The organism is Enterococcus sp. AZ191, from assembly GCF_051713845.1.
Taxonomy (GTDB): domain Bacteria; phylum Bacillota; class Bacilli; order Lactobacillales; family Enterococcaceae; genus Enterococcus_B; species Enterococcus_B durans.
Map to the genome: position 1 here is coordinate 2516271 of NZ_JBIOQS010000001.1, position 57671 is coordinate 2573941.

At 37.3% G+C, this 57671-nt stretch carries 49 protein-coding genes, 5 pseudogenes and 1 other annotated feature (1 of these 55 only partly in view); of the genes and pseudogenes, 10 read left to right on the plus strand and 44 right to left on the minus strand.

The annotated features are described in order from the left end of the window. From IGI47_RS12180 to IGI47_RS12225, 10 genes and pseudogenes are all read right to left on the minus strand, one after another. A protein-coding gene (locus tag IGI47_RS12180) for an aminoglycoside N-acetyltransferase AAC(6')-Iih (protein WP_005880220.1) crosses the window boundary here: on the minus strand, positions 1–463 show its 5' portion. The gene continues 89 nt to the left of window position 1, outside the view; only the first 463 of its 552 coding nucleotides appear in the window; it begins with the start codon at positions 461–463; the stop codon falls past the left edge of the window. Between the two features lie 437 nt (positions 464–900). After that, entirely contained in the window at positions 901–1974 is a 1074-nt protein-coding gene (gene rlmN, locus IGI47_RS12185; RefSeq protein WP_081134119.1) for a 23S rRNA (adenine(2503)-C(2))-methyltransferase RlmN, read from the minus strand. A gap of 171 nt (positions 1975–2145) precedes the next feature. Beyond that, positions 2146–3168: pseudogene (locus tag IGI47_RS12190) on the minus strand (LLM class flavin-dependent oxidoreductase). Between the two features lie 401 nt (positions 3169–3569). Beyond that, positions 3570–5084 (minus strand): annotated as a pseudogene (locus IGI47_RS12195) (DNA translocase FtsK); the annotation flags it as partial. A 197-nt stretch (positions 5085–5281) separates the two neighbouring features. Then, positions 5282–6008: pseudogene (locus IGI47_RS12200) on the minus strand (cell division protein FtsK); the annotation flags it as partial. Between the two features lie 170 nt (positions 6009–6178). Continuing rightward, positions 6179–7615, minus strand: coding sequence for a glycoside hydrolase family 1 protein (locus IGI47_RS12205; protein ID WP_081134116.1), 1437 nt, complete (start codon positions 7613–7615; stop codon positions 6179–6181). 267 nt (positions 7616–7882) lie between these two features. Continuing rightward, positions 7883–8743: a choloylglycine hydrolase family protein gene (locus IGI47_RS12210; protein WP_438784335.1), complete on the minus strand. Its 861-nt coding sequence runs from the start codon at positions 8741–8743 to the stop codon at positions 7883–7885. A 171-nt stretch (positions 8744–8914) separates the two neighbouring features. After that, positions 8915–9733 carry an amino acid ABC transporter substrate-binding protein gene (locus IGI47_RS12215; RefSeq protein ID WP_311930771.1) on the minus strand — a complete coding sequence of 273 codons (819 nt, stop codon included), beginning with the start codon at positions 9731–9733 and terminating at the stop codon, positions 8915–8917. A 17-nt stretch (positions 9734–9750) separates the two neighbouring features. Beyond that, the gene (locus tag IGI47_RS12220; protein WP_438784336.1) at positions 9751–10386 is read right to left on the minus strand and encodes an amino acid ABC transporter ATP-binding protein; all 636 of its coding nucleotides are present in this window, start codon (positions 10384–10386) and stop codon (positions 9751–9753) included. 11 nt (positions 10387–10397) lie between these two features. Beyond that, positions 10398–11039 (minus strand): amino acid ABC transporter permease, encoded by a 642-nt coding sequence (locus IGI47_RS12225; RefSeq protein ID WP_005880203.1) that lies wholly within the window; start codon positions 11037–11039, stop codon positions 10398–10400. 199 nt (positions 11040–11238) lie between these two features. Next, positions 11239–11469: a binding site (T-box leader), on the minus strand. 89 nt (positions 11470–11558) lie between these two features. Here IGI47_RS12225 and IGI47_RS12230 point away from each other — a divergent pair. Then, positions 11559–12044 (plus strand): prolyl-tRNA synthetase associated domain-containing protein, encoded by a 486-nt coding sequence (locus IGI47_RS12230; RefSeq protein WP_311930773.1) that lies wholly within the window; start codon positions 11559–11561, stop codon positions 12042–12044. 240 nt (positions 12045–12284) lie between these two features. Here the strand turns inward: IGI47_RS12230 and IGI47_RS12235 are convergent, their stop codons facing one another. From IGI47_RS12235 to IGI47_RS12245, 3 genes are all read right to left on the minus strand, one after another. Beyond that, the gene (locus IGI47_RS12235) at positions 12285–14357 is read right to left on the minus strand and encodes a DNA topoisomerase III (protein ID WP_438784337.1); all 2073 of its coding nucleotides are present in this window, start codon (positions 14355–14357) and stop codon (positions 12285–12287) included. After that, positions 14290–14667, minus strand: a complete 378-nt coding sequence (locus tag IGI47_RS12240) for a DUF1033 family protein (protein ID WP_311930774.1) — start codon at positions 14665–14667, stop codon at positions 14290–14292. The genes IGI47_RS12235 and IGI47_RS12240 overlap by 68 nt, the downstream gene beginning before the upstream one ends. Before the next feature lie 124 nt (positions 14668–14791). Beyond that, on the minus strand, positions 14792–15358 hold the full coding sequence (locus IGI47_RS12245; protein WP_438784338.1) for a TetR/AcrR family transcriptional regulator: 567 nt from the start codon (positions 15356–15358) through the stop codon (positions 14792–14794). A gap of 149 nt (positions 15359–15507) precedes the next feature. On the opposite strand from IGI47_RS12245, the gene IGI47_RS12250 reads away from it, so the two are divergent. Next, a complete protein-coding gene (locus IGI47_RS12250) occupies positions 15508–16791 on the plus strand; it encodes a multidrug efflux MFS transporter (RefSeq protein WP_311930776.1) in 1284 nt (427 codons plus the stop codon). A 453-nt stretch (positions 16792–17244) separates the two neighbouring features. Here IGI47_RS12250 and IGI47_RS12255 read toward each other — a convergent pair whose 3' ends face one another. From IGI47_RS12255 to IGI47_RS12290, 8 genes are all read right to left on the minus strand, one after another. Next, on the minus strand, positions 17245–18567 hold the full coding sequence (locus IGI47_RS12255; protein WP_438784339.1) for an MFS transporter: 1323 nt from the start codon (positions 18565–18567) through the stop codon (positions 17245–17247). Next, positions 18567–18698: a flavodoxin gene (locus IGI47_RS12260; protein ID WP_334203874.1), complete on the minus strand. Its 132-nt coding sequence runs from the start codon at positions 18696–18698 to the stop codon at positions 18567–18569. The genes IGI47_RS12255 and IGI47_RS12260 overlap by 1 nt, the downstream gene beginning before the upstream one ends. Positions 18699–18924: 226 nt before the next feature. After that, positions 18925–19548 (minus strand): NAD(P)H-binding protein, encoded by a 624-nt coding sequence (locus tag IGI47_RS12265; RefSeq protein WP_438784340.1) that lies wholly within the window; start codon positions 19546–19548, stop codon positions 18925–18927. Next, complete coding sequence (locus tag IGI47_RS12270; protein WP_438784341.1) at positions 19545–20411, minus strand: aldo/keto reductase; 867 nt, start codon at positions 20409–20411, stop codon at positions 19545–19547. Before IGI47_RS12270 ends, IGI47_RS12265 begins: the two co-directional genes overlap by 4 nt. Positions 20412–20487: 76 nt before the next feature. Further along, positions 20488–20907: a MerR family transcriptional regulator gene (locus tag IGI47_RS12275; RefSeq protein ID WP_438784342.1), complete on the minus strand. Its 420-nt coding sequence runs from the start codon at positions 20905–20907 to the stop codon at positions 20488–20490. Positions 20908–21406: 499 nt separating this feature from the next. After that, complete coding sequence (gene mnmA, locus IGI47_RS12280; protein WP_438784343.1) at positions 21407–22528, minus strand: tRNA 2-thiouridine(34) synthase MnmA; 1122 nt, start codon at positions 22526–22528, stop codon at positions 21407–21409. A 519-nt stretch (positions 22529–23047) separates the two neighbouring features. Next, entirely contained in the window at positions 23048–23290 is a 243-nt protein-coding gene (locus tag IGI47_RS12285; RefSeq protein ID WP_438784344.1) for a hypothetical protein, read from the minus strand. A 362-nt stretch (positions 23291–23652) separates the two neighbouring features. Beyond that, positions 23653–24105: a hypothetical protein gene (locus IGI47_RS12290; RefSeq protein ID WP_438784345.1), complete on the minus strand. Its 453-nt coding sequence runs from the start codon at positions 24103–24105 to the stop codon at positions 23653–23655. Positions 24106–25342: 1237 nt separating this feature from the next. On the opposite strand from IGI47_RS12290, the gene tnpA reads away from it, so the two are divergent. The 3 genes and pseudogenes from tnpA to IGI47_RS12305 all read left to right on the plus strand — a co-directional run bounded on the left by tnpA (position 25343) and on the right by IGI47_RS12305 (position 27773). After that, positions 25343–25744, plus strand: coding sequence for an IS200/IS605 family transposase (gene tnpA, locus IGI47_RS12295; RefSeq protein WP_005880176.1), 402 nt, complete (start codon positions 25343–25345; stop codon positions 25742–25744). Positions 25745–25767: 23 nt separating this feature from the next. After that, positions 25768–26886: pseudogene (locus IGI47_RS12300) on the plus strand (RNA-guided endonuclease TnpB family protein). Positions 26887–26969: 83 nt separating this feature from the next. Next, the gene (locus tag IGI47_RS12305; RefSeq protein ID WP_438784346.1) at positions 26970–27773 is read left to right on the plus strand and encodes a hypothetical protein; all 804 of its coding nucleotides are present in this window, start codon (positions 26970–26972) and stop codon (positions 27771–27773) included. A 115-nt stretch (positions 27774–27888) separates the two neighbouring features. On the opposite strand, the gene IGI47_RS12310 is transcribed toward IGI47_RS12305, so the two are convergent. After that, complete coding sequence (locus tag IGI47_RS12310; RefSeq protein WP_438784347.1) at positions 27889–28494, minus strand: metallophosphatase; 606 nt, start codon at positions 28492–28494, stop codon at positions 27889–27891. A 317-nt stretch (positions 28495–28811) separates the two neighbouring features. Here IGI47_RS12310 and IGI47_RS12315 point away from each other — a divergent pair, with 317 nt between their 5' ends. Continuing rightward, on the plus strand, positions 28812–29591 hold the full coding sequence (locus tag IGI47_RS12315; RefSeq protein ID WP_438784348.1) for a hypothetical protein: 780 nt from the start codon (positions 28812–28814) through the stop codon (positions 29589–29591). A gap of 98 nt (positions 29592–29689) precedes the next feature. Here IGI47_RS12315 and IGI47_RS12320 read toward each other — a convergent pair whose 3' ends face one another. The 9 genes from IGI47_RS12320 to IGI47_RS12360 form a co-directional block, all read right to left on the minus strand. Beyond that, on the minus strand, positions 29690–30031 hold the full coding sequence (locus IGI47_RS12320; protein ID WP_005880167.1) for a DUF1831 domain-containing protein: 342 nt from the start codon (positions 30029–30031) through the stop codon (positions 29690–29692). 146 nt (positions 30032–30177) lie between these two features. After that, positions 30178–31404, minus strand: a complete 1227-nt coding sequence (locus tag IGI47_RS12325; protein ID WP_438784349.1) for a chloride channel protein — start codon at positions 31402–31404, stop codon at positions 30178–30180. A 57-nt stretch (positions 31405–31461) separates the two neighbouring features. After that, positions 31462–31623, minus strand: coding sequence for a hypothetical protein (locus IGI47_RS12330; protein ID WP_438784350.1), 162 nt, complete (start codon positions 31621–31623; stop codon positions 31462–31464). After that, the gene (locus IGI47_RS12335) at positions 31602–32162 is read right to left on the minus strand and encodes a GTP pyrophosphokinase (RefSeq protein WP_438784351.1); all 561 of its coding nucleotides are present in this window, start codon (positions 32160–32162) and stop codon (positions 31602–31604) included. Before IGI47_RS12335 ends, IGI47_RS12330 begins: the two co-directional genes overlap by 22 nt. 463 nt (positions 32163–32625) lie before the next feature. Continuing rightward, positions 32626–33060 (minus strand): hypothetical protein, encoded by a 435-nt coding sequence (locus tag IGI47_RS12340; RefSeq protein WP_311930785.1) that lies wholly within the window; start codon positions 33058–33060, stop codon positions 32626–32628. 111 nt (positions 33061–33171) lie between these two features. After that, positions 33172–35040, minus strand: a complete 1869-nt coding sequence (locus tag IGI47_RS12345; protein WP_438784352.1) for an LTA synthase family protein — start codon at positions 35038–35040, stop codon at positions 33172–33174. A gap of 301 nt (positions 35041–35341) precedes the next feature. After that, complete coding sequence (gene nadE, locus IGI47_RS12350; RefSeq protein ID WP_438784353.1) at positions 35342–36169, minus strand: ammonia-dependent NAD(+) synthetase; 828 nt, start codon at positions 36167–36169, stop codon at positions 35342–35344. Positions 36170–36181: 12 nt separating this feature from the next. Then, positions 36182–37654, minus strand: coding sequence for a nicotinate phosphoribosyltransferase (locus tag IGI47_RS12355; RefSeq protein WP_311930788.1), 1473 nt, complete (start codon positions 37652–37654; stop codon positions 36182–36184). Between the two features lie 148 nt (positions 37655–37802). After that, positions 37803–38165 carry a DUF1827 family protein gene (locus IGI47_RS12360; RefSeq protein ID WP_081134097.1) on the minus strand — a complete coding sequence of 121 codons (363 nt, stop codon included), beginning with the start codon at positions 38163–38165 and terminating at the stop codon, positions 37803–37805. A gap of 193 nt (positions 38166–38358) precedes the next feature. On the opposite strand from IGI47_RS12360, the gene IGI47_RS12365 reads away from it, so the two are divergent. Then, positions 38359–39114, plus strand: coding sequence for a MerR family transcriptional regulator (locus tag IGI47_RS12365; RefSeq protein WP_438784354.1), 756 nt, complete (start codon positions 38359–38361; stop codon positions 39112–39114). Between the two features lie 488 nt (positions 39115–39602). Here IGI47_RS12365 and IGI47_RS12370 read toward each other — a convergent pair whose 3' ends face one another. From IGI47_RS12370 to IGI47_RS12380, 3 genes are all read right to left on the minus strand, one after another. Further along, on the minus strand, positions 39603–40526 hold the full coding sequence (locus IGI47_RS12370; protein WP_438784355.1) for a LacI family DNA-binding transcriptional regulator: 924 nt from the start codon (positions 40524–40526) through the stop codon (positions 39603–39605). A gap of 16 nt (positions 40527–40542) precedes the next feature. Then, positions 40543–40815 carry a hypothetical protein gene (locus IGI47_RS12375; protein WP_104662154.1) on the minus strand — a complete coding sequence of 91 codons (273 nt, stop codon included), beginning with the start codon at positions 40813–40815 and terminating at the stop codon, positions 40543–40545. Between the two features lie 71 nt (positions 40816–40886). Beyond that, entirely contained in the window at positions 40887–42287 is a 1401-nt protein-coding gene (locus tag IGI47_RS12380; protein ID WP_438784356.1) for a PTS sugar transporter subunit IIC, read from the minus strand. A 409-nt stretch (positions 42288–42696) separates the two neighbouring features. Between IGI47_RS12380 and IGI47_RS12385 the strand changes: the two genes are divergently transcribed. Both IGI47_RS12385 and IGI47_RS12390 read left to right on the plus strand, forming a co-directional pair. Next, on the plus strand, positions 42697–43011 hold the full coding sequence (locus tag IGI47_RS12385; protein WP_438784357.1) for a hypothetical protein: 315 nt from the start codon (positions 42697–42699) through the stop codon (positions 43009–43011). Between the two features lie 424 nt (positions 43012–43435). Continuing rightward, positions 43436–46185: pseudogene (locus IGI47_RS12390) on the plus strand (cation-translocating P-type ATPase). Positions 46186–46448: 263 nt separating this feature from the next. Here the strand turns inward: IGI47_RS12390 and groL are convergent. Both groL and groES read right to left on the minus strand, forming a co-directional pair. Further along, a complete protein-coding gene (gene groL, locus IGI47_RS12395; protein ID WP_005880136.1) occupies positions 46449–48074 on the minus strand; it encodes a chaperonin GroEL in 1626 nt (541 codons plus the stop codon). A gap of 52 nt (positions 48075–48126) precedes the next feature. Further along, positions 48127–48411: a co-chaperone GroES gene (gene groES, locus IGI47_RS12400; RefSeq protein WP_005880134.1), complete on the minus strand. Its 285-nt coding sequence runs from the start codon at positions 48409–48411 to the stop codon at positions 48127–48129. Positions 48412–48801: 390 nt separating this feature from the next. Between groES and IGI47_RS12405 the strand changes: the two genes are divergently transcribed. Continuing rightward, entirely contained in the window at positions 48802–49470 is a 669-nt protein-coding gene (locus IGI47_RS12405; RefSeq protein ID WP_311930791.1) for a CPBP family intramembrane glutamic endopeptidase, read from the plus strand. A gap of 473 nt (positions 49471–49943) precedes the next feature. Here the strand turns inward: IGI47_RS12405 and IGI47_RS12410 are convergent, their stop codons facing one another. The 8 genes from IGI47_RS12410 to IGI47_RS12445 form a co-directional block, all read right to left on the minus strand. Further along, positions 49944–50261 carry a hypothetical protein gene (locus IGI47_RS12410; RefSeq protein WP_438784358.1) on the minus strand — a complete coding sequence of 106 codons (318 nt, stop codon included), beginning with the start codon at positions 50259–50261 and terminating at the stop codon, positions 49944–49946. Between the two features lie 178 nt (positions 50262–50439). Then, positions 50440–50685, minus strand: coding sequence for a hypothetical protein (locus tag IGI47_RS12415; RefSeq protein ID WP_438784359.1), 246 nt, complete (start codon positions 50683–50685; stop codon positions 50440–50442). Between the two features lie 153 nt (positions 50686–50838). Next, positions 50839–51648 carry an MBL fold metallo-hydrolase gene (locus IGI47_RS12420; protein ID WP_311930793.1) on the minus strand — a complete coding sequence of 270 codons (810 nt, stop codon included), beginning with the start codon at positions 51646–51648 and terminating at the stop codon, positions 50839–50841. A 51-nt stretch (positions 51649–51699) separates the two neighbouring features. Beyond that, positions 51700–52572 carry a two-component system regulatory protein YycI gene (locus IGI47_RS12425; protein ID WP_311930794.1) on the minus strand — a complete coding sequence of 291 codons (873 nt, stop codon included), beginning with the start codon at positions 52570–52572 and terminating at the stop codon, positions 51700–51702. Next, a complete protein-coding gene (locus IGI47_RS12430; protein ID WP_438784360.1) occupies positions 52573–53883 on the minus strand; it encodes a YycH family regulatory protein in 1311 nt (436 codons plus the stop codon). Continuing rightward, positions 53880–55715 (minus strand): cell wall metabolism sensor histidine kinase WalK, encoded by a 1836-nt coding sequence (gene walK / locus IGI47_RS12435; protein ID WP_005878932.1) that lies wholly within the window; start codon positions 55713–55715, stop codon positions 53880–53882. Before walK ends, IGI47_RS12430 begins: the two co-directional genes overlap by 4 nt. 3 nt (positions 55716–55718) lie before the next feature. Next, a complete protein-coding gene (gene yycF / locus IGI47_RS12440) occupies positions 55719–56423 on the minus strand; it encodes a response regulator YycF (protein ID WP_005878934.1) in 705 nt (234 codons plus the stop codon). Between the two features lie 341 nt (positions 56424–56764). After that, a complete protein-coding gene (locus IGI47_RS12445; RefSeq protein WP_311930796.1) occupies positions 56765–57448 on the minus strand; it encodes an MIP/aquaporin family protein in 684 nt (227 codons plus the stop codon). Positions 57449–57671 lie beyond the last annotated feature (223 nt).

The following is a 57671-nucleotide window of genomic DNA, read 5'->3' on the forward strand; positions in this document are numbered from 1 at the left end:
TCTGATAGCCAAGTTTCTCATAGAATTCATAAGGATGATCTTTCCTGTTTTGAATCGTTTCAAGCTTGTCAAAGGTATCTTCAAATAAGTCTTCTTCAATCGCCAAGCTTGTTTGCCCCTCCACATCATCAGTTCCTAAATAGACAACGATTCCTCCTTGTGAGGCAATCTCTTTTTCTAGATAACTCACTAGGCGTGTACCAACTTGTTGTTTACGGTACATACTTTCGACGACTAAGGGATGCAGTTCCCAACCAGTTTGACCATATTGTGGAATCGCACCGACAAAACCAATCAGCTCATCTCCTTCGATTGCAGAGACGGCGATCCTTTCATCTTCTAGCAGTCGCTCTACTTCTTTCATCGGCTGTTCACCGTATTCATCTGGCCAAGTCAATCTCAAAAGATCGGCTAATTGGTCACGTAAAACCAAATTATCACGATCAAACTCACTGATAATCATACCCATCCCCCCATTTCTGCCTATTTTAGCAGTAGATGGAAGAAAAATGAACAATTTTATACCAAAGGTTGTGAAAAGAGCGATTTGACCTGAACAATAAGGAGAAAAATCTCGAAATAGCTTTCCATATTTTGAGATTTTTTGACTTATTGTTGAAGGTCAGCTCTTTGAACACCGCGGATAATGGTTGTGAAAAGACCGTTCAGCTCTTTGAACACTGTAGATGTAGATAAGGTTGTGAAAGAAGCGATTTAGCCTGATCACTAGCGCAGAAAAAGAGTGTGAAACAAAGGTATTTCTTTTGCCTCACACTCTAGATACGAATAAATGGTGGGAGCAGAAACAGCTCCTTCGAAAATGGACTGGAATACACAAAAATTTGAAAGAAAATTTCATGAATCCCTTTTCGTTTCGCAGAGTCAAACTCTTCTGATGCCTTATTTGCTCGTTGCTTTTTCTTTTTTCATTTGCTTACTGCGTAATTGGCCACAGGCTGCATCAATATCCGTTCCATGTTCTTTACGGATGACACAGTTTACGCCATTTTTCTTCAGTACATCATAAAACTTCAATACATCAGCTTTAGGACTTCGTGAATATTGATCATGCTCACTGACAGGATTATAAGGAATCAAATTCACATAGACTAGTTTCTTTTTATCTTTCAATAAATCAGCCAATTGCTGTGCATGTTCAGGCCGATCGTTCACTTGGTTCAGCATGATATATTCGAATGTGATCCGTCGATTTGTTTTTTCCAAATATTCATCTACAGCTTCCATCAGTTTTTCGATTGGGAAGCTACGGTTGATTCGCATGATCGATGTGCGTACTTCGTTGTTTGGCGCGTGCAATGAGATAGCTAGGTTTACTTGTAAACCATTGTTTGCAAATTCTTTGATCTTGTTCGCTAAGCCACTAGTTGACACAGTGATGTGACGTGCACCAATAGCCAAACCTTTCGCATCATTGATAATATATAGAAAGTTCATGACATTGTCGTAGTTATCAAATGGTTCCCCAATCCCCATGACTACCACATGAGATACTCGCTCGCCTTCTTGTCGTTCATCAAAATAATGTTGCACCATCATGATTTGTGCAACGATTTCTCCTGCTGTTAGATCACGATTTTTTTTCAACAAACCACTTGCACAAAATGTGCAACCGATATTGCAGCCGACCTGTGTCGTTACACAGACAGACAAACCATATTCTTGTCGCATCAACACTGTTTCGATCATGTTTTTATCAGGCAATTCAAACAAGTATTTGACTGTGCCATCTGACGCCTCTTGTACGACCATCTGTTTTAATGGATTGATAATAAACTGGTCACTCAACTTAGCAATCAGGCCTTTTGAAAGATTCGTCATTTCAGAAAAATCTCTTACACGCTTTTGATATAACCATTCCCATACTTGTGCAGCTCGAAATTTTTTCTCGCCATTTTCTAAAAACCATGCGGTCAATTCTTCAATTGTTAAACCATAAATGGATTGTTTTTCCAAGATTATTTCCCTCTTTTTTTCAAAGTATCGCTACATACTATAACTGATTCTCCAAACTAATGCAACTCTTCACAAAATAAACACTATGAAATAGATGATATGCGTCTTTTTATTAAATAAAAAACACTCCAAAGATCTCCTTTACTAAGATTTTTGGAGTGTTCCTATTTTTTAACGCCAGCCCAAATCAGGCGCTACGTCTTTTACGATAGATTCTAGTAGATGCAGATTGTATTCGACACCTAGTGTATTTGGAATCGTGACTAGTACAGTATCCGCTTCTTTGATTGCTTCATCTTCTGCCAACAGTTTAACGATTTTATCTGGTTCACCGGCAAAAGTTTTGCCGAAAATCGTTGGGTTGCGATGATAAGCTAAAAATCCTACTTGATCTGCTGCCTCATCACCTAATTCACCGAATAACTGACGATCTAAATCTGTTGTGATCGGTTGGATAGACCGAGTCACCAAAGTCCTTGGTTCAAAATCATGTCCTGCTTCTTTCCAAGCTTCCTTAAATGCACGCAATTGTTTGGCTTGCTAGATATGAAATGGTTCTTTGCTTTCAAAATTGACGAGTGTAGAGGATTGTAAGTTCATTCCTTGTTTGGCTGCCCAAACTGCTGTCTCAGTGGAACCAGACCCCCACCAGATCCGTTCTCTTAATCCATCCGAGTAAGGTTCAATACGTAATTTCCCTGGACCTTGAGGAAACATCGGCATCGGATTTGGTTCGGCGAAAGGCTTGCCCTCTAATAATTTTAAAAATTCCAATGTCCGCTGACGAGTGATTTCCTTAATTTCTTCTTCACTGTAATCATAGCCAAAATATTTCCAACCATCTAAAACTTGTTCTGGTGAACCACGGCCCACACCCAATTGCACTCTGCTTTGGGTGATAATATCCGTCAAACCAGCATTTTCCGCCATCATATACGGATTTTCATAACGCATGTCGATCAAACCAGTACCCACTTCGATGTTGCTAGTTTTAGCACCGATAGCAGCCATCAGTGGAAATGGTGATCCAATCTGATCGGCAAAATGATGTACACGAAACCAAGCCCCATCGATACCAATTTTTTCTGCTTCAACCGCCAATTCGATTGATTGCAGATATGCATCACTCGCCGTCTTGACTAGTGATCCTTCATCCATCCAGTGACCAAAACTTAAAAAACCAATTTTTTTCATTCCAAATTCCCTCCTTTTAACTAGCACTTACTATTTGTTAGTTTGAAGTGATTCTACTACTTTTTATTTTAAAAAACGAATAAAACATCTCGAGGCACATATTTTTGTGAAAACACACACATATCCAGAGGAAATCATTGCTTTTTCCCATTTTTAAAAAGAAAAACTATTTGCTTTTGATACACGACAGAAAATCTATCACTTAGATTCATTACGGCTAGCATGTTCTCTCGCAAATCATTAAAATCAAATTTAAGATGATTCAAAGCAGTCAAAAAATAATCTATATAAAAAAATACACTCCTTTCCAAAAAACATTAGGAAAGGAGTGCTTTATTTCAGATAACATCATTTTTTTATATTCATGCATATTGACTATATTTCAGGTAGCTACCCTATTTTTACCCTTCTTGATCGGATGGCAGAGGATCTATAGGATCTTCTACTTGTTCAATAAATACTTTACGTGGTTTACTTCCTTCTGATGGTCCTACAACTCCGTGAGCTTCTAACTCGTCGACTAAGCGAGCAGCACGATTGTAGCCAATCCTAAACCGACGTTGTAACAATGAAATACTTGCTGTTTGCATTTCGATCACTAACGCCTTTGCTTCTTCAAATAGTTCATCTTGCGGTTGTTCTGCCGAACCACTTGTTTCTGCTTCATCCGTTGGCATCATCTTTTCTTCATAATGTGCTTCTTGCTGATCCGTTACAAAACTTACAACTCGTTCAACTTCATGATCGGAAATAAAGGCTCCCTGAACACGGATTGGCTTATTTTCACCCATTGGTAAGAAGAGCATGTCCCCTCTTCCTAGGAGTTTCTCTGCACCATTTGAGTCAATGATCGTTCGAGAGTCGGTTCCACTTGAAACAGCAAATGCCATTCGTGAAGGAACATTGGCTTTAATGATCCCTGTGATAACATCTACACTTGGTCTTTGGGTTGCCAAGATCATATGGATTCCAGCGGCACGGGCCATCTGTGCTAAACGAATGATCGCATCTTCAACTTCATTACTTGCTACCATCATCAAGTCAGCTAATTCATCTACAATAACTACGATAAATGGTAATGTTGGATGCTTCGTTCCCATTTCAAGATTTTTTTGTTGAACAAATTCATTGTATCCGGTGATATTTCGAACCCCAGTTGCAGCAAATTTTTCGTAGCGCTCTTCCATTTCTTGCACTACTTTTTGTAGTGCTTGAGCTGCTTTTCTTGGATTGGTTACCACTGGTGTTAAAAGATGCGGTATTCCATTATACATGTTCAATTCAACCATTTTAGGGTCGATCATCATCAATTTGACCTCGTGTGGTTTTGCCCGCATCAAAATACTAGTGATGATCCCATTGATTGCAACTGATTTCCCACTACCTGTTGAACCTGCCACAAGTAAGTGAGGCATTTTAGAAAGATCCGCTGTTTGTACCCGTCCAGAAACATCTCGCCCTAACGGAACTTCTAATAATTTATCTGGATGATTTGGCTGCGCTTCGATGATTTCTCTAAATGAGACCATACTGATTTTACTATTTGGTACTTCGATCCCTATCAATGATTTCCCAGGAATCGGTGCTTCCATCCGAACATCTTTCGCTGCTAACGCCAAAGCGATATCATCAGTCAAACTAACGATTTTGCTTACTTTGACTCCTACGGCTGGCTGTACTTCGAATTTCGTCACGGATGGTCCTAAACTCGCTTTCACTACTTTAGCATCCACCCCGAAACTTTGGAATGTCTGTTCTAATACGCCAATATTTTTTTCGATTTTCTTATACTCATCACTTTGGTCTGTCGTTTTTACGGAGTCTAACAAATCAATAGAGGGCAATTCATAATCATGATTTTCCTGTTCCGCTTCGATTTCAAACTCTAACGCTGTTCCGTCATCTTCTATGCCTTCTTCCTCTATACCTGACATTGATGAGGAAGGTGATGGTTGCTGTTCTGTTTTCACAGGATTCGTTGACGTTGATTGAACCGTTCCCTGAAAACTGTCAATAGGTACAAAGCTCAATTGTTCTGGTTCATCTTCAGAAACTTCTTCTTGATAGGAATGTGCCGGTTCTTCTCGACGTTTCTTTGATCGCCGATTTTCCATTTCTGCGATTTCCGCTTCTGCTGCTTCTTTTGCTGCTTGTTTTTTTGCTTCTCTAGCTTCTGCACGTGCTTTTTGTCGTTCTTCTTTTGCCGCTTGCTTTTGTGCCTGTTTAGCTGGATCACCTTCCAATAATTCCTGAAGTCTTTCACCCATTGCTTGCAGACCATCTAGCAATTGATACCCTTGAAGATTACTAAACAGGATCGCACCACCAACTAATAGTAGAAATGCCACAAAATAGCTTCCTGGTTGAGCAATCAAAAAGTACGTAAAATGATACAAAATTGCACCGATCATCCCACCACCAACATTATTGCCTACTTGACTTTGCTTAATGTCACTTACGAGCAAATCCCAGGTCGTACCTATGATATTAGGCTCACCGCTGTGTAATTTACCAAACAAGTGCGCATGAAGAAAAAGTAATATCCCTAAGTAAAAAAGGAGACCACCAAACCAGCGTCGACTCTTTCCTATTTTGAAGTCAGTGTTTTTGATAACAACCCAAAAACCAATAATGGCTAGTAACAAACACAGAATTTGATACGTATTTCCGGCAATGACTCGAAAGCCGTTTGCAACTAAAATACCTAAGAATCCCAATTTTAAAAAGCCGAAGACGGCAAATAATATCAAAGCAAAGCCTACACAGATCGCAAGAAGTTGTTCCTGCTGCTGTTTTTGCTTTTTCGTCTTTTTCTTAGCAGGACGTTTTTTCTTTGCCATTTTTATCCCTCATTTCATCAAGTTCCATTATACAAAAAAAAGCGAGGGAACAAAAGTTTTGTTTCAAAGTTTGGTTGTTTCTTTTATTTCGATGAAAGAATACTCATTTTGCCGATGAAAAAATAGCTTGAAGCTGCTGTCCCTAAGACCAACAGTTCAAGCTGTACTTATCAGATATTTTTCCCATTTTCTTGGATCACTTGTTGATACCAATAATAACTGTCTTTTTTATAGCGTGTCAAAGAACCCTTCTGTGTTTCATCTTGATCCACATAGACAAATCCATAACGCTTTTGATAGCCATTTAGCCAACTTAGTAAATCTGTATAAGACCAAGTGCAATACCCTAACACTTCGGCACCATCAGAAATTGCTTCTTTGATCGCTTTGACATGACTTGAAAGATAAGCAATACGATAATCATCATGAATCTTATTGTCTTCAGTCAATTTATCATATTCTCCTAATCCATTCTCAGTAATCAAAATCGGGGTACGATAACGGCTAGTAATTCGTCTCAAGGCAATCCTTAACCCTTCAGGATCAATTTCCCAATCCCAATTTGTACGTTCAACAAATGGATTTTCTACTTTCTTGTACATGCCCGGAACACCAGTCTCTTCTGACGAACCTTTCTTCCCAGTCGTATTCATCTTCCCTGCACCCACACCATCTAATGGATTAAAGGCATTCGTTGCTGTTTGATAATAATTGATCCCTAAGAAATCTGGTTTTGCTGATTCAAGTAATTCAGCATCGCCTTCTTCGATTTTTGGAGCCCATCCTTGTTCTTCTAAAAATTTCATTGCAGCAATTGGATATTTGCCCCACATATAGACATCCATCCAATAGTTTGCCATTAAGTCTTCTGCATTTTCGGCAGCTAAAATATTCTTAGGATCACTATTGATTGGATAATTTGGTGTATACGCGAAACTTGGACCAATCTTACCAGGCATCTCCAATTCATGGAATTTATTGATAACAGACGCATTTGCTAGATTCGCAATATGATTGACTTGATACATCCGTTTTGGATCAGTGACTCCAGGAGGATGTACCGCTAATAAATAACCTAATGAAGTGAAAATATTTTGTTCATTCAAGCTGATCCAATAATGGACTTTTCCACGAAAAGCTTGAAATAACGTTTCTGCGTAGTTTGTGAAATCAGCAATGATCTGACGTGATTCCCACCCAGCATATTCATCTTGAAGTGCTTGCGGAAGATCCCAATGATACAGTGTCAACATTGGCTCAATATCATTTTTGATCAATTCATCGATCAGATTTTCATAAAAAGCTAAACCTTCCTGATTGACTTCGCCACGTCCATTAGGGAAAATCCTTGTCCAAGCGACAGAAAAACGATAAGCCTTCAATCCTTGTTCTTTCATCAAGGCAATATCTTCTTTAAAACGGTGATAATGATCTACGGCTAGATCGCCATTGGTCTCTTTAAATGTTTTCCCAGGGATACGGACAAAACGATCCCAAACAGATTCTCCTTTGCCACCTTCTTGCCATGCACCTTCGACTTGATAAGCTGCTGAAGCTGATCCCCATAAAAAATCATTGGAAAATTCAGTTAACTTTTGGTGTTCCATAAACTTCTTCCTTTCTTGCTTCAATCCTTACCATGTAAGAATAACACGAAACCCCTTTCAATTCAAAAGAGAACTTACATGATGAGAGTCAAAATTCGACAAAATCCTTAGTTAACGATTTTGCCGAATTTTGCTCATTCATCCCAATTTTGTAGGTACAAAACTATCTGAAACATCAAATTCTTTCGCAGTTTTCTCCATTGCTAATTGGTTTGACAATGTAAGTAAAAATACTTCTTGTGTATGATACGGACTAAAATAATACCTTCAATTTTTTACATCGAATACTGCACAGTATTGTGTGTAGCTAACAGATCCGTCCGCTTTGATCGAGAGACCTTTAGTCATTGAGACACTTTTCAACATGTGGAATAAAGTATTCGCACTTTCCTCTGAATTTTTCGTGTATTTTGTATAGTTACGTAAATAGGCAGCCCGTACAAAACGTTCAGGAGAAGTAAACCCGCCTGGCAACCCAAAAGTTCCTGCTCCATTTCCGAATGGTCTCAACTGATAATTGCCAAGTTCAGGCTCAGAAATGTTTTCTGGCTGGATAGTAAGATAATTATTTAAATTTTTTAGATGCCATTCAAATTCTGGACTATTCGTCATAACACCGACCGGATTATCTTTTATTTCGAGTTCACCTGAATTGGTTTCGATCACGATTGTTTCTCCAGTTGAATCAGTTACCATAAAATGTAACGGTAGGACTAATCCAAGAAGAGGGTCTGTCTCTTCAACCAATTGAACGTGAGAAAGTCTATCTTTTAATTCCTCAATATTTGCAATCTCCCCTAGTAACCACATGATTAGTTCATGCGTGCAAAAGTTTAATTTTTTCTTTGACATTTCTGCATGATATTTCGCTTCATTAGGAAAATATAACTCTGCAACAGCTAAGCCTTTTTCGTTCACACCATCTGTAACTAAATAATTCGTTAGTTTTCTGCCTGTGCCAATAAAGCTATAGGTCGTCTTTCTATTTCTACTTATCTTAGGTTCCCAACTGTAATTTCTAGGAATAAATACGGGTCTTTCCTCTAATTCAAAACTAAAATCCATGGTTCTTGCTAGAAAACAATCAGATGTTTCATCTGAAAAGGTAAAACTTGTACACATATCCATCCCTCATTTACTCCATATTTTAGGAATAATTGTACTAAATCTTCCGTCTTCTTATCACTCAATATTCACCTAATTATATTTCCTTTTATGCGTGTTTTGCTGCTTCTTTTGGGCTAAAATAAAAGAATTGGCATAGTACACAGTTTTCCTGTAAACTATACCAACTCTTTTTTATGATGCCTCTGGTGTCACATCTTCTCCAAACCATTTATCTGATATCTTTTGGAACTCGCCATTTTTTTCTAGTTGTGCGATTCCATCATTGATTTTCTTCACTAATTCATCATCACTTTTACGGGCACCTACTACAAAGTTTTCACTTTCATAGTCACCAGTCGTCATATTGAATTCATCTATTTCATTTTTTTGTTTTAAATAGTAACCCGCGTAAACTTTATCCATCAACAAGCCATCAATTCGACCGCTTTTCAAATCGATCAAAGCTTCGTTAAAACTATCATATAAGACCGCATCCTTATTTTTTACGATATCCTTCAAAGTTTTAGGTTGTCTTATGAAGATATCATAACCGGAAGAACCATTTTGAGCGCCAATGATTTTATCTTTCATCTGTGCAAAACTCGTGATTCCAGATTCCTTAGGAGTGATCAATACTTGGGAGTTCTCCATATATGGCTTTGTAAATTGAACTTTTTTGGCTCTCTCATCCGTTTTCGAATAACCATTCCAGATGAGATCGATCGTGCCATTGTTCAATTCGAATTCCTTCATTGACCAATCGATTGGTTGAAATTCAACATTGATGCCATATTCTTTAAAGACAGCAGTCGCAAGATCAATATCAAATCCTGTCAGTTTACCATCTTTATCTCGAAATCCCATAGGTACAAATGTATCATCTAATCCAACGATTACTTTTTTCTCTTCTTTGATTGTGGACCAATTATCTTCTGTTGCTTTTTTGTTTGTACAACCTGAAAGAAGGATGATTCCTGCAATGATTGCAAGTGCAAAACTAAATTTTTTCATGACACATAGCCTCCCTCTTACTTGTTTGGAACAACTTTCACTAATTGATCACCAACATTTTCAGCAAAGACAAGATCATGCGTAACAATGATCTGTGTCACGCCTTCTTCTTTCAATGATAGAATCAGTTTTTCAACCTGTTGACGCAACTCTGGGTCTAATGCACTAGTTGGTTCATCATAGGCTAGAACTCGTGGGTTCATCGCAAGTGCTCGTGCAATTGCCACCCGTTGTTTTTGTCCTCCAGATAATTGATACGGATAATTGTCTAACAGATCGATGATTCCCAAAGATGTGGCCAGTTCTTTTGCTTTTTTCGTATACTCTTCTTTTGACTGTTTCAACACCATTTTTGGTGCTAATGTAATATTATCAAAAATACTTAAGTGTGGGAAAAGTTGGAAATCTTGAAAAACTACACCAACAACTTGTTCTTTTGTTTTTAATTCAAATGGATCAAATGGTGTTCCATCTAAATAAAAGTTCCCGCTATCTGCTTTTTCGATTCCTGCCAAGATTCTTAAAAGGGTCGTTTTACCACCGCCAGAAGGACCAACGATTGCCATTGTTTGACCATCTGGAATCGTTAAATCTAGTCCGTTGATTACTTTCTTTTCTCCAAATGCTTTGCTTACTTTTTTTAATTCAATCATGTGCTTTCCTCCTAGCGATAATAGTTCAATTTTCCTTCAACTTGTTTCATGATGATTGTTAAGACTCCAGTTAATACTAAGTAGATGATTGCGACCCCTAGTAGCGGCAACAATGTAGCATCTCGTTCCATCGCAATCTTGCCGGCACGCATCACATCCCCTAATCCCAAAATGTAGATCAGTGAAGAATCTTTGACTAAATTGATTACTTCATTCCCAACTGATGGTAAAACGATCTTCGTTACCTGTGGAATAATGATTTTTGTGACAGTTTGAAATGGGCTTAGTTGTAACACTTGTGCTGCTTCATATTGTCCTTGAGGAATCGATTGGATACCACCACGGAATATTTCTGCAAAATAAGCGGCATAATTTAAAATAAATGCGATCAATGCAGCTTCAAAACGATCAAAGACGATTCCTATTGTTGGTAACCCATAGAATACAAAAATCAATTGAAGTAACAAAGGTGTGCCTCGCATGATCCAAACATAAGTCTGTAAAATATAGCGAATCGGTTTAAAATGTAGAGATAATCCTAACGCTAAGATGATTCCTAATGGTAATGAACCAATCAAGGTAAAAATAAATAATTTCAAGGTTGTGAGAGCTCCCACTAACAATTGTGGCATTACTTCAATCAAATAATTCATTTCTTTCTTCCTCCTTTAAATAACAAAAATCCTCTTGACTCTCGTCAAGAGGACGTATAACACGTGTTCCCACCTCTGTTTGTTTCTTCTTCACAAAAGAAACCTCTAACAGTCGTTTCCAGAATTCAGATCGATCCAAATAAGATAAATTCTTTACTTGGATAGCCACGAAAATAAAAAAAGTCCTTTGATCAAACGATCAAAGGACGTAAATTACGTGGTTCCACCTTTTTTTGTCAGCACCTCACGGATACTAACCTTATCTGGTCATCTAACAACGACCGCAGCTATAACGGGCTTCCCGGATTTTCCTACTCTATTTCAGAAAATCGACTCCAAGATGTGTTTCACTATTAACTGCTATCTCTTCTCACCTACCAGAGACTCTCTTAAAACATTTAATCGCTACTTTTCTTTTCGATGTCGTTTGTTTTAACTTACGTGTAATTTACATGATTATTTTTAGTTTGTCAACTCTTTTTTATGATAAACTAATAAAAAAAGGAGGCGTCTTATAATATGGCACTTGCAACTGAACAAGAAGCCTACGAGTTGCTTGATCACTTAAGCATCTCTTATCAGAAAGTGGAGCATCCAGCAATAACTTCTGTTAAAAATATCCCATTTACTCTTCCAGGACCACAAGTAAAGAACTTATTATTAAAAGCCAAAAAAGGAAAACAAATCTATCTAGTTATCTTACCCGACGAAAAACAAGCAAATCTAAAACAACTTGCAGATCAACTAGAAGAAAAACGTCTATCTTTTGTCTCAGAAGAACAGCTCAAAGACTTATTAGGTGTTGCACCAGGCACAGTTACACCTCTAGCATTGATGCATGATAAAGATCATCTGATCAAAGTAATCATCGACTCTGATATCGATCAAAAAAGCACTGTCGGCTTCCACCCAAATATAAATACAACCACATTGATCCTAAAATTCACCGATTTCCTAACGATCTTAACCCATTTAGACCATGAGCCGATTTATGAAAGGTTATAAAGGTTGTGAAAAGAGCGCTTTGACCTGAGCAATAAGGAGGAAAATCTCGAAATAGCTTTCCATATTTTGAGATTTTTTGACTTATTGTTGAAGGTCAGCTCTTTGAACACCGTGGATAAGGTTGTGAAAGAAGCATTCAGCTCCGAGCAAATAAGCTGAGATTCAAAAAATTGAAAAACAATTTCATGAATTTCTTCTTACTTCTTGGAGTTGAACACTTCTGTTCTGATTTCTTATTCTCTATTTTTCCATGGCTGCTTTTAGTGCAGCTGCCAGTGGACTTTCCTCTGGTTCATCTGCTTGAGAATATTTTTTAATCAATCGACGTTCTTCATGTTTGGTCATTTGTTTCTTCTGTTCTTTTTTCCCTAGCATTTTCTCCGTTGTACCATCATATTTGCAACGGAAATAGGCACCATTCTTGCCTTCAATAATTTCCATTTTACGATGACATTGTGGACAACGGTGATTGGACACTTTGGGATCTTTTCGACGACGATAATCACAGTCCTGATTAGTACAAACATAGATTTTTCCATCGCGCGTATTTTTTTCACGGAGATTGGACCCACACTCTGGACACTTCTTTTGTGTGATTGAGAAATCTTGATACGTTTGCTTACTTGTTTTAATTTCCTGAACTAAACGTTTTGTTTCTTTTTCGATTTCTTTTAAGAAGTGTTCTGCCTGTTTTTTACCAGCAGCAATCGCCTCTAGGTCTTTCTCCCAACTTTCAGTCAATTCTGGAGAAACGAGTGAAGGATTCACCAACTCTAATAATTGTTTTCCTTTAGGAGAAACTTGTAAGCCTTGTGGCGTACGTTCCATCAATTCAGATTTGATCAGCTTTTCGATAATCTCTGCCCTTGTTGCTGGTGTACCCAAACTATATTTTTCCATTTGACCTAAAAGACTCGCTTCAGTCAGCGGTTTTGGCGGTGCGGACAGTTCTTTTTTGATCGTAAAATCCGGTTGGATACGTAGTCCTTGTTGCCAATCAAACTTACTTGCTTCCTCTTGGCTTACTGTTTTCCACCCTGCTTGTAATACTTTGGTTTGACGGAAAATAAATTCTTCTTTGTCAAAAACGACAATAATTTTTGTCTGGCTCACTTTATGTGGTTCTGCAAATAATCCTAAAAAGCGGGTCACGATCATTTGATAGATTTTTTGTTCTTCATTACTTAGTTTTTCATAACGAGGACGGTTTTCAGTAGGCAACAACGCATGATGGTCAGTTACTTTATTATCCTGAAAGACTTTGGTTTGACGGACTATAGCCCCGTTTTTTAGATATTGCTTGACCTCTGGAGCAAAATCACTGACCGCTTGCAACCGTTCACTCATTGTACTTTTCATATCATTCGTCAGATATTTGCTATCTGTACGAGGATACGTTACGATTTTATGTGTTTCATATAGACTTTGTACTAACCCCAACGTTTTCTTAGCAGAATAGCCATAACGCTGATTTGCTTCTCTTTGGATCTCTGTTAGATCATAGGGTAAAGGCGCACTCTCAGTCTTCGTTTTCTCTTCAATAGATGAAACGGTTCCTTTTTGTTGGCTTAAACGTTGAACCAGTGCTTGCGCTTCTTCCTGTGACTTCAACGCAAATTGATTTTTCTGAGCCATTTTTGCTTGTTCTTTTTCTACATTCAACAAAATTGAAAAATATGTTTGTGGTTTAAACGTTTCGATTTTTCTTTCTTGGTCTCTTACCAACGCTAATGTAGGTGTCTGTACACGACCAGCTGATAAATTATCTTGATATTTCACAGTCAATGCACGAGTAACATTCAAACCAACCAACCAGTCTGCTTTTGCTCTAGCTAATGCTGAATCATATAGCGTATCATAAGCTTTAGCTGGTTTTAGTTGCTTGAATCCAGTCTTGATTGCTTTGTCTGTCTGTGAAGAAATCCAAAGTCTTTTCACTGGTTTGTTAAAATGTACATACTCCAAGATCCAACGAGCGACTAATTCTCCTTCTCGTCCTGCATCAGTCGCGATTACCACTTCTGAAACATCTTTTCGTTGAGCTAATTGTTTGATTGCTTTCAATTGATGACCTGTTTTTGGTAATGGTTTGATGCCTAACTTTTTAGGAATCATTGGTAATGTTTCCATCTGCCAACTTTGCCATTCTTTATTCAGGTCTTCTGGCATTTTTAACCCCAGTAAATGACCAAGGGCCCAAGTAACGATCACCTTAGGTCCTTCGTAATAGTTTTTGTATTTTTGATTAGCACCAAGCACCTTGCTTAGGTCTTTCGCAACGCTTGGTTTTTCCGCTAGAATTAGTTGTTTCATAAAATTCCTTTCTGCTTTCTAAGGTGATTGGTTGATGATTTTTCAATAAAGCCAATCCTTTATATTGTTGTAGATCATCATCACACTCTTCACACCATCGTTCCTCGCCATCATTCCAGAAGGCACTTAGAAAGTTGCTTTTTGCATTGATATACTCATATTGATTTTTGATTGTACGCCATTTTTTTTCATACTCTGCTTGTGCTTCTTCAAAAGAATCAAATGACTCTTCGATTTCAATATCGTCTTCCCAGTTTTCAAAAAACCACCAAGGCTCATTGTCACCGAACATGATAACTACTTGATACATATTCGTACTCCTTTTCTTCGCTTTTTCTTAGACTCATCTTAGTCACTTTTCAAGAAAGTTGCAAGAATTTTCTCTTATAAAAGGGACATTTTATGAAGGGACTAAAGATAAAATAACAATTGTTTCATTTGCTTGGTAAAGTTGCAATAAAATCATTGATCATCCAAGAATAACTGTCTTCAGGAGAGACTTTTGGTTCCTTAGTGAAATAGCCCAAAAATCGTAGAGAAAGATACCCATGAATCATACTTCTCAATTCTCTACTACGATGTGTTTTTTCTTCTTTTGTTAACGGGAATGAGTCAAAAATTTGAAGAATGATCTGGTTTGTTTCATGTATCCCGTCCAATAGTATTTCCTCATTTGTATGCGGAATACTGATCAGTAATTCGTAAACAGCTTGATTCACAAACGCAAAAGATTGATAGATCTGTGCATAGATACGTAAAGCTTCTGCTCCACTTTTACCTACTAATGCACGACGTAATTCATCATTGAGTTCTTGCAGTAATCTCGCTGTCAAAGCCGTCTTTACTTCACGCATATTTTTAAAGTGGTTGTACAATGAAGGCGATTTGACATCCAGACGTTTAGCTAAATGTTGAAACGTGATTTGTGGAACATCCATCTCTTCTGCTAACTCACGGAAGCAGGCGATGATTTTCTCTTGAGATAGATTTCTTTTTTTCATTTCTACGGTCCTCTCATAAGTTAGATCCTCAACAAAATAAGTTTACCATGAAAAACCAAGATAAAAAAGAGAGTTTCATTGATAAACTACATATTGTAGTTTATAATAACTAACTGTAAATGGAAATTTTCAGAAAGAAGGATATTGCATTGGCCACACAGATAAAGGAAAAATTGTTTAGAAAAAGAGAGCCATGGGAGCAAAACTTGTTTGTCTTATGGTTTGGTACATTTATGGCAGGTATTGGTTTTAGTCTAGTCATGCCTTTCATGTCACTTTACATAGATACTTTGGGATCTTATACTACATCGCAGTTAAATTTTTGGAGCGGTATAACATTTTCTTCTACTTTTTTAGTCACGACACTCATCTCACCTTGGTGGGGAAAATTAGCGGACCAAAAAGGACGAAAATTGATGCTTTTACGTGCCTCATTAGGGATGGCAATCGTGATTTCTTTAATGGGCTGTGTCACAAGTGTCTATCAATTAGTCGCTCTACGTTTATTACAAGGAATCTTTTCAGGTTATATAAGTAATGCAACTGCACTCGTAGCAACAGGCACTCCCAAAGAAAAAAGCGGACAAGTATTAGGTACTTTGGCTACTGGTTCTGTTACTGGAACTTTACTTGGTCCTCTACTTGGCGGAATCTCTGCTTCTGCGTTTGGTTATCGTCCAACTTTCTTTATTACTGGGATCATTTTATTTTTCGTTTTCTTATTAAGTCTCTTCTTTGTTCATGAAAAATTCGTACCAATCAAAAAAGAAGACATGTCTTCTGCCAAACAAATTTTCAAAGATTTAAAATATCCTCATGTGGTGATCGGCATGTTTGTGACTACAATGATCATACAAGCTTCAAATAATTCGATCAGCCCAATTATCAGCCTGTATATCCGACAGTTATTGAATGGTCATGGAAACGTGACATTGATCAGCGGTATCATCGCTTCTATCCCTGGGATTGCAACATTGATTGCTGCCCCTCGTTTTGGACGTTTGGGTGATAAGATCGGTAGCGAACGGATTTTAGCTATCGGATTAGGATTCGCCATTCTCGTTTATATTCCAATGGCCTTTGTTACTAATGTTTGGCAACTTGCTGGACTTCGCTTCTTGATCGGCATTTCTGATGCGTGTCTTCTACCAGCTGTTCAGGCGTTGATCACGAAATATTCTCCTCACAATGCAGCAGGCAGAATCTTTAGCTACAATCAATCTTTTCAAGCAACTGGGAATGTCGTAGGCCCAATGATCGGTTCAAGTGTGTCTAGTGTGTTTGGTTATCGTGGTGTATTTATTTCAACCTCTGTACTTGTTTTACTAAACTTCTTATTAGTACGTCATAACACACAGGAAATCCACAACGACGCACAATTGCAAGAAGACATCACACAATCGACAGTCTCGCATCAACATAGCACAAAGTAAACCAGAGGTCGTGAAAAAGCTGGTCTGCATCAAGCAATAAGAACAAGCAGAAAAAAACAGCTTTTCATGTTTTTCATCTGGTTGGGCTTATTGTTGAAGATGCAAGCCTTTGAACACCGTGGATAGAGGTCGTGAAAAGAGCGCTCTGACCTGAGCAATAAGGAGGAAAATCTCGAAACAGCTCTCCATGTTTTGAGATTTTTTGACTTATTGTTGAAGGACAGCTCTTTGAACACCGTGAATAGAGGTCGTGAAAAGGCCTTCAGCTCCACTGATAATAAGAATTAAACTTTCAAATTAGCTTCCCATATTTTGGAAATCTAGCGCTTATTGTTGAAAGTCATTTTCTTTTTTTAGTAATAAAACATTATCTATAAAAAATAGAAGCTAAAAGTTTGATCGATCATCAAATCTTAGCTTCTATTTTTTATATGACTACTAAATTAAAAAGTTTTATTTCTCAGTATTGAGGAAAATAGCTACTACCACTATAGAAATAAGGGTAAATACTGCCATTATCCAGATTTCAGTTTGAAAATTTGTGGTTGTTGCAACAATCAATGATAACCCAATAGGACCACCAATTTGATGCATCGTATTCGTTACACCACTTGCAATACCAGCTAATTTATCAGGTGCTTCATAAACACCCGCAGATGTCACCGGTGCTAAAATTAATCCTTGACCTAATCCCAGTATGATCATAGGTACAAAAACAGTCTGCCAATAACCATTTACTGGATTTGAGATTGCAAGTAAAATCAACCCTATAGCTAGTATTATTTCTCCAATAAGTAATACCCTATTATTACCAAATTTTCCTGTTAGCTTTGGTAATTGCATCGCAATTATAAAATTAACAATTGTCAGTGGCAAAAAAGCAAACCCGGATTCTAGCGCTGAAAAACCATATTGGCTTTGCATCATTTGTGGTAAAAAGAACCAAAATGGCAACATAGCCATCATAAATAAAAGACGAGTCGCATAAGCACCAGAACGAGTCTTATTTTGAAAAAGTGCTAAAGGTAGAATGGACGAAGAAGTCTTTCTCTCCCATAATATAAACAAGAATATAAAGATAATACCTACAACTATGAAGCTAAATATCCCTTCAGTAAAACCATAGATAATACCCACCAAACCAATTATAGAAAGTAAACTACCTAAATAGTCGATAGTTTCTTTTCGACGCGCTGATGATTTCACATACTTCAATGTTAATATAAATAATACGAGAGTAAATGGAACATTTATTAAAAAGCCAGCACGCCAAGAAATCAAGCTAGTCAGTCCACCACCAACTAATAAGCCAATACTTGAGCCAATTCCAGCAGTTGCTCCATAATAAGAAATCGCACGTTGTCTCATATTATTTTGATAGGCATCCATGATCAATGCCAAAGTTGTCGGTGCGATAATGGAACTACCAATTCCTTGTACTGCACGCATAATAATGACCATTTCAGCTGTTTTCGATAGCCCAATCATTAAAGAACTGAAACCAAAAATCAGTAAGCCTATCAAAAAAATACGTTTTCTTCCTAACAGATCAGAAAGGCGTCCGCTTAATAGCAAAAAACCTCCAAAAGTGAGGGTATACGCACTTGATACCCATGAAAGTGCTGAGGCAGATAACCCTAAACTTTCACCTATCTGCACAGAACTTGTAAAAATGATTGAATTATCCATCAATATCAAAAAATAAGATAATAATGTAATTGGTAAAATGACACCGAATTTTTCTCTATTCAAATTTTCTAACTTCTTTCTATCCATTAATCTGTTGGTCTTTTTTCTGTTTCAATTTGTACAAGATCTCCACCAACCATTTCTTGAATCAGTTTAGCAACTACCTTTGTATTTCCAGTTCGTGAATAATAGACAATCAATGTTTTGAGATTTTTCATCATTTCACTTCCTTTTATTTTACTTATCATTTTAGATAAACTAATAAACCCAATAATAATGAGACATATAATCGTTATTAAAAATATGAAATTCGTTTCTTAAACGCCTTTTTCGCTATTTTTATCACTTATTTATCCATAAAAATACTGCAGCATCAATTATCTAATGACTGATACCACAGAATTCACTTTTACTGTACTATATTGCTAAAATTGTATTCTTTTATCAATAAAAATCAGGTTTTGATTTATTTTCTGAACCAGGTTCCCACAAGCCGATACTTCCTCGAATGTCATTTCTTTTTCCTGTGATATTGTCCATTAGAAATTGTGCAATGGCACGTCTCGTAATTTGAGCACCTAAAAACGGTTCTCCCTTAGGACTTGCAATATAGTCCTTTCGATTCCCATTATAGAGCCAAGTTATACGCATATAAGTATAATCCAAATCACTTGCTTCCAATGCTTCTACACCCCGCTCATGGGCGATTGGCCCTCCCATCATACGACTATTCCATATAGCAAACGGTTCTGCAACTTCACCATACACGCTAAGTACACCTGCTTGAATGATTCGTTTCACACCCGTTTTATGCATCGCATCGATCACAATTTCTGTTACTTTTTTATTATCAAAATTCATATAAATGACATCTTGATTTTTCATAACATTGATCAAGTCAGTTAAATTTCCAGCATCTCCAGAAACCTTTGTTACATTTGTATAAGGTAAGTCAGCGGCATAACGCCCAAATAAAGTCAAATGTAAATCAGGTTGCTCTTGCAAAAGTGGGATTAATACCTGTGGAATCTGACCGCCAGCACCAATAATCAGTATGTTTTTGCTCATTTTTCTGTATCCAACATCCGATTCATAAACCATTCTACTTGTTGGGGTGCATCATGGTCAAAGAACGCAGATTCTTTCCTATCTAAAGCCGCTATCTTTTCAACATCTTCTTTTGAAAGCTCAAAATCAAAAATATCAATGTTTTCAGCCATTCGTTCAGGATGAACTGATTTTGCTAAAGCAACAATCCCTCTTTGCATTAACCAACGTAGTACAACTTGTCCCACTGTCTTACCATACTGTTTACCGATTTCTGTTAATACAGGATTGTTAAATAGTTCGTGACGCCCTTCTGCAAATGGTGCCCAAGCTTCCACTTGTACGCTATATTTTTCATGCCATTCTTGATCTTCAACTCGTTGATTCCATGGATTCACTTCGATTTGATTGACTTGAGGTTTTACCTCATTCAAACCCACAAACTCGATCATCTTAGCTGATTTGAAATTTGAAATCCCAATGGCACGTAATTTTCCTGCTTTTTGAGCCTCAACCATTGATCGCCATGCACCATAAATATCTCCGTATGGTTGATGAATAAGATAAAGATCCAGATAATCCAACCCCATTACTTTAAGAGAATGTTCAATCGTTTCCGCAGCTTTTTCTTCTGGTGCTTGAAGAATAAACAATTTAGAAGTAACAAAAAGTTCTTCTCGAGTAACTAGTCCTTCATTGATGGCACGTTTGATTCCTTCCCCTGTTTCTTTTTCATTTCCGTAAATCGAAGCTGTATCAATCAGACGGTACCCTGCTTTAATTGCTTGATATACTACTGCAGCTGTTTCCTCCAATGGAATTTGATAAACACCAAATCCTAATTGAGGCATTTCTACACCATTGTTCAAAGTTATTTTCTGCATATTGTTTTCCTCCTCTAATTTTCTTTACATGTTCTATCCTAAACCTTAGAGTTAAGTCCATAGCAAGAGAAAAGATTTATTTTTTTCGTTCCCATAATTTTTCAACTTTATCAGGTTCCATTTCACCTGCTTTAAATTTTGCAATATGGTCATCATACGTTTCTATCTTATAAATAAGTAGGTCTCTAACTTCCTGCATTTCCGCTAATTTTTGGTCTAATTCTTTTAATTGATCAGACAAGATCTGCTTCTGCACTTTTTCTACATTCTTCGTTTTACGCAATTGTGCCAGCTGAGCAAACTCAATGAGTGATTCAATCGATAAACCAGCATTTCGTAAGTTTTTTGCTAGATAAATCCAATTCAAATTATTCGTAGTATAATCTCGATAACCGCTTTCGTTACGGTGAACAGGTGGTATGACACCAACACGTTCATAATAGCGTAGTGTATCTACACTCAAATCAAACATTTCCGCAGCTTTTTTAATATTCATCAAATAATCACCTCATCTTTTTATATAAGTTATCATAAACCTTGAAGTGCACTCCAAGGCAAGCTATTCACTAAATTTGCAAAATTATCAAAAACTATTGTCCAATTCCTTACAACTTTTGGTAGTACCTCTTTACAAATTGCATGACGGACAAATTAATTACTTGCTGATGCATTAAATTACTTCATCCGTATTGACCGACTGATGTTTAGAACATACAGTTTATTTAGCAAAAAATTTTTATTATCTCTGAAATATATTAGCGACAATTTCCACCAAATATTCGTTGTACTTTAATTCAAGTTCATCTAAATACTTTTTTTATTTTCATCATTTCCTCTCACAATATTATTCACTTAAAAATATCCTATCACCATTTTAGTATGTTCTTGGACAACATATAAAAAACAAAAGACTGTAGACAAAGAATTTCTTTGTCTACAGTCTACTAAAAGGACATAGCCTTCTCTTGCTATTCAAGGTTTAATTACTGTTGTGATTAAACATATTGTAAAACTTTTGTTTCTTGGTACGCATGGTCGATCAAGCCGCCACCTAAGCATTCCATTCCATCATAAAAAACGACAGCTTGTCCTGGAGTGATTGCTCGTACAGGTTCGTCAAACACTACTTCTGCACGGTTTCCTTCCAACAAATGTACAGTTACCGGTACATCTTGTTGACGATAACGGAATTTTGCCGTACATTTGAATTCTTTAGGCATTTCTTCATTTGTAGTGAAGTGGATTTCACTTGCATCAAGACTTGTAGCATACAAAGCTGGATGATGGAATCCTTGTCCTACATATAGCGTATTCGTTACTAGATCTTTTCCAACGACAAACCAAGGTTCTTGTGAAGCACCACCGCCACCAATTCCTAATCCTTGACGTTGGCCAATCGTATAGTACATCAATCCTGCATGTTGGCCTTTGACTTCACCGTCTAGTGTCACCATATTCCCTTTTTTGGCAGGTAAATAGTTGCTTAAAAATTGTTTGAAATTCTTTTCGCCAATAAAACAAATACCTGTAGAATCTTTCTTCTTCGCAGTCGCTAACCCTGCACGTTCTGCAATAGCACGTACTTCAGTTTTTTCCATCCCACCTAGAGGAAAGAGTGTCTTTGATAATTGTTCTTGTGATAATTGACTAAGAAAATAGGTTTGGTCCTTATTATTATCTACACCGCGAAGCATATGCACAACACCATTTTCATCACGCGTTACTTGTGCGTAGTGTCCTGTCGCTACATATTCAGCACCTAGATCCATTGCGTAATCTAAGAAAGCTTTGAACTTAATTTCTTTGTTACACATTACATCAGGATTCGGTGTTCGGCCAGCTCGATATTCCGCTAAGAAATATTCAAAGACACGATCCCAGTATTCTTTTTCAAAATTAACAGAATAATAAGGAATGCCGATTTGTGCCGCTACTTTAGCGACATCTTTATAGTCTTCGGTCGCAGTACATACGCCATTTTCGTCAGTATCATCCCAGTTTTTCATGAAGATCCCGACTACGTCATAGCCTTGTTCCTTTAACAAAAGTGCTGTTACAGATGAGTCGACTCCGCCACTCATCCCAACGACAACACGTGTTTTGCTGTTGTCTGTCATGGTATCACCATCATTTCAATTAGATTCTGAAACATCTACGAGTTGAAGGTCGCAACTTTTCAGTATTTTACATTATACGTCATATTTTTGAAAATTTCATCCTTTATTTCTCACACCTTGAACAGACCCCGTCATCTTAAAAAATGAACAGCTCATGATTTGAACGGACAACTTTTTTATGTAAGTATCTACGATTCACCAGCAGCAACTCTTTTTTTCAATAGTATTTTTAATTAAGAACATTTGTCTTTTTTAATCACTTACCATTGTAAACTTGTAGTATCACCCAAGAATCCAAATAACGATATGAAAATAGGTCGCAAATGCATAATTGATTCCTAGCAGTATCCATTTAGTTTTTCCGTTATCAAGGCCTGTTGAAAGAATAAGTCCTACTAAGCCAGAGATACTCATGAAAATGAGATATTTGATAATTTCTCCGTCAAACGCCATTAAGTAGTAATTGATTCTAATGAAATAGGTAATTGAATATAACATTGGAGGCCCTAATAAAAGCATCTACATCCGTTGTTGTGTTTGTTTTCTTGGCAACCTTCGTGACATTGTAGGTACCAATAAATAAGTAAGGATCGATACGATTAAAATTATCCCTCCAGACAACGGGACAAGGATGACAGCAACCAAATAAATACTACTAAAATGAACGAACATCCCCCATCCTTTCAAAGAGTCTAAATGCGTACCTGTAGTAAAAATCAAACTGATACCACTGAGTAAACAGGAAAGATAATAAACAACCACTATGTCTCCCTCCAAAATATTGCTAAACAAAATAATCATCAGCCATGCCAGTAAGAAAACACTACCGATTAAGAAACACTTTGAAACCTTTGTGCACGTTTTACTGTTTATGGGAAACATTCACCTTATTCCTTTCAGATAAAAATTTTTTTATATTTTAGTCGCTTTCCTTTCAAGTAATCAACAACGTGTATAGCGGCATCTCAATAAAGGAAGATGAAGATGAGGATGTGGTAATAGGCTGCAAAAAAATAATTGATTCCTAGAAGTATCCATTTAACTTTTCCATTATTGAGTATTGTCGAAAGAGTCAAACCAATTAAACCTGAAATGTTAAGGATGACCGTGTATCCCAGAGCGTCTCACCCCAATCGTTCTCCATAAATGATTAATTCGTAATTGAGCTTGATAAAAAAAACAGTTGAAAGAATCATCGGTATCCCTAAACAAGTGATTACTACCCATTTCTGCTCGTAAACTTTCAGTATCCAGATGGACAGTAGCAAATAGGCAACTATTGCAAGTAACACAGTAGGGTTTTCCCACAATAATAAGCCGATGATATATAGAGACAATACATAAATACTACTAAAATGGACAACTGCAGTTAGCCTTTTTAAAATTTTTGAATGGGTGCCTGTAGCAAAAATAAAACTGATACCACTGAGTAAACAGGAAAGATAATAGACAACCGCTACGTCTGCGTACAAACTACGACTAAACCAAATAATCATCAGCCATGCCAGTAAGAAAACACTGCCGATTAAGAAATACTTTGAAAACTTCGTGCACGTTTTACTGTTTATTTGAAACATTAACATCACTCCTTTAAAAAAATTCATCCGTTTAACTATTTATTATTTTGTATACGCCTCTATCACACACTAGGGAGCCCCTAACATGGATAGTCATAAGCCAACTAACTATGCGTTCATTTTTGGTCATCCATTTCGTTTTGCCCAACTTCATTTCAATTCGATGAATATAAAAACCAATTGCTCCCTAACACACAGAACAAATTAAGGAAGATACTGCTTCTTTTTAACCACTGAGGCTCAATTTTTGTGGAAATCATTAAATTAGCACTGCCACTCATCCAGCACCCTGCCATAGTGAGCGCAAGAAAAAGTGGGTTCTCCCTCATAGACGGAATAAAATAGAAGCTCGTAAAGAGAATCGTGATTGTTGATAAAGTCAAAGAAAGCTTAGTATACGTTTTACTTTTTAGTGAAAACATAAAAACAACTCCTTTTTCAGTTTTCTTTTCTTATTTATTTTAAAAATAGTTCAAATGCTACTACGAAAAAATGAACAATATTCGACATTGTTGCAAAGAGGTAATTCATTACTAGTAGTAACCATCTCCACTTTACAGTCTTTATTTTTGTTGAAAAGTAAAGTCCAATTAAGCCTGGAACGATTATGATAAACATAAAAGCAAAACTCACAGGTCCAGGATAATCAAGATACGCCTCTATCACACACCAAAGAGACACTGACATGGATAGCCATAAGCCAACTAAATACGCCTTCATTTTCATTTATCTCCTTTCAATTGATAAACATAGGATTGCGGTCATCTGCGAAAGAGTCATACAAGCACTTGTCTGAATAAAAAATGACACTTTTAGCGCCTTTTCGAGAAACAAACAATTCGATCATAAAATCAAGGATCAGCAAATTTTCCAATCATTAAAATGTTATATTAAATAAAACCATTCTTGTAATTTAATAACAAAAATTAACAAGAAAAACATGTGTACAAAAATTATTCAATCCTTTCTTTTATTAATTACTCTGCTAAAAATCAACAATACGAGTCATTAAAATCAGTATTGTTATCATACATCCGAAATTAAAGCGTTTACCTTCGGATTTAAACTTATTTTATCTCCACTATTATGTCACTCCTTTCGTCTTAATTAAAAAACATATAAAACTTTATTTAAATCTACTTATTTATTTTTTATATGTTATTATTCTATCATAAAACTTAGGAGGGATACCTTTGAAATTCAAATTCTTTTTTATAACTTAATGCATAATAAGGTCATGGATAACGATTACAGACATACAAAGACAACTGTATCGTTAATCAATTACCACTTTGTTTTTTGTCCAAGGTATCGCCGGAAAATATTTGTTAATTCCGATGTGGACGCTAGATTCAAATCACTTGTCGCAGAAATTTGCCAAGAAAACGAGTGGAACATCCTTGCTATAGAAACAGACAAAGACCATTGTCATTTGTTTGTGAATGTTCAACCGACATATTCGCCTTCTGACATAATGAAAGTGATTAAAGGAAAGACATCACGAACGTTAAGACAAGAGTTTGAACACTTAAGCAAAATGCCGAGTGTTTGGACACGTTCTTACTTTGTTTCAACGGCAAGAAATGTATCTAGCGCCACGATTAAACGGTATGTTGAGAACCAAAGAACAAGATATTGATAACGTTAAGGAGGTGTGCAGAAATGAAGAAGGCTCATAAGATTCGTATCTATCCCAACAAAAGGCAACAAATTCAATTTCAAAAGACATTCGGTTGCGTCCGCTTCTATTGGAATTTTCTATTAGATCAACGCATAACGAATTACAAAATGAAAAAAGAAAATGCTGACTATCAAGAAGATAAGACAACGTATGCGGCATTAAAAAAGATGGATGAATATTCTTGGTTGAAAGAAGTTGAAGCTCAACCCCTTAGCCAAGTGACCATGGATTTAAATAAAGCATACAAGAATACTTTCAAATCTAACTTTGGTTTTCCAAAATTCAAGAGTAAAAAGTAGTCAAAAAAATCCTATCGGACAGCTATGGGTATGAAAGTAAATAACAACTACTTTTACGTATCTAAAGTTGGTTGGGTAAAAATGGCTGAAAATTTGCGGTTCAACGGGAAACTAATGAGCGTAACAGTTAGCCAATCGAAATCGGGTAAATACTTTGCCACCTTTTTAGTAGATACCGAAAACTTCCAAAAAGAACCAGTTGAAGAATCAATCGGGTTGGACTTAGGTATCGCACATTTCTGCATAACGTCCGCAGGAGAAAAGATAGATAACGAGAAATTCTATCGATCCATGGAAAAATGTTTGGTAATTGAACAACGCAAGCTTTCAAGAAGATTAGAAGTAGCCAAAAAGCACAATCGTAAATTAGATGAGTGCAAAAACTGCCAAAAACAAAAATTGAAAGTATCACGTATCCATGAAAAGATTTTTAACCAACGAAGCAACTTTTTACACCAGCTGTCTTCACGTATAACTGATGAAAACCAAATCATTTGTATTGAAGACTTGAATGTAAAAGGTATGGTTAAAAATCACAAACTAGCTAAATCAATTGCAGATGTCTCTTGGAGTGAGTTCGTCAGACAACTTGCTTACAAGTGTGAATGGAAAGGAAGAACCTTAGTTAAGGTTGATCAATTTTACCCAAGTTCACAAATTTGTTCTTTGTGTGGTCATAAAGATGGCAAGAAAGAGCTAAATATTCGTGAATGGACTTGCTGCAATTGTGGTACACACCACGACCGAGACATCAATGCGAGTATAAATATTAAAACCGAAGGACTTTCGGGGATAGCTTAGTAAATTTGTGTCCGTTAGGACGTATTACCTAAGAACCCCACGACTTTAGTCGTGGGGAGTGTCAGGTCAGTACGGAGCTAACCTTGGGACGTAATTCCTTTGGGACACTCTTGGCGCAACTAGATGTTTTTACAAAGTTCTTATTAACTGATGAAGCTCAAAAAAAATATGCAGATTCAACGATTCCAGTTATCCCAAAGATGATCGCAATCAAAGATATCCCTAACTATGTAATGAACTGGATCAATACCTACACCCACTGTTCTTTTGAAATCGTCTATTCTACAAACATCACAACGGATCTCAATCATTTACGCTACAATCCAAGTTATACGGAAATCGTAAAAAAAGCGCACCCTATCACTAATGTTCTAATCAATCAAGTCGTTCACACCCCACCTTTTTTTACCCAACAACGAGTTGATTACACAGATAATCTCACCGTCTACGAGCATTATCAATTGAATAACCCAAACCCAGTGCTTGCTGATATTTCCCATAACAAGCTGGCTGGTGGCTGGTATTATTTTTACAATAATTTTTATGCGTTGGTTTGCTTAGAAAATGGGATGTATCGTTATGCAACGTATATTCGATTCCATGGTTCTTTTTCTACTGCGGCAGCGGCTCGTAACGGCTATGGTCTAAATCATGATTATACGATGACAGAAGAAGGAAAGGAGAAATATGGAAAATATTACTACAACCTCATGATCAATCAGCCCGTTGATTATGGGATCGATTGGTTGAATCAGTACACAAAAGAACGAACGTTGATCGTTTATTCAAAAGATATTGCTAAAGATATCGACAGACTAAATAAAGGGACCGCCATGATCGATAAAGGGTTCAACGAAAGTGGTCAATATGTTTACTGCATTTTATAATGCGTAAAATGCAGAACTGACGGCATCAATTTAAATACATAATCGTAGGGATCGACGAAAAAGCAGTCTTCAATCTTGCCTAAAATGGCTTGATTTGAAAACTGCTTTTTGACGTTTATTGTAAATTAGCTAATTCTTTTTGCTTTTCTTCGTAGATTTCTTCAATTTCTTTTTCAGATAAAGGTGTCCCAAATGGTCTTTTCACTTTCAACAGCTCTCTTTCAGGCGCATCTACTCCCACATTGACATCATTGGCAATAGGAACACTATAATGATGGATATGCCCATGAAGGTTTCTGATGGCATCATTTGGTCCTAGCAGCATGGGATAATGTGTTAAATAATACTGATGATGATTGAATTTGACAATTGCTCCCACGTCATAGAAATAAAATTTTTTCGTTCCATCTTTATTTCCAGGATCATGTTTTTCCAAATAGCGAAAAAAGTTACGGCTATCGTGGTTTCCTTTGATAAAGTGAATCGTTCCATTGAGCTGCTGAACTAATTCAAGTATTTCTAGGCTACCTTTTTCATATTGCGGATGCATCGCTAAATCACCAAGATGGTAAACATGATCTGTTTCTTTGACTACCGCATTCCAACTGGTGATCAATTGCTGGTTCATTTCCTCCACTGTAGCAAATAACCTAGGTGCAAAATCATTTTTTCCTAATAGCGCCGCATGAAAAAAGTGGATATCACTGGTAAAAAAATTCATTTCGCATCCCCCTTCTTTCATTCTTTCCTATAGCGTAAATAAAAGTCTCAAATTATTCAAGTATATCACTCATCAACTGATTCTTTCGTTTCTAACTTTCTCTTCTTTTACAGCACTTGATCATATGTCCTATCAGAAGGGATCGCATATAATACAATGCCACAAAGTAACATACCGACTCTACAGGAACAATTTTTCTACTCCTAAACGATCGGCTAAAGATCCAGCAAACAATAAACTAATTGAACAAGGGATCTTAAAAAAAGGTAAAAGGTTCTGCGCATGGTAAAATGAATAAAAAATAGGAGGAAACGATAATGGAGATTACTTTTCAAACTGTACTGACCCCTTCAGCGATCACTATCACATTGGATCATGAAGTCGAGAAAATAAGTGTAACCGAAGAAAAGCTTCCTTTACCCGAAAATTCATTTTATCTCTTTTTTGCTCAAAAAGAGTGCCAAGCAATTGGCAAGACGATCGAACCTAAAAAGTGGGATAAAGTCATTCTCATCCAACTGTCATGGGAAATCGAAGCCCCACATATGATTGCTTCTCTACTTGAAAAAGCACAAGCAAGTGGACTGACGATTATGACAGATGAAACATTAGATAGAAAAATCCCCACAAATATCCAGAAAAAATTGGCTACTCCGAATGAAAAAATTTTGACTATCCTCTCACTTTTCGGCTATTCATTAGGCGAACAGCAAAAAACGGAAAAGAAAAAACCAGCAAAGGCTCGCCATCGCTGGTCAAAAAAGATCAGCGAAATCCCCTTTACTGTAAACTTCAGAAACAGCCAAGCAACACTATATTGGCTTAGTCGAAATGAAATGTTGATCAAATCAGGTGCAACACTACTTACCGAAGCACCGCGAAATAAAGATGGCTCTGTCAGTTATTCAGCAAAATATGGCGAAAAATTACGAGACGACTTCAAAGAGTGTATTTCTAATGGGAAAACGACCAAAGATATCATTGTAAAAAGTGTCAATGAAGCCAGCTTGCTCCTTTATTTCGGTGGCACAAATAGTTGGCTCGAAATAGTTGACGAAAACGGTAAATCCATCGATGAGTGGACAAAAGTGGAATAGACACAAAGCCAATGCTACGAATAAGAAACAAAGCCAAAGAGCCGAAGAACTGTTCTCTTCGATTCTTTGGCTCTTTTTATTCAGACCATACTATGAAATCATACTTTTTCAAATAGTCCGCGGCTGATCATACCATCCATCAAAAAATAAAATTTATCTTGGCTCATTTTTTGTTTGTCATCTTTGAAGATATTGACAGCTTTCAATCCATTCGCAGTCGTGATCGACATTTTTAACGTTTTAATGTCTTTTGAAACAGTGATTTTTAGCTTAAAGCCTTCTTTACTTTGTGGAGTTGCATCTAGCGGACGAATCAATTGATAGTTTCCGCCATTTGTTTCAGTAAAGCCATTGTCTCTAAGTGTGTATCTTTTTGCATCTGGGTGCAGACGATAACTCGTTTTTGCGCCCATTACAGTTGCTATTTGTTCAAATGCCATGCTTTTCACCTCGGTAAACTTATTCTACTTTCATTATAAAAGTTTCTGATTTGTTTTACTAGGATTTTTTAGCCGGCTCTATCATCTGTTCACAATCTACAGTGCTTTATGCTTCTCCACGTAGAATTGAGAATCTCCTTGTCATTTTACTTACTCGTTTCTGCATATTTTACTTCTACAAAGTTTTTTACTTTACCTAGTCCGAGGCTGCTAAGCAAGATGACTGGGAAAAACTGTATCGGGAATAGAAAAAGCAAGAGTGACATGCTTAAATATGGTTGGCCTAAGATCATGGTCAGACTAGCAGCAACTACTACTCCGATGAGTAATCCTGGCGTATAAGGGAATAGACTGACAAAAGCAAAACCTATTGCTGTACTTGAAAAAATTGCCGGAAAGATTTTCCCTCCTCGCCAGCCGAATGCAAAACAAAAGTTCGTCAATATGGCTTTCCCTATACCTAATAGAACTAAATTGAAAAATGAAAATTGAAGGGCTTCTTTGGATAAAGGCAACAATTGATGTTCCCCAGAAAACAAAAAATAGGGAGAAACTAAGCCAAATACACCGATACCGATACCTGCCAGTACTGCCTTGATCATTATTCCATTGATTTTTTCTGCTATATTGTTCGTCAATTTTTCAATTTTTAAAAATAACCAGCCAAATATCCCTCCAACCAGCCAACCTAAAGGAGCAAATAAAAGTGCCTGCCACTCCCACTGGATCGTAGAGGAAAAATGGAGTGCAAAAACACTTTCCTCTGGTGAAAACTGTTCAATAAATAAAAAACCTATAATACCAAATAATGTACTGATTGCATACAAACCAATTTTTCTGGCTTTATTTTTCAATTTGAAAGGATGCTTGTCATCAAACACTTCACTGATTCCAGCGAACGGCGCCCGAAAAATCGTTGCTAGCATTGTTCCTATACTGAGCTTCAATAGTTCGTCTTTATGCTCAAAAGTTATTTTTAAATGATCCCCCATCCAAGTGATCATGCCACCCACAACACCCGCAAGTGCAGCTTCTGGTCCAAGGCTGGCGCCAAACATCAATACAACGAGCGCAGCCAAGATGTTTTTCCCGATTCTTCCTTTATAAGAAACGCGATTATTTTTTTTGAATTCTCCTAAGGTTTCTTCGATCGTTGTCGGATAGCGGCCTAAATGTTTTTGAAGCAACCCTACTAAAACGCCACCTACTACCCCTACGATCATTGGGTAAAAAGGAAGTGAAACCATACTCGGAATATCTTGCCAAACTAAATCAATAAAAAAATTAGCGACTAGTAAAAAAAAAGCTGCGACAGCTCCAACTATCAGACCTAATACACAGCTGTATACCACAAATAACGCAGAAAATCTCATGTCTTCGCCCCTTTTCTAACACCTACTGAAATTTTAGCCACTTAATAAATCGCTGCTTTACTCCTCAGACAACCCCTCGATTTCTTTACGGATAGCCAGCATTTCATTTTCCAAATGTTCAATGTCATCTGAAATCCCTTGTAGTTTTCCTGAGAGTTCAGGATTTTCTAAATTATTTTTATATCGTAAGCTATGTTCTAAACTAGCCCAAAAATCCATGGCAATCGTCCGAAATTGAATTTCAACTTTGATTTTTTTGTTTCTTCAAGAAAGTAGACTGGAACTTCTAAAACAACATGGACACTGCGATACCCACTCGGTTTAGGGTGCTTTAAGTAGTCTTTGATCGTCAGAATCGTAATATCAGGATGATGACTCAATGAGTTGATCAACGTGTAGATATCGTCACTATAGGAACAAATCACTCTTAAGCCGGCAAAATCGCGTACATTCGCAAGGATTGCTTGCTCTGAATAATCCAGTTGCTTGCGATTCAATTTGTTCACAACACTCTTGAATCGTTTGATCCTTTTCTGAATTTGGTGGATGCTATTTTTTCTTCCTCTGTGACTATTGCTACTTAATTCACGATCAATAATGAATAGTTTCGTTTCTACTTCATCTAAAGCTGAGTGATAATAAACTTCTAATTCTTGATACAGTTCAATCGCTTCGATACCCAGTGCACGGCTTGGGCTTGTAGCATTTGATTCTTTATTTAAGATATTCATCAATTCCTCAATTGGAATTTCGGACATTTCATCTCACTCCTTAGAAAAAAGTATTTTTGGATGGCGCTCTCATTATAAGTTTAGCACAAAGCTAGTTTTAAACTTAAAATAGCGCTCACTGGATGATCACTAATCGTTAAAAAATACGTGGATAAAATAAAAAAACCGCTGAGTTGGTTAGGCTCAGCAGAAAAGAGAATTGTGGGACAAAAGTAAGAAACACTTTTGTCTCATTCTTTAAAAACGAATAAACGGCGGGAGCAGAAGCAACTCCTTCGGAAAAAAGCTGAGATTCACAAAAATTTGAAAAATAATTTTCGTGAATTTCTTCTTATTTCTCGGAGTTAAACACTTCTGTCCCAGCCTCATCTGTTTGTTGTTGGTTAGCTTGGTTACGTATCCATCATAAATCACTTAAGCTAAACTATCATAAAAATAATCTAATATTTAGATTAAATAACTCTTTTTTTCAGTAAAATCAAGTGTTCGTTTATTTTTTCAATAACAAATTAGTCATTTTTTGAATGGCTGATGAGATATTTTCTGTCGCTTTGTCCTGTTTTTCTTCTGACGCGTTGAACAAAGCTACATCTACTCCATCTTTTGTCGTAATACTTTGGATCATTTCTTCACAGCCTGCAACATAAGAAATATAGGCTTTTTCAAAATTTTTGTGGATTCCCATTACTTTGGCTGGTGGACGAAGCTGACTGATTTTCTTTAAAATCAATTGGTATTTCTTTGTTCCCTCTTTGAATAATCCACTGATTTCAGTTAACTCTTCATAGCTTAGACCAGCCGTTTTGTTTTGATCGATTGCCTCTCTGATCACTTGGTATTTGGGATGCATTGTTTCTCCGATTTCTTCCGTTTCTTTCACCATTCGATCGACAGCTTGAACATAATAGCCCATATTTGGTAACATTCATTTTCCTACTTTCCGATTTTTATTTCATTTGACTCTTTACTTTTTATTTTACCTTTTTTTATTTCTAAAAGACAGGTTTTCTTCATTTACTATTCGATACATTTTTCTCTATTTCTTAAAAAAGCCTTCCTTCAAACTGTATTGTTTTCCGGACACAATATCATATTGGATCATCTTATAGGCATCATAAAGCGTTTCTTGCTCTTTATTCAATTGTGCTTCTTGACGCCATTGCCCGCCTTGATAGTATAATCCTCGTTCAAACGCAGGCAGTGTTTGTTCCATTTCCAATAACAACTGATAGAAACCAGTCGTTGGTTGTTTGGTTTGCTCTAGCAAATTAGCAGCAAAATAAAATGGACTAGTAATCGCATCATGCGTACTGTTCTCAGTCAATTTCCCCTGATTGTCAAACATCAAAAACTGCGTTTCATGTAACGTTTGCTTATCATTTTTGTTTTGGATATCTTCTGAATAGATACCCGGTAAATGATCGCCCCAAAAAACAACTAGCGTTCTTCTAGAAAGATCTTTTAACTCCTCGGTAAATTTTTTCAATGCTTGACTGCTATAAGCAATATCTTGAAGATAATTGTCTAAACTGTTGGTACCACTATCGTCCATCGTCTTTGCTGAATAGTCTAACTTCGAATACTTCCCATTATATGGCATATGTGTCTGCATCGTTACTAGATGGACAAACTGCGGAATTTCTGTATTCTTCAAAAGATCCATGACTTCTTTATAGGCAGATTCATCTGAAATATAAGGATTATTATCGATCGTTTCTGTATATTTCATCGTGTCCTCACTAATAAAGCGATCAAAGCCCATCACCTTATAGACATCTTCCCTTTTATACATGGATGTATTAAAAGGATGGATCGCAGTCGTCTGATATTTTTGGGCATTCAATGTTGATACGAGTGAAGGCAATTGGTCGATTTTAGGCACAAGCATCGTATAAGGAGTGGTCAACTGTGCATTAAATAGTGCCATTGAAAAACCAGTCAGAGCTTCAAATTCGATATTCGCTGTGCCACCTCCGTAATTTTGGGAGAGCATATTCCCACTGTAGGTCTGATTTGCGACATCATAGTAATCTGCCAGTGGATCACCTGAGATCTCCACACCATTCAACCGGCTAGGATCAGAGAAACTCTCACTCATGACATAGATGATGTTCGGTTGCTCTTCTGTTGCTTCTTGATTTTTTTTATCAGCCAGTTCCTGATATTTTTCGGTGATCTCTTTGATTTTTGCTTCTGAATATCCACTAGGTTCATCCATTGGGTCAATTTTCAAATTATACAAAAAACCGCCAATAAATCCAGTATTGTAATAATTCATCTTTTGGCTGTAAGGAATCCATAATGCTGTTTTATTATAGGCCTTACGCAAAAGATTATTAGGATTATTGAAATGACTGATATATACCAACGATCCAATCGTTGCACACAGCATAATCATGCGTAGTATCTGGAATCGCCGTCCTTTTTTGAAACTTCGGTAAATCCCCCATAAACCACCAAGCAAGACGAGCACGATCAACCCTAGCAACAAGTAAAAGGAGCCTGTCCCAGTCATTTCCTTCAATAAACTGAACTCCGTGATCATTTTCAAATCGTCTGGGTAGATAGGCTCTTGTCGATAACTCATTTTTAAGTAATTTGCATAGCCTAATATCCCGATACTTACAATGTAAAAGAACATACCGAAAAGAAATGATCCCATAGCCGATACTAAAAGTAAAAAAATCATCAACAATACAAGGCATGCCAATAAGAATTTTTGTGTGTGCCACGAAAAAGCAAAGTTCAACGCAAGGTCAACAGAAAGATCATTTTGACACCATTGTAAATAGAGATTGCTTAATACAATAATCAATAAAGTAAAAATACTGATTGCTGTGTATTTTAAAATACGCTTTTGTGTTAAAGTCAATTTATTTAAGAGATTGCTTAATTTTCTTTTCAAGTAGATGCTCCTTCAACTTTCAGTGAATTGATTATTATTACTGTCTACTTTATTTTAGTAGTTAACCTTTTACAAGTAAAGAAACGAGAAGAATTAATGAAGATTTTTGAATCATCTATGAAGACCAATGCTACAACAATTCCTAACTCAGACTATAAGAAATCAAGCTATTCAAAAAATTAGAAGAGTTTGCTCTATAAGTATAAAAAACTGAGACACCAACTTTTTGATGTCCCAGTTTTTCAGCTCTATACACTTACTTTTATTCGTGCTCAATTTCTGATTTACTTAGATCTGCAATTTATTTCTTCCAAAAATCATCGAAAACTGAGATTGGCAAATGACGTTTATGTTGCGTTTTATTCCACCATGCTTCAATCTTTTCTTGCGCATCGACTAGAATTTCTCTGCCTTCTAAATAATCATCGATTTCATCATATGTCACACCGAGTGCTACTTCATCTGCAATCAATGGTTTGCCATCTTCTAAATCTGCAGTTGGTATCTTCGTGTATAATTTTTCTGGCGCATTTAGTTCTTTTAACAATTGTTTTCCTTGGCGTTTATTCAAGCGGAACAATGGCAAGATATCTGTTCCACCATCACCGAATTTCGTAAAGAAACCTGTGATATTCTCTGCAGCATGATCTGTTCCTAAAACTGCTCCAGCTCGTTCTCCTGCAATCGCGTATTGCGTGATCATTCGTTGACGTGCTTTGATATTTCCTTTATTGAAGTCGCTGATTTCTACACCAGCTTCACCTAAAACTGTGACTTCTGCATCTACGGCCGGTTTGATATTCACGCGTAAACTAACATCTGGTTTGATAAAATCTAAGGCTGCTTTTGCGTCTTCTTCATCCACTTGTTCCCCATATGGCAAACGGACAGCGATGAATTGATAGTCCTCATCTTTTGTTTCTTCGCGCATTTCTTCCATTGTTAATTGCGCTAACCGCCCTGCTAATGTTGAATCTTGTCCCCCGCTGATCCCTAAGACGAATGTCTTTAAAAATGGGTATTTTTTCAAATATGCTTTCAAAAAATCAATACTTACTCGAATTTCAGCTTTTGGATCAATCGTTGGTTTGACACCTAATTCTTGGATGATTTCTTTTTGTAAGTTCATTGTTTTTCCTCCTTACGCTTCATTGTGCATGTCTGCAACACTTTTTTTCATACGTTCCATCGTCGCCATTTTATGATTCCAACAATCCGTAGATAGATCAACTGGATATTTTTGTGGATTAAGGTCACGTTTGTATTCTTCCCAAAGTGAATCAAGGTTCGTTCGAGTGTATTCCTTGATCTCATCTAAAACAGGCAAATCATAGACAAGTTTTCCATCGATATAGATATCTTGTAAGATTGGACGTGCAGTAAAGTCTCGCACAGTTTTATTGATAAATGTATGAATTGGATGGAACATGAAGATTTCTTCTTCTTCTCGTGGATCTTCGTCCCAAAGAGTGACATAATCCCCTTCTGATTTCCCATCGAAATTACGCGTGATACGCCAAACTTGCTTTTTACCTGGAGTTGTTACTTTTTCAGCATTGCTGGATAGTTTGATCGTATCGATCATTTTACCATCCTTACTTTCAATCGAAACTAACTTGAAAACAGCTCCTAGAGCGGGTTGATCATATGCAGTGATCAATTTTGTTCCGACACCCCAGACATCTATTTTGGCTTTTTGCATCTTTAAGTTCAAAATCGTTGCTTCATCTAAATCATTTGACGCATAGATTTTTGCTTCAGTAAATCCAGCAGCATCTAGCTGTTCCCGTACTCGTTTAGAAATATAAGCCATATCTCCACTATCGATACGTACACCTTGGAAATTGATTTGATCACCTAATTCTTTCGCTATTCTGATCGCACTAGGAACTCCTGATTTAAGCGTATCGTACGTATCTACCAAGAAAACACAATCTTTATGCGTCTTGGCATATGCCATAAAAGCTTCATAATCATTTCCGTAAGATTGAACAAGTGAATGTGCATGCGTACCGCTTGCAGGAATCCCGAATATTTTCCCTGCACGTACATTACTTGTGGCATCTGCTCCACCGATGTATGCTGCACGAGTTCCCCAAACTGCTGCATCAAGTTCTTGTGCTCTTCTTGTTCCAAATTCCAATAAAGGATCATCGCCGATAACTGATTTGATTCTAGCAGCTTTGGTGGCAATCAGTGTTTGGAAATTCACGATATTCAACAAAGCTGTTTCAACTAGCTGGCAATGCGCTAGTGGACCTTCCACTTGGATCAAGGGTTCATTCGCAAAAACCAGTTCTCCTTCACGGGCGGAACGAACTGTTGCTTTGAACTTAAATTCTTTTAGATAAGTTAAAAAACCTTCTGGATAAACATTCATATTACGTAAATACTCAATATCTGTCTCTGTGAATGTCAAATTTTCTAAATATTCGACTAAATGTTCTAACCCTGCAAACACGGCGTACCCATGGTTAAAAGGCATTTCACGGAAATAGCATTCAAAAACAGCGTGCAGATCAGCTCGACCTAATTCCCAGTACGTTTGCATCATATTGATTTGATATAAATCTGTATGCAAAGTCAAACTGTCATCTGGGTATATTTTATTCATTTTTTTATTACTCCTCTTGGCAAGTTTTCATTTCTTTCCCATTATAACAAAAAAAAACCTTAGGAGAAGAAATCTTGATTATTTTCTGAAAAACGTACAAAAAAGACCACTAAAATCAGATATCCAAGTGATCTTAGTGGTCTTTTATTTATACAGCCGAGGCGATAGTTCGCTGCTCAACGATTACGATATCTTTGTTTGGTCGCTTAAACTGGATTCCTCTTTGCTCCAAGTCTTGTTTTACGCCAATATGTACCTTGACGTCTTCACGATCAGATTTTAAAATCCGTCGAACCGCAAAGTCTATTTCTTGCTTTGTGATTTTTTTCTTTGTATTGATCATCACTAATTCTTGTTTATCATACGTATCTACAAATAGAATTTGGGTACGATCTAACGAATACAGCTTATAATATTTGATTGCTGAACCGCCAAAGAAAAAATCGACTATCTTAGGGTAAAACGTCTTGATATTCAAATTATTTGTTACAGGTGTCTCGATTAATTTCATCTCATTCCTCTTTTCTTTTTTATATGGATAAGCGCCCAAAGGAATCGTTTTCAATCAAATCAAACAATAACAGAAAAAAACTTTTTCTGTTATATTTAGTATAACATAAATCCAGCGATAAAAAAATAGTCATCCTTTCCCTTGACCTTCTCGTTACGTCAAGGAATATGTTAAAGATGTCAGGAGGCAGAAAATGGAATACACTATCAAAAAAATGGCTCAACTCTCTGGTGTTAGTCCGCGAACACTGCGTTTTTACGATGAAATCGGCCTTTTGAGACCAGCGAGGATCGCATCTTCCGGTTATCGTATCTATGGACCAAAAGAAGTGGACCGTCTGCAACATATTTTGTTTTATCGTTCGCTTGCATTCAAATTGGAACAGATCCGCGAGATTTTAGACGACCCAAAATTTGACCATCAACAGGCATTACTGGAACATCAAAAAATGTTACAGAAAAAAAGAGACCAGATTGATACTCTCTTGACAACTATCCAGCAAACACTGACGAACTACGAAGGGGGAAAACATATGACTGATCAAGAAAAATTTGAAGGATTCAAACAGCAAAAATTAGCAGAAAACGAACTGCACTATGGTCAAGAAATACGAGGAAAATACGGCAACAAGGCAGTGCATGCGACAACTAAAAAGTGGCAAGAGATGGATGAGGAAACTTATCGTGACATGGAAACAATCGCAGAACAGCTTCTAGCTGATTTGACTCACTATCTTCAAGATCCTACAAATCAACAACTAGAAAGGTCTATTTTTTCTTCGCATAAAAAGTGGCTCGCTTTTAGTTGGCCTACTTACAGTTTAGCAGCGCATAAAGGATTAGCCGCAATGTATCTGTCCGATGAACGCTTTATTTCTTACTATGATAGCCGTAGCGGTGTGGGAGCAACAAAAGCATTAAGCGAGATCATAAAAAAACAAACAGAATAACCATACTAGTATCAAATAGAAATAAGAAATAGCGATTGTGACAAAAGCTGTCGGCTACAAAACAAGCACAGATTTCCTAAAAATATTTATCTTTTTGTGAAATTTTGATTTGTTTTTGTAATAGTGACTTCTGAAATAACGATCATTCGAAAAAAGGAACGTGGGACAAATCTAAGAATCAGGTTTGCTGCAGACTCTCGAATAAACGAAAGTCCAAAAGTCAGGGTCTTCGGAAATTTCAAAAAAAAACGAGCGTGGGACAAAAGTAAGAAACACTTCTGTCTCATTCTTTAAAAATGAATAAACGATGGGAGCAGAAGCAACTCCGAGAAATAAGCCGAAATACACAAAAATTAGAAAAGCAATCTTCGTTAATTTCTTCTTATTTCTCGGAGTTAAACACTTCTGCCCCAGCCTCTTTTCTCTCCAATTTCTCAAACCTAAACGACTTTTGCCTCGACCTCTTTTTTATTGATTATTCTTTTTATTCATCTCTCGATAAATCGATAAGGAATTTTGATTTGTTCCAACCGTTCCTCGATCAGAAGTTGAAATGCCATTTCTCCACAAGCAATCAGCCCGTGATCGATCGTTGGAAAATCCATGATTTCACTGATCAGTAAATTATCCCGACCAACTATCCGTCGATTACTTTCCAAAAAAGATTGCTGTAGAATTCCAGCTGCGACCGTATCTGAATTTGCTAGCACCCCATCAATTGCTTGCTTTTCAAAAAAAGTGCCAGCTTTGATACCTTGCTCATGGTCGATGCAATCCCAATAAACATGTTGCTTTTCAAAGTCCGGAAACACTTTTTTGCAAAGCTCTAATGTGATTTTAGAATTGTAACTGAGTCGACTACTTCTACCTAATGTCACACCGAGACGTTCGACTCCCTGATCACGTAGAAAGAGAAGCGCTTCTTCAATCGATTGTTCACGGTCAATAAAGACGCAGTTTGCCTTTTTTTCTTTGATTTCTTCACAAAACACAATCGGTCCATATTTTTGATAAGGAAGCAAAGCCTCTAAATGATTCGCTCGAGAAGTAATGATCAGCCCATCAAAGGCTTTACCTGCAAATTCTTCCATGTACATCATTTCTCGGTTCGCTTGGTAATTTGTAGGTAATAAAGTCACCTTATAGTCCTCATCAAAAGCCGACTCAATAATTCCGCCGATCAGTTGATCAAAATATGGGTGATTTGCATAGGGCAAAATGACGCCGATATTTCTTGTTTTCCCATAACTTAACTGTCTTGCACTTGCATTGGGAACATAGTCAAGCTTCTTCATCATTGCCAAAATCTCTGCACGTTTTACTTCATCCACATACGGATGTTGATTGATCACTCGTGATACTGTTGAAACAGAGTAGCCAGTGAGTCTTGCGATATCTCGAATGTTTGCCATACTCAGTTTTCGCCACCTATACGAAAAGATTTTCTTGTAAATAGTCTACCACAGCATGCCCACATTCGAAAAATTGATAGAATGTTTCATCATATTCAAAGCTGATACGTTGACCACCTAAATATGTGTCTTTTGTCAAACTAGTAATTTCACTTAAAGGAATTTTCTGAACCATCGTTTTATTTAACCCTTGAAAACTGGAAAGTAACAGCATTGACCCCTTAAATTCTACAAAAGCATAAAAGTAATCATTGGTTGTTTCATTGGTCGTTTTGATATAGGTATTCATTGTAAATCCCTCCTTTGATGCTTTGAGTATAGCTTATGAAACGCGTCTCAGAGCAAGGAGTTTGTTTCTGGTTATTCTTCTGGCTCCCCAGTAGTATCCAATCGATTGGCCGCCAGAATGAATGGTGCCCAGATCAAGGCAGCCACTAACAAGTTTATGATTGTCAAGACGATGGCCCGCCAGTCACCTGCCGTTGCAAGAAAGCCACTGATGATCGTAGGCATGACCCAAATCACATTCACTACTACCGGACGCACCAATCCTGCCATCGTGGCAAAGTATGCAATGGTCGCAGTTGCTAATGGCGCTAAAATAAATGGAATCATCAACAACGGATTCAAGACGACCGGCAGACCGAACATCACAGGTTCATTGATATTGAATAACCCAGGAGCAATCCCTAATTTACCCACTGTTTTATAATCAGCGCGCTTAGATAGTACCAAGATCATGATGATCAACACTAACGTCACTCCTGCTCCACCAGGCCATACAAAAGCCTCAAATGAACCAGCTACCCATTTGAAGGGGATCGGTTCATTGTTTTGAAAAGCATTCGTATTCTCTACCATCGCTGTTCCATATAAAGTCTGTAAAACAGGTGACATGATATTCGTTCCATGAAGACCAAAGAACCAGAGAACATGGACAAGCAGAACAATAATAAAGACAGCCCCGTAGCCCTGTGAAAGATGCATCAAAGGTCTTTGGATCGCTTCTGAGATCCAATCAATCAAAGGGACACCAGCAGTTTGTTTGAACAGATAATTGATAGTACCAACGACATACAATGAGACTACTGCGGGTATGATCGCAGCAAAAGCTTTTGAGACAGCAGGAGGAACAGAATCAGGCATACGAATAATAATATTTTTACGAATTAGAAGTGCGAAAATGATAACTGATATAAACCCAAAAATCATGGCTGTAAAAAGCCCAGAGCCACCCATATATTTTCCAAAATTAAAATAGCCCCACGCCCCCATTGAAAGTGTTTGCCCACCTTCCGCATCAGCAAGGACTCCACCAGCGGAAGTAATCATCGTTGCTGCTTCTTCTGATAATTTTTCCGGCAATGTCAACACCGCCGTAGCAGCATCAGGTAATCCAATAATAAAAGCAACTAAAGAAACGATACTACCGGAAACTGGATCTACCCCATAAGCTTTGGCTAAGTTAGCCCCTAAAGATAGTGCAAAAACAACCGCCATGATCGCCAATGTTCCATTCCAGATCAGACCATTCACACCGATAACTGGTGTAAAAAATGTAGTTATTGCATTTCCTTCTCCTAGATACGTATTGGGAAAATCACGCATAAATGCATTTAGCAACACTGCGATAGCACCAGCCATAGTAGCTGGCATTGTTCCAATAAAAGCATCACGTAAAGCAACTAAATGTTTTTCTGAACCTATTTTTGTTGCAACTGGTAAAATATACCTTTCCATCCACTTCATCAATCCGTCCATTCTTATCCTCCTAAAGTCTATTTTTCGTTACTTTGTATACGCATACATTATAACGATATCATAAATATAGCACATATTTCTAAGCGTACCTACTTAATGTAAAAAGAATTTTTTATACCTAGGAAAAAATAGTACACTCTGTAGCAATTTTTTCATTTATATGTGATAAATGGAGGTTGTCATGAAACTATTTTGTTTTAACGCACTCTCCATTTCTTTAATTCACTGTTTTTCTTCTTTATTTCCACCTACATTGATTTTATCCTTTCCTACTAGAATTCATATTATTTTCTCATGGCAACAGGTTTTCCCTTTGTTTAACTGAAAAATGCGCTTCCTCATTAACTAGTACTTAGGTCTGATCGTTGTGAAATAACTTTAGTGATAGAGTAAAGAAAAGGGGGAATAGATGATAAAAAAAGCTTCGATTGTTTTCTCGCTATTATTTTTTAATGTAGTCTTCATTTTAGGTGCAGCAACAAGTGTTTATATCTTTATTGCGAGTTTATGGATAGTTACGAGTTCATTTTTGCTCTCTCCACTTCTACTATTAGGAGCAACCTTGTTGACGATTCAGGATTTTTCAGTTTTTCAAAGTCTAGCAAGCATCCTATTGTTTGCTTTGGGCGGGTTACTAGTCCCAGTATGTATCAAGGTAACAAAATACGTAGGGAATATTTCAGCGAAGTACATTGCTTATAACAAGAGATTGATTTATGGATAAGTCGTATTACAGGCTCCAAGCTTCTGCTAACTGACCACTATTCTCAGATTTTGTTAACTCTTAAATCTCCCTGAGGTCGATACAAAAGTCGTTTAGGTTTGAGAAATTGGAGAGAAAGAGGCTGGGACAGAAGTAAGAAACACTTCTGCCCCAGCCTCTCTGATCGTTCTTTAAACTTACATATAGTGAAGTACCTCATTGAAAAGCATGTCTGCAATTGGAATCAGCTTTTCCATTCCATCAATAATATCTGATGATCAATGCTCCCCCGCCTGACACTGACGAAATTTTTTATGCAGAAATCAGTTCAAACATATTACTGATTTTCTACGATTATTTTTCTTTTCACATCATTTCAGGTAACCCATAAACTGATTTGCAATTTTTGGATCTTAGGAGGAAAATACAAACAGAGGTGATGACCATGGACAAGATAAATTGGGCGACTAGTTCGGTCCAAGCGGCTTATCAAGCACTAGCAAGTTCAGAAAAGGGACTTTCATCGGATGAAGTGCAGCAACGCTTAACCAAATACGGTCAAAATGTAATCAACACGACAAAAAAAGAATCGATTATCAAAACATTTTTATTAAATTTCACAAGTCTGATGGCACTCTTATTATGGGTATCGGGTTTTATAGCTTTATTTGCCGGTATGCTCGAATTAGGGATTGCCATCTGGTTGGTCAATGTGATCAACGGGCTCTTCAGTTTTTGGCAGCAATATCGCGCTAGTCAAGCAACTTCTGCCCTGCAAAAAATGTTGCCAAACTATGCTCGCGTCTTACGCAACGGTAAAGTAGAAAACACTCTGGTGGAAAATATCGTACCCGGAGATGTCGTACAGATCAAAAGCGGTGATAATATTCCTGCGGATGGCCGTCTATTGCAAGCTGACAGCATGCAAGTCAACCAATCTTCTTTAACTGGTGAATCCACCACCGTTAACAAGGATAGCGCCACATTAACCGTTGATGAAGTCAAAGCAGCTGGGCGCTTCGCCGAAGCGAATCTGGTTTATGAAGGAACTTCTGTAGTCAGTGGTAGTGGTTTGATGTTAGTTACCCAAACAGGGATGAAAACTGAATTTGGGCAAATTGCTTCTTTGACCGATTCCGTTGATGCAACTCCCAGCCCATTAGAAAAAGAACTAAACGTCTTGACGAAGCAACTTTCCCTGATCGCCATTGTGATCGGTGTGATTTTCTTTCTAGCAGCAGTCTTTTTCGTAAAATATCCTGTTGTTGAATCGTTTATTTTTGCCTTGGGAATGATGGTAGCCTTCATTCCAGAAGGGTTGTTGCCAACAGTCACTTTATCTTTAGCGCTGGCAGTTCAGACGATGGCTAAAAAAATGCTCTCGTTAAACATCTAAATAGCGTTGAAACACTAGGAGAAACTTCGGTTATCTGTTCTGACAAAACCGGAACGTTGACTAAAAACCAGATGACCGTCGAAAAAGTGTGGTTGCCTTATGGACAGTATGAATTGTCTGGCACTGGTTATGAACCAAATGGTATCGTAACTAAAGACAGCATGCGAATCGAATTAGCTAAAGAAAAAGATTTGTTACAACTGATCCGTATCGGTACATTAGATAACGACTCTGCTATCCAACAAACAGATCAAGAATATCAATTAGTGGGTAGTCCCGATGAAGGTAGTTTACTCATTTTAGCAGATAAAGCGGATTATGCTCTGGCAGAAGAGAAAGAACGTTATCAAAGGCTTAGTGAACTACCCTTTGATTCAAAACGCAAACGAATGTCTACGATCCATCAGCAACAAAATGATCGCTTTATTTTTACCAAAGGCGGGATCACCGAAATCCTCGAATGTTGCACTTACTTTTTACTGAATGGAGAAATCAAGCCTCTTGATGATACACGTAAAAAACAGATTCTTGACCAAAATGACATTTTCGCCAAAGAAGGTCTACGAACACTGGCTTTCGCCTACCGCCGATTAAATCCAGCTGAAGCAGAATACGGCATCGAAAAAACGGAAACTCAGCTGGTCTTCGTCGGCATCACTGCCAGCCAAGATCCACCACGGGAAAACGTCATCGAAGCAATAAAAAAATGTCACGCTGCCAGCATTCGGATCATCATGGTCACAGGTGACTATGGATTGACCGCTGAAAGTATCGCCCGCAAAATCGGGATCGTTGAAGGTGACGATGTCCGTGTCGTGACAGGCGAACAACTATCAGCGATGTCTGATGACGAACTGAAGGAAAATCTTACCCATCAAATCATTTTCGCCCGAGTCGCACCAGAACAAAAATATCGGATCGTTTCTCTCTTACAATCCCTAGGTGAAATCGTTGCTTCCACTGGAGATGGCGTCAATGATGCCCCTGCTTTGAAAAAAGCTGATATCGGGGTGGCAATGGGAGTCACCGGTACTGATGTCGCAAAAGAAGCCGCCGACATGATCTTAACAGATGATAATTTCACTTCGATCGTCAATGCTATTGAAGAAGGTCGTACGGTCTATAATAATATACGTAAATTCTTGTTATATATTTTAAATAGCAATATGCCAGAAGCTTTTCCATCAATTTTATTTCTGCTTTCTCGGGGAATGATCCCATTGCCTTTAACAGTGATGCAGATCCTTTCTATCGATCTAGGGACCGATATGTTGCCGGCACTAAGCCTAGCCACTGAAAAAACCGAACCTGGAACGATGAATAAACCGCCTCGCAAACGAACAGATCATCTCTTGACCAAAAAGTTGATCTGGAAGGCATTTGGTTGGTATGGTCTGATAGCATCTGTAATATCGATTGGTGCTTATTTCGTAATCAATTATTCTGACGGTTGGCCAACTATTCCATTGGCAAGTACAGGCAAAACTTATGTAATGGCCACTACAATGACTTTAGCAGCAATTGTTTTTAGTCAGATTGGTGCTGTTTTCAACTGTCGAACAGAAAAAGAATCCTTATTCAAGATCGGCTTTTTCAGCAACAAACGAGTTTTGTTAGGTATTTTTTTTGAAATCTGCCTGTTAGCCGCTCTGATTAACATTCCTTTCTTGCAGGATGCCTTCAACACCACCAATATTCCATTGATTGCTTGGTTTGGCTTGGCATTGATCCCGATTCCGATCATTCTATTGGAAGAGTTGCGTAAAGCCATATTGCGACATCGGACTCTGGTGAAATAAAACTGTAAATCATTGAGCATCCAGCTGATATAATTGGTACCCAACTGTTCGATTTTTTAACAGCTGGGCATTTTTTTTTTTGAAAAATTAATATCTAGAGATGTTTGAAAAACATTTCAGATGGTTCTCCTAACAAACGAATGTAGGACAAATCTAAAAATCAGGTTTGCTACAGCCTCTCGAATAAACGAAAGTCCAAAAATCAGTTTTTCACAAATTCAAAAAAAAGAGAACCTTGATATATCAAGGTTCTCTCTTAAATACTACATCATGCCACCCATCATTGATGGATCCATTGCTGGCGCTGCTGGAGCCGCTGGTTCTGGCTTGTCAGCTACGACAGCTTCTGTTGTTAATAACAATGCAGAAACAGATGCTGCATTTTGTAATGCTGAACGTGTAACTTTTGTTGGGTCAACGATACCAGCTTCTACCATGTTTACCCATTCGCCTGTTGCGGCATTGAATCCTGTTCCTAATTCAACATTTTTCAATTTATCAACAATGACTGAACCTTCGTAACCAGCATTTTCTGCAATTTGACGAATTGGTTCTTCTAATGCACGAACAACGATCTTGATACCTGTAGCAACATCACCTTCTGCATCTACTGCAGAAACTTTACCGATGACATTCACTAATGCTGTACCCCCACCAGAAACCATGCCTTCTTCAACAGCGGCACGTGTTGCGTTCAATGCATCTTCAATGCGTAATTTCAATTCTTTCAACTCTGTTTCAGTTGCAGCGCCGACTTTAACGACAGCCACACCACCTGCAAGTTTTGCTAAGCGTTCTTGTAATTTTTCGCGATCAAAGTCTGAAGTTGTTTCAGCGATTTGATTTTTGATCAATTGAACGCGCGCTTCGATAGCTGTTTTTTCGCCAGATCCTTCAACGATTGTTGTGTTGTCTTTATCCACAACAACTTTTGATGCGTTTCCTAGGTTTTCGATCGTTGCATCTTTCAATTCTAAGCCTAGGTCATCAGTGATCACTGTACCACCAGTCAAAATAGCGATGTCTTCAAGCATTGCTTTGCGACGGTCACCAAATCCAGGAGCTTTGACAGCGACAACGTTGAATGTTCCGCGAATCTTATTCAAGACTAATGTTGGTAAAGCTTCGCCATCCACATCATCTGCAATGATCAATAATGGACGAGATTGTTGTAAGATTTGTTCTAACAATGGCAAGATATCTTGAATATTAGAGATTTTTTTATCAGTGATCAAAATGTATGGATTTTCTAGAACAGCTTCCATTTTATCATTGTCAGTTACCATGTATTGTGATAAGTAACCGCGATCGAATTGCATTCCTTCAACTACGTCTAATTCTGTTTCGATCCCTTTTGATTCTTCGATAGTGATTACGCCATCGTTCCCAACTTTTTCCATAGCGTCAGCAATCAAATGTCCTACTTTATCAGAGCCAGATGAAACAGCCGCTACTTGTGCAATGGCTTCTTTCGAATCAACAACAGTTGAAATATTGTGTAATTCTTCTACAGCAGCTTTTGTTGCTAATTCGATCCCACGGCGGATACCTAAAGGATTAGCTCCTGCTGTAACGTTTTTTAATCCTTCACGTACGATTGCTTGAGTCAAAACTGTAGCAGTTGTTGTACCGTCACCAGCAATATCGTTTGTTTTTGAAGCAACTTCAGAAACTAATTTTGCTCCCATGTTTTCAAAATGATCTTCTAATTCGATTTCTTTCGCAATCGTTACCCCATCATTTGTGATCAATGGTGAGCCATATGATTTTTCCAATACGACATTACGACCTTTTGGACCTAATGTTACTTTCACTGTATCTGCTAATTTATCTACGCCACGTAACATTGCTGCACGAGCATCTTCTGAAAATTTCAATTCTTTTGCCATATCTATTCACCTCATCAAAATTTTTCATTCATTTTAATTGATTGCTTTGTTCTTACTCAACGATCGCCATGATATCTTTTCCAGCGACGATCAAATATTCTTTTCCTTCAAATTTCACTTCTGTACCGGCATATTTTTCAAACATTACTTGGTCGCCTACTTTTACAGCAGCAGGAACTTGTTCCCCGTTTTCTAACAAACGGCCTTCACCAACTGCGATAACTGTTCCAGTTTGTGGTTTTTCTTTAGCTGATGAAGCTAAAACGATTCCTCCAACAGTTTTTTCTTCCTCTTTTGCGACTTCAATAACGACGCGATCACCTAATGGTTTTAACACGATAAATCCCTCCGATAACTCTTTTTTGAATTCATTAGCACTCTAACAAGTCGAGTGCTAACCTACATTTTTAATAATACTCATTCTTCCATTTTTTTGCAAGCTTTTTAAATGAAGTTCTATAATTTTTACGTTATCCCTTACGTTTCAAAATAAAAGAAGGTAAATGAAGTATGTTATAATAAAAAAGAGAATGAGACAAAAAGTAAGAAATACTTTTGTCTCATTCTTTAAAAACGAATAAACGGTGGGAGCAGAAACAACTCCTTCTTAAATAAGCCGAAATTCACAAAAATTTGAACAGCAATTTTCGTTAATTTCTTCTTATTTATCGGAGTTAAACACTTCTATCCCAGCCTCGTTATTCTGCCTAATTTCAAGGAGGACCTTATGTCATTAAAAAAATATAGTTTTCTGAGTATCTTTTGCTATGGATTGATTTTTCTTTCACCTTTGATCCTTTCCTCTGTTGGGATCGTCCATACAACCACAGATTTGATTACTGCGACAGCAATTGCTTATATTTTAGGTGCGATCGTTTTAGCCTTCCTTTATTTTAGACAAAGAGAACCTTTATCCATTGAAGCAGCAGTTCCTAAATCTTCTGTACCAAAAATTATTCTTTATGGATTTGTTGGTATTTTTATCGCCTTGATTCTGCAAAGTTTAGCTGTAACATTGGAAACATTTTTATTTGGAGAAAGTGCGCCTTCTGAAAATACACAAAATATCATCCAGATGATACTTGAAGCGCCGGCCTTCATTGTCGCAACTACGATTGCTGGACCGATCATGGAAGAATTCGTCTTTCGTCGCAGTATTTTGGGTATTGTTGAAAGATATAGTAATTTTTGGATAGGTGCCATTGTTAGTTCCTTGCTTTTTGCGTTCGCACATAATGACGGACATTTATTGATCTACTTTTTCTTAGGTTTTTTCTTCAGCTTACAATATAAGGTAACTGGTCGAATTTGGACATCAATGATTACTCATGTCGGAATGAATACACTTGTCGTGATTGTCCAACTCGCTATCCAAAAAGGATTGCTTTCCTATTAAAAATTACCATTGATTTGATAAAAATAAAAAAGCTTTCAATAAAAAATAGAACGATACCAGCATAAACAGCTCGTTCATTTTTTTAGGAAAAGCTTTTTTACTGTTTTCTTTTAGATAACACTTCATTGCCAGAAACAGGATTATTTTTCTTGTTTCATCTGTTGCTTTTCTCCTTATTTCTTTCACTTCTACTTTTCTTTCTCGATACACAACTGAAAGTTAGCACATGCAGAATCCCTTCGCCAATTTTTCTAAATAGTTCTACGATGATATCTTCAATGAACGTTACCCTAGTCCTGACGAGATCTTATTGCCGACTCAGTCCTATCATGCAAAATTTTTTTATTAGACATAAATTCATACCCACGTTTCTTCAGATCCGTAATACTCATATAGGTTTCTGCTTCAACTCCACCGCTGTCTTTATTATGTAATAATTTTTGTTTATGTATATAGGATGAGTCCAAGTACATTCATTTCTGCCTTTGTTCATTTATTTCTGGCCTCTCACCTGTTTGTTTGATTTTTTGTTCTTTCATTATCAGCTCTAGATTTTTTCTCTCTATAGTTACTTCTCTTCTTTCTAAGTCTACTTCTTTTCTCTCTAGCTCCACTTTTTTTCTTTCTAGGTTTACTTCTTTTTCAATCATGTCGATTTTGTTTAAATCCAGCTTTAATTTATTTCTGTAAGTTTTTAATTTTTGTCTTTTATATTTATATTTTAGACGTTCAACTTGCGCTTTTGTACTAATTTTCAATTCTTGCCTGTTTGTATTCCTCTTACCTGACACATTGGATATGCTTCTCTCTAGATTTTGCTTTTTTCTCGCCCGATTCGACGACATTTTTGCCGTATCATCGGATTGCTTCTGTCTTAAATCTTTTTGTTTTTCTACAGTTTTTATCGGTGTTGATTTTACACTTTCCTTTTGAAAGGCATTTGTCTTCTTTTTGATAGACTGCCTTATTTCATTTCCTGTTAGTTTCTTTTTTTTTGATTAGTTCTTGTTTGACAAATTTTACTAGTTTTAGAGGAACATGGCTAGATCTAGCAACCTTTGTTACACTTGTCACTCTGAGTAGTTCACGTTCAATATGACGTCTTTGATTTACGGTTAACACCAATTTAGTTTTTTTCTCATTTTCTTTCCCCTTTTTTTGGATTAAACGTTTGATTGCTTTGAGCATAACCGATTCTTGGAACAAACAAGCCATCATTATTTCTTCATTTAGAAATAGTTGTTCTGATTTAAGATGACAAAAAAACAAGCTAGGATTCACAAAAATTTGTGAGTCCTAACTTGTTATGAAGAGAACATTCATTTTTTAGTGTATAGATACAACTACTTTTCTCTAATCATGGAACGATCATATTGAAAATAGTTCCGTTGCTTCATCTGGATCTGTGTCATAGACATCAAAGTCATGACCAACACCTAGATCTTTTTCTTTAAGGACATTTTCCATGGTTAAATGCGCAAGTTCTTTCATATTGTTTTCTTTACTTAAATGTCCCAGATAGATTCGTTTTGTTCGGTCACCAATCACATCTGTCATAACTAGCGCCCCGTCTTCATTAGAAAGATGGCCTCGATCCCCTAGAATCCGTTGCTTTAGATTCCACGGATAAGGTCCCATGCGAAGCATTTCCAGATCATGATTGCTTTCCATAAGATAGCCATCTGCATTCTTGATGATCCCACGCATACGATCATTACAATATCCGGTATCTGTCAACATGACAAATGACCGATTTTCTTTATAGAAACGATAGAATTGTGGTGCTGCTGCATCGTGTGATACCCCAAAACTTTCAACGTCTAGATCGCCAAAAGTTTGAATCTTCCCCATTTCAAATAAATGTTTTTGCTCAATTGGAACATTTCCGATCAATGGCGACATCGCTTCCCAAGTTTTTTCATTGGCAAAGACATCTAAATGATACTTTCTCGCTAATACACCGACACCATGAATATGATCTCGATGTTCATGCGTTACTAAAATCCCATCTAACTGGTCAGGTGTCCGATCAATCTGTGCCATTAAAGAAGTAATTTTTTTCCCGCTGAGTCCAGCATCCACCAGAAGTCGCTTTTTATCACTTTCAATATAAAGTGAATTTCCAGAGCTTCCGCTTGCTAGGATACTGATTTTGAAAGCTGGTTTTTCTTCAGCCATTTCACTACTTCCCTTCTTACTTTGTAAACTTTTTTCATTATACCTACTTTTTTAATGATCTTCCACCTTTGGAATCGTATTATTTGTAATAATTGTATTACTGAATGCATTGACTGATTCAACTTGTGTTACTTTATCAGCTGTTTCGATTGCTACATACCAGATAGGTACATAAACATTTTTTTCACGTACTTTAAGAATACAGGAGTACGCCAATTGTCGCCATAAAATCTTTGAACCTCGGGAAATTTTGTTATTTATATATAATGTTTTGATTGCATCTTCTTCTGTGTGTAATTCTGTTTTCTCACGTAGCTGTTCAATACCTGAAAGATGTGTCTGGGTGTATTTGGTGACTGCGTAGCGGTTGTCTACCTTATCCAATGAAAACACGATTTTCGCTGTGTCATCATAGAAAGGTAAGCCTTCGTACACTTGACTTGCTTCAATTTCAGGAGAGTCTCCACCTAGTGTCGAGAAATGCTTCATATACATATAATCAGTGCCAAACAATACATCCTCTTTATTAGCTAAAAAATCTGCAACAGAATGACCTAACTGATCAGGATCAAACATACTCTTTTCTGATTCTGTTTCTGATAACGTCTTTGTTAGCACATCATCATTTAATACGACCCCGCTACTTAACAAACCTCTTTTATCTGAATTACGGCGATAATCCGTCAGTTCACTGCTAAGATCTGTTTCTTCTGCACTAAGGTAATACCCTTGACGACTTTCAGAGGAGATCTTCCCTGTATATGAAATGTCATCACTGGCAAGGCGTTGCTGGATCGATTCTGTTTGATCAGAGCGAATAACATTGTTTTCTTGATTTATAGCATCATGGTAACTACTGAATAAGAAAATGTTAAGACCTAAAAAGGCAACGAAAAAGATCCATTCAATCTTTTTGAAATCCATTTATTTCGCCTCCGATCCAGGTAACCTTACAAGCAACTCACTTACGGAATACCATTGTTCTTGATATTTCACATACCATTCTGGCAATAGATCGACGACACGATTCGTTTCTTTGATATTTTGCCATGTATACCCCACGATGATCGATTGGATTTTCCCTTTATCTGCACCTTTATCGACTAAATTTTGAATAACATTTTCTGTATTCGGTAATTCTACTTCCTCATCAGAAGGGATCGGCACTTGGATCGTATTCAAACTTGTTTGGATATTCACTTCAGACCCGCCGGAATCATCACCAATCTCAATTCCAACCTGTCCCTTACTATCCGAACCAAAGACAGGAAATCCTTCTACAAATATCCGATAATCGATTTTATTTTCCTTACGATCAAAGTAGCGCATATTACCAAGAGAACTACCTAGCTTACTAATATAAGGGAAACTTTCGGAAAAAATATCGCCAGAGGCTTCTTCCGGAGTTTCTCCCCGAAAATCAACGACTTGTGTGTCCGAGTGGATCAACATCGTTTCATTTCTATCATAGAAAATCAATTCACTGCTCTCATCATTATTCTTTACTTCATCAGTTTTTTGAAAAAAAGCATTTCGAAATACTGTATATGGTTGTTGTGACAAGATGTAACTATATTTCTTCAGCTTCACAGGATTTTTTGTATCATACTGCGTTGGCATGATAGATGGTTCAGCATTCATTTCTGTCCATTTAATTCCTGTAGCTTTTAATTCTTTCTCTAGATCCGACCAATCGATCGAAATACTCGCCTCATAAATCGTGTGATCAGAATAATTGATAAAACGTACCTTATCCTTTTTCTCATCGAATTGGATACGATTGAAATAAGGCGTATCATCTTCCTTGGTAATTGCTGAAATATCAAAATTCAAATGAAAGGCATCTTTATATTCGCTTAAAAGCAACGGTGCATTATACGTAAGTTCGACACCCTTATCAATTGTTTTTGTCTGATTGAACTTTTCTAAGTTTCCAGAAACCACTTCAGAAAGTCGACCAAATCTTGCCCCTTCAACGACCGTTTGTAAACGGGTAATAAGATTCTCACTGTTTGTTTCTTTCAGCGATCCAGCATTTATCCAGGTTAGATGCAACGGTAGAAATACCTCTGATGCTTTACGATAATTTTGAGATTCCATTACTTGAGAGCTAGTTTCATCGACATTGATCGATGTCTTTCCTGCTGGGCTTAACCAAATGGCATAAGAGAAATAGATGCTTAAAGCAATCATCAAAATCAGTCCGATCCGAACAACTTTTTCAGATATTTTCATTCCCACCATTCCTCCTCATAAGGTTCATATGGTAAAGAAATATAGAAAGTTGAACCTTGTCCTTCTTTACTTTCTGCCCAGATCGCACCACGATGTGCTTTTATCACTTCTCTTGAAATCGCAAGTCCCAGCCCAGTTCCTCCTTGGGCTCTTGCTCGTGCTTTATCAACACGGTAGAAGCGCTCAAAAACTCGGTTCAAGTCTTTTTTAGGAATCCCTAGCCCTTGGTCTGTAATACTTAAAATCACATTATTGTGTGTTTCTAGTAATCGACAGGTGATCGTTCCACCATCTGGAGAATATTTGATTGCATTATTCATGATATTATCCACCACTTGAATGATCTTGTCTGTATCGATTTCCACCCATAGATCTCTTTGGGTAAATTCTCTTTTGATCCGATAATTTTTTTCCTGATTACCAACCATCATATCAAATCGGTCAAGTACAAAATTAACTAGTTCATTGAAATTCACATATTCTAGTTGAAGTTGCGTATTTCCTGTATCCATCCTTGAAAGATTTAGCAGATCATTGATCATCCGAATCATCCGATCCGTTTCATCTAGCGTAACTTTTAAAAAGTTAGGGGCAACTTCTTCGTCTTTCCAAGCACCTTCACTTAATGCTTCGATATAGCTGCGCATACTCGTCAATGGTGTCCGCAATTCATGTGAAACATTCGATACGAACTCACGTCGTTCTCTTTCTGTTTTTTCTTGCTCTGTGACATCGTGAAGAACCGCAACTAAACCACTGATAAATCCAGATTCTCTGCGGATCATCGAAAATTCTACGCGTAAAATCATTTGGTCACTTTCCATCAATCCCGTTGAACGGTCGAGAACCATTTCATTCGGATCTTCCAACAATTTTCGTAACGTGTACTCTTCTTCAATGTCCAGTAATGTTAAGATCGATTGCCCGATCGCCTCTTCATTTTTTACATCCAACAATGAGATCGCCATGTCATTGATCGTGATCACCTTGCCTCGACGGTCTGTGGCAATTACTCCATCTGTCATATGAGAAAGGACGCTATCTAGCCGATTTCTTTCAGCTTCCATCGTATCTTGTGCTTCTTCGATACGTTCAGCTAATTGATTGAATGTATCAGCCAGTTGCCCCAATTCATCTTGACCATGGACTTTGACTTTCCGACTATAATCTCCTCGGGCGATCCGAATCGCTTGCTCACGCATCTCTCCGATTGGTTGGGTGATTGAACGCGCGACTAGGACGGAAACGATCATAGAGATAAATGCAGCAATCAATGAGGCAGTGAAGAAGATAAGTGCGGTATTATTGATTTCTGAATATTTTTGTTCGATATTGCTTTTGACGTAAAGAGCCCCGATAACGGCATCACCGGTCGGGGATAGGATAGGTTGAATATTGATGTTCACCCGCTTATCGTCATTGTCGAGTGCTACATAGCGTTTGGTTGTGAAGTCATTGATATCGACATAATCATTTTTTTTGCCAATAGAACTCTGCTCACTCACATCTGTTGTCCCACGTATGATCCCTTTTTCGTCCACCACACGCATCTCCAGAATATCACTAGATGCACTCGTTTCAATAAATCGCTTGATATTCGCATTTACTTCGTCTGTATCTGCGCTATCTTTACGATTCAATTCAGGGCTGATCGTAGTTGCTAATGATTCAACCGTCTGATTCATATCTTTGATAAACGTATTGATCGTTGAACGTTCCAGTCCTCGGATGAAATACGCTCCAATAATTTCAATAGAGATCAGCAAAATCAAAATAAATGTAATGGCTATTTTAAAATTGACTGATCGAAAAAATCGGACTTTCCTTTTCATCAACTACTCCTGTTCTTGGTTACGTAAATAGTACCCGACACCTCGACGCGTCACTAGATAATTAGGGTGACTCGGATTATCTTCAATTTTTTCGCGTAAACGTCGTACTGTAACGTCCACTGTTCGTACATCCCCAAAATAGTCATAACCCCAAACAGTTTGTAATAAGTGTTCACGGGTCATCACCTGCCCAATATGTTTGGCTAAATAAAAGAGCAATTCAAATTCACGATGTGTCAATTCGATCGTTTCTCCTCGTTTGGTTACCATGTACGCATCTGGATGGATCGTCAAATCGCCGATCACTAATTCTGACGGCGTTTCTTCCTCTACTTCTTTAGATGCAGTTGCTCCTCTGCGAAGATTTGCTTTGACCCGAGCGACTAACTCACGATTAGAAAACGGCTTGGTGACATAATCATCTGCGCCTAATTCTAGACCTAAAACTTTATCGATTTCAGAATCCTTTGCCGTTACCATAATGATCGGCATATCGTAAGTTTTGCGTACTTCACGAGCCACTTCCAGCCCATCCATTTTTGGCAACATCAAATCCAGTAAAATCAAATCAGGTTCTACCTCAGTCACTTTTTCCAAGGCTTCTTCCCCGTCATAAGCAGTGTAAACATCATAGCCTTCTTTGGCTAAATTAAATTTGACGATATCCGAAATCGGTTTTTCGTCATCGACAACTAAAATCTTTTTCATAAAGAGCCACCTCTTTTTTATTTATTGTCATACTTTTCTATTATAACTTATTTCCGAATATGTTTCATCTCTGTAAAAAACAAGGTCTCAAAAGCCTTTTTAAAAAAAGGTGGAACAAAAGTAAAAACCACTTTTGTCTCACCTCTAAATTCGACTAATCGATGACTATGGCAAACACTTTTCTAAGAATAAAGCGAAAATTCTCAAAATTTTAAGAATAATTTTTTGACCTTTATTCCTTGAACCTTAGCGTTTCCATTTTCGATTTTTCAAACGAATATCTCTGTTTCTCGCTTCTACAGTTTCTTGCTGTCATCACTCAGAATGACACTGACCTCACATCAAACTTCGATGGTATCTAGATCTTCGGTTTCCAAGAGTTTTTTTGCTACAAGTGCCGCAATGATTCCCCCGACGATTGGTGCTACTACGAATACCCAAACTTGATCCAATGCTTGTCCACCTACTAAGAATGCTGGTGCTAGACTACGAGCTGGATTGGCAGACATTCCAGTCAATGGTACACCCACGAAATGGACTAGTGTCAATGTCAATCCAATAACGATTCCTGCTAGTCTACTGTTTCCTTTGCTTGGACTTGTCACTGTCATGATCACTAATACAAAAATAAATGTGAGGATGATTTCAACTGCCAAGGCACCACCTACACCCATTTCAAATGTATTTTGCCCTAGATTGTCGACACCTTTACCAGCAGAATCTAATATGCCCGCTAAGGATAATGACGCCGCAAAAGCCCCAACGATTTGTCCCGCCATATAATAAAATAATTCAGTTGTTGTAATGCGTTTGTTCAACCACATTGCAATTGAAACAGCTGGGTTCAGATGTGCACCTGAAATCGTTCCGATACTATATGTTGCTGCAATGATCGTCAAACCAAAAGCCAAGGCAATCCCAGTAGTACCGACGATTCCTGAAGCACCACCGCCTAGTACAGCCGCTCCCGTTCCTACAAAAACTAAAATATACGTACCAATAAGTTCTGCAATTCCTTTTTTCATAAAAAAACACCTCCACTTCTGATTATAACATTTTCTGCAAACTTTCAATAACACGTATTATTAAATGTGGTGTTATTTAGAAAATGTCCTTCTTACGTAGCTTTTTTAGTAGAAAACTTCGCAAAAAAACACCAAGAAAATAGTTTGTCCTTCACAGATAGATTTCCAACCTGACTTTTCCGAAAGACTTCTTCACTACATTCTTGGTATTCTTTTCAACGAT

Coding starts and splice junctions, on each gene's coding strand:
- IGI47_RS12205 (WP_081134116.1), bottom strand. CDS start 7,615: ATGGAACACCAAAAGTTAACTGAATTTTCCAATGATTTTTTATGGGGA.
- IGI47_RS12210 (WP_438784335.1), bottom strand. CDS start 8,743: ATGGATATGTGTACAAGTTTTACCTTTTCAGATGAAACATCTGATTGT.
- IGI47_RS12215 (WP_311930771.1), bottom strand. CDS start 9,733: ATGAAAAAATTTAGTTTTGCACTTGCAATCATTGCAGGAATCATCCTT.
- IGI47_RS12220 (WP_438784336.1), bottom strand. CDS start 10,386: ATGATTGAATTAAAAAAAGTAAGCAAAGCATTTGGAGAAAAGAAAGTA.
- IGI47_RS12225 (WP_005880203.1), bottom strand. CDS start 11,039: ATGAATTATTTGATTGAAGTAATGCCACAATTGTTAGTGGGAGCTCTC.
- IGI47_RS12230 (WP_311930773.1), top strand. CDS start 11,559: ATGGCACTTGCAACTGAACAAGAAGCCTACGAGTTGCTTGATCACTTA.
- IGI47_RS12235 (WP_438784337.1), bottom strand. CDS start 14,357: ATGAAACAACTAATTCTAGCGGAAAAACCAAGCGTTGCGAAAGACCTA.
- IGI47_RS12240 (WP_311930774.1), bottom strand. CDS start 14,667: ATGTATCAAGTAGTTATCATGTTCGGTGACAATGAGCCTTGGTGGTTT.
- IGI47_RS12245 (WP_438784338.1), bottom strand. CDS start 15,358: ATGAAAAAAAGAAATCTATCTCAAGAGAAAATCATCGCCTGCTTCCGT.
- IGI47_RS12255 (WP_438784339.1), bottom strand. CDS start 18,567: ATGGATAGAAAGAAGTTAGAAAATTTGAATAGAGAAAAATTCGGTGTC.
- IGI47_RS12260 (WP_334203874.1), bottom strand. CDS start 18,698: ATGAAAAATCTCAAAACATTGATTGTCTATTATTCACGAACTGGAAAT.
- IGI47_RS12265 (WP_438784340.1), bottom strand. CDS start 19,548: ATGAGCAAAAACATACTGATTATTGGTGCTGGCGGTCAGATTCCACAG.
- IGI47_RS12270 (WP_438784341.1), bottom strand. CDS start 20,411: ATGCAGAAAATAACTTTGAACAATGGTGTAGAAATGCCTCAATTAGGA.
- IGI47_RS12275 (WP_438784342.1), bottom strand. CDS start 20,907: ATGAATATTAAAAAAGCTGCGGAAATGTTTGATTTGAGTGTAGATACA.
- mnmA (WP_438784343.1), bottom strand. CDS start 22,528: ATGACAGACAACAGCAAAACACGTGTTGTCGTTGGGATGAGTGGCGGA.
- IGI47_RS12290 (WP_438784345.1), bottom strand. CDS start 24,105: ATGTTTCAAATAAACAGTAAAACGTGCACGAAGTTTTCAAAGTATTTC.
- tnpA (WP_005880176.1), top strand. CDS start 25,343: ATGGATAACGATTACAGACATACAAAGACAACTGTATCGTTAATCAAT.
- IGI47_RS12310 (WP_438784347.1), bottom strand. CDS start 28,494: ATGAATTTTTTTACCAGTGATATCCACTTTTTTCATGCGGCGCTATTA.
- IGI47_RS12315 (WP_438784348.1), top strand. CDS start 28,812: ATGGAGATTACTTTTCAAACTGTACTGACCCCTTCAGCGATCACTATC.
- IGI47_RS12320 (WP_005880167.1), bottom strand. CDS start 30,031: ATGGCATTTGAACAAATAGCAACTGTAATGGGCGCAAAAACGAGTTAT.
- IGI47_RS12325 (WP_438784349.1), bottom strand. CDS start 31,404: ATGAGATTTTCTGCGTTATTTGTGGTATACAGCTGTGTATTAGGTCTG.
- IGI47_RS12330 (WP_438784350.1), bottom strand. CDS start 31,623: ATGGATTTTTGGGCTAGTTTAGAACATAGCTTACGATATAAAAATAAT.
- IGI47_RS12335 (WP_438784351.1), bottom strand. CDS start 32,162: ATGTCCGAAATTCCAATTGAGGAATTGATGAATATCTTAAATAAAGAA.
- IGI47_RS12340 (WP_311930785.1), bottom strand. CDS start 33,060: ATGTTACCAAATATGGGCTATTATGTTCAAGCTGTCGATCGAATGGTG.
- nadE (WP_438784353.1), bottom strand. CDS start 36,169: ATGAACTTACAAAAAGAAATCATCCAAGAATTAGGTGTCAAACCAACG.
- IGI47_RS12355 (WP_311930788.1), bottom strand. CDS start 37,654: ATGAATAAAATATACCCAGATGACAGTTTGACTTTGCATACAGATTTA.
- IGI47_RS12360 (WP_081134097.1), bottom strand. CDS start 38,165: ATGAAATTAATCGAGACACCTGTAACAAATAATTTGAATATCAAGACG.
- IGI47_RS12365 (WP_438784354.1), top strand. CDS start 38,359: ATGGAATACACTATCAAAAAAATGGCTCAACTCTCTGGTGTTAGTCCG.
- IGI47_RS12370 (WP_438784355.1), bottom strand. CDS start 40,526: ATGGCAAACATTCGAGATATCGCAAGACTCACTGGCTACTCTGTTTCA.
- IGI47_RS12375 (WP_104662154.1), bottom strand. CDS start 40,815: ATGAATACCTATATCAAAACGACCAATGAAACAACCAATGATTACTTT.
- IGI47_RS12380 (WP_438784356.1), bottom strand. CDS start 42,287: ATGGACGGATTGATGAAGTGGATGGAAAGGTATATTTTACCAGTTGCA.
- IGI47_RS12385 (WP_438784357.1), top strand. CDS start 42,697: ATGATAAAAAAAGCTTCGATTGTTTTCTCGCTATTATTTTTTAATGTA.
- groL (WP_005880136.1), bottom strand. CDS start 48,074: ATGGCAAAAGAATTGAAATTTTCAGAAGATGCTCGTGCAGCAATGTTA.
- IGI47_RS12405 (WP_311930791.1), top strand. CDS start 48,802: ATGTCATTAAAAAAATATAGTTTTCTGAGTATCTTTTGCTATGGATTG.
- IGI47_RS12415 (WP_438784359.1), bottom strand. CDS start 50,685: ATGGCTTGTTTGTTCCAAGAATCGGTTATGCTCAAAGCAATCAAACGT.
- IGI47_RS12420 (WP_311930793.1), bottom strand. CDS start 51,648: ATGGCTGAAGAAAAACCAGCTTTCAAAATCAGTATCCTAGCAAGCGGA.
- IGI47_RS12425 (WP_311930794.1), bottom strand. CDS start 52,572: ATGGATTTCAAAAAGATTGAATGGATCTTTTTCGTTGCCTTTTTAGGT.
- IGI47_RS12430 (WP_438784360.1), bottom strand. CDS start 53,883: ATGAAAATATCTGAAAAAGTTGTTCGGATCGGACTGATTTTGATGATT.
- walK (WP_005878932.1), bottom strand. CDS start 55,715: ATGAAAAGGAAAGTCCGATTTTTTCGATCAGTCAATTTTAAAATAGCC.
- yycF (WP_005878934.1), bottom strand. CDS start 56,423: ATGAAAAAGATTTTAGTTGTCGATGACGAAAAACCGATTTCGGATATC.
- IGI47_RS12445 (WP_311930796.1), bottom strand. CDS start 57,448: ATGAAAAAAGGAATTGCAGAACTTATTGGTACGTATATTTTAGTTTTT.